The 56521-nt window shown below is 60.3% G+C and carries 54 protein-coding genes (2 of these 54 running past the window's edge); 35 read left to right on the forward strand and 19 right to left on the reverse strand.

The annotated features are described in order from the left end of the window. The 4 genes from ACA053_RS06910 to ACA053_RS06925 all read left to right on the forward strand — a co-directional run. Positions 1-61 carry the end of a class I SAM-dependent methyltransferase gene (locus ACA053_RS06910; protein WP_497394807.1) on the forward strand. Its footprint begins 650 nt before the window's first position, so 61 of the gene's 711 nt are visible here — the last part of the coding sequence; the start codon falls outside the window, past its left edge; the stop codon is at positions 59-61. Continuing rightward, complete coding sequence (locus tag ACA053_RS06915; RefSeq protein WP_497316258.1) at positions 58-444, forward strand: GtrA family protein; 387 nt, start codon at positions 58-60, stop codon at positions 442-444. The genes ACA053_RS06910 and ACA053_RS06915 overlap by 4 nt, the downstream gene beginning before the upstream one ends. After that, on the forward strand, positions 441-2555 hold the full coding sequence (locus tag ACA053_RS06920; protein WP_497394808.1) for a DUF6311 domain-containing protein: 2115 nt from the start codon (positions 441-443) through the stop codon (positions 2553-2555). The genes ACA053_RS06915 and ACA053_RS06920 overlap by 4 nt, the downstream gene beginning before the upstream one ends. A 72-nt stretch (positions 2556-2627) precedes the next feature. Further along, positions 2628-3548 (forward strand): LysR substrate-binding domain-containing protein, encoded by a 921-nt coding sequence (locus tag ACA053_RS06925; RefSeq protein WP_497394809.1) that lies wholly within the window; start codon positions 2628-2630, stop codon positions 3546-3548. 48 nt (positions 3549-3596) lie between these two features. On the opposite strand, the gene ACA053_RS06930 is transcribed toward ACA053_RS06925, so the two are convergent. Next, positions 3597-4301 (reverse strand): ribonuclease T2 family protein, encoded by a 705-nt coding sequence (locus ACA053_RS06930; protein ID WP_497394810.1) that lies wholly within the window; start codon positions 4299-4301, stop codon positions 3597-3599. A 219-nt stretch (positions 4302-4520) separates the two neighbouring features. Here ACA053_RS06930 and ACA053_RS06935 point away from each other — a divergent pair, with 219 nt between their 5' ends. Next, complete coding sequence (locus ACA053_RS06935) at positions 4521-4886, forward strand: 5-carboxymethyl-2-hydroxymuconate Delta-isomerase (RefSeq protein ID WP_497394811.1); 366 nt, start codon at positions 4521-4523, stop codon at positions 4884-4886. A gap of 3 nt (positions 4887-4889) precedes the next feature. Here ACA053_RS06935 and ACA053_RS06940 read toward each other — a convergent pair whose 3' ends face one another. Further along, on the reverse strand, positions 4890-5825 hold the full coding sequence (locus tag ACA053_RS06940; protein ID WP_109628439.1) for a LysR family transcriptional regulator: 936 nt from the start codon (positions 5823-5825) through the stop codon (positions 4890-4892). A gap of 205 nt (positions 5826-6030) precedes the next feature. Then, complete coding sequence (locus tag ACA053_RS06945; RefSeq protein ID WP_497394812.1) at positions 6031-7224, reverse strand: cyanate transporter; 1194 nt, start codon at positions 7222-7224, stop codon at positions 6031-6033. 478 nt (positions 7225-7702) lie between these two features. On the opposite strand from ACA053_RS06945, the gene ACA053_RS06950 reads away from it, so the two are divergent. The 6 genes from ACA053_RS06950 to ACA053_RS06975 all read left to right on the forward strand — a co-directional run bounded on the left by ACA053_RS06950 (position 7703) and on the right by ACA053_RS06975 (position 14250). Next, positions 7703-9085: a glutamine synthetase family protein gene (locus tag ACA053_RS06950; RefSeq protein ID WP_497394813.1), complete on the forward strand. Its 1383-nt coding sequence runs from the start codon at positions 7703-7705 to the stop codon at positions 9083-9085. A 179-nt stretch (positions 9086-9264) separates the two neighbouring features. Beyond that, the gene (locus ACA053_RS06955) at positions 9265-10914 is read left to right on the forward strand and encodes a phosphoethanolamine transferase (protein ID WP_497396136.1); all 1650 of its coding nucleotides are present in this window, start codon (positions 9265-9267) and stop codon (positions 10912-10914) included. A 73-nt stretch (positions 10915-10987) separates the two neighbouring features. Beyond that, positions 10988-11650: a class I SAM-dependent methyltransferase gene (locus ACA053_RS06960; protein ID WP_497394814.1), complete on the forward strand. Its 663-nt coding sequence runs from the start codon at positions 10988-10990 to the stop codon at positions 11648-11650. A gap of 123 nt (positions 11651-11773) precedes the next feature. Further along, complete coding sequence (gene rnd, locus ACA053_RS06965; RefSeq protein WP_497394815.1) at positions 11774-12907, forward strand: ribonuclease D; 1134 nt, start codon at positions 11774-11776, stop codon at positions 12905-12907. Continuing rightward, positions 12904-13197, forward strand: a complete 294-nt coding sequence (locus ACA053_RS06970) for a YcgL domain-containing protein (protein WP_007898694.1) — start codon at positions 12904-12906, stop codon at positions 13195-13197. Before rnd ends, ACA053_RS06970 begins: the two co-directional genes overlap by 4 nt. 120 nt (positions 13198-13317) lie before the next feature. Beyond that, positions 13318-14250 (forward strand): D-2-hydroxyacid dehydrogenase, encoded by a 933-nt coding sequence (locus tag ACA053_RS06975; protein ID WP_497334279.1) that lies wholly within the window; start codon positions 13318-13320, stop codon positions 14248-14250. Between the two features lie 125 nt (positions 14251-14375). Here the strand turns inward: ACA053_RS06975 and ACA053_RS06980 are convergent, their stop codons facing one another. Beyond that, positions 14376-14969 carry a nitroreductase family protein gene (locus ACA053_RS06980; protein ID WP_438658831.1) on the reverse strand — a complete coding sequence of 198 codons (594 nt, stop codon included), beginning with the start codon at positions 14967-14969 and terminating at the stop codon, positions 14376-14378. 277 nt (positions 14970-15246) lie between these two features. Here ACA053_RS06980 and ACA053_RS06985 point away from each other — a divergent pair, with 277 nt between their 5' ends. Both ACA053_RS06985 and ACA053_RS06990 read left to right on the forward strand, forming a co-directional pair. After that, positions 15247-15696 (forward strand): YcgN family cysteine cluster protein, encoded by a 450-nt coding sequence (locus ACA053_RS06985; RefSeq protein WP_109628447.1) that lies wholly within the window; start codon positions 15247-15249, stop codon positions 15694-15696. Between the two features lie 103 nt (positions 15697-15799). After that, the gene (locus tag ACA053_RS06990; protein WP_497394816.1) at positions 15800-17029 is read left to right on the forward strand and encodes a hypothetical protein; all 1230 of its coding nucleotides are present in this window, start codon (positions 15800-15802) and stop codon (positions 17027-17029) included. A gap of 110 nt (positions 17030-17139) precedes the next feature. On the opposite strand, the gene ACA053_RS06995 is transcribed toward ACA053_RS06990, so the two are convergent. From ACA053_RS06995 to ACA053_RS07010, 4 genes are all read right to left on the reverse strand, one after another. Further along, the gene (locus ACA053_RS06995; protein ID WP_109628449.1) at positions 17140-17517 is read right to left on the reverse strand and encodes a YgaP family membrane protein; all 378 of its coding nucleotides are present in this window, start codon (positions 17515-17517) and stop codon (positions 17140-17142) included. A 92-nt stretch (positions 17518-17609) separates the two neighbouring features. After that, complete coding sequence (locus ACA053_RS07000) at positions 17610-18080, reverse strand: RNA methyltransferase (protein ID WP_008153126.1); 471 nt, start codon at positions 18078-18080, stop codon at positions 17610-17612. Between the two features lie 212 nt (positions 18081-18292). Next, the gene (locus ACA053_RS07005) at positions 18293-18664 is read right to left on the reverse strand and encodes a YajD family HNH nuclease (RefSeq protein WP_010462132.1); all 372 of its coding nucleotides are present in this window, start codon (positions 18662-18664) and stop codon (positions 18293-18295) included. A gap of 48 nt (positions 18665-18712) precedes the next feature. Next, positions 18713-19399, reverse strand: coding sequence for a spermidine synthase (locus ACA053_RS07010; protein WP_027925870.1), 687 nt, complete (start codon positions 19397-19399; stop codon positions 18713-18715). Between the two features lie 80 nt (positions 19400-19479). Between ACA053_RS07010 and ACA053_RS07015 the strand changes: the two genes are divergently transcribed. Beyond that, positions 19480-19770: a hypothetical protein gene (locus ACA053_RS07015; protein WP_497394817.1), complete on the forward strand. Its 291-nt coding sequence runs from the start codon at positions 19480-19482 to the stop codon at positions 19768-19770. On the opposite strand, the gene ACA053_RS07020 is transcribed toward ACA053_RS07015, so the two are convergent. Then, complete coding sequence (locus ACA053_RS07020) at positions 19767-20240, reverse strand: cyclic nucleotide-binding domain-containing protein (protein ID WP_109628451.1); 474 nt, start codon at positions 20238-20240, stop codon at positions 19767-19769. The two genes, ACA053_RS07015 and ACA053_RS07020, sit on opposite strands and share 4 nt — an antisense overlap. Positions 20241-20456: 216 nt before the next feature. Then, positions 20457-22511 carry a S9 family peptidase gene (locus tag ACA053_RS07025; protein WP_497394818.1) on the reverse strand — a complete coding sequence of 685 codons (2055 nt, stop codon included), beginning with the start codon at positions 22509-22511 and terminating at the stop codon, positions 20457-20459. Between the two features lie 237 nt (positions 22512-22748). On the opposite strand from ACA053_RS07025, the gene ACA053_RS07030 reads away from it, so the two are divergent. From ACA053_RS07030 to ACA053_RS07040, 3 genes are read left to right on the forward strand one after another with little or no spacing between them, the layout of a single operon-like run. Further along, entirely contained in the window at positions 22749-23246 is a 498-nt protein-coding gene (locus ACA053_RS07030; protein WP_109628453.1) for an MFS transporter, read from the forward strand. 26 nt (positions 23247-23272) lie between these two features. Further along, positions 23273-24049, forward strand: coding sequence for a class II glutamine amidotransferase (locus ACA053_RS07035; RefSeq protein WP_109628454.1), 777 nt, complete (start codon positions 23273-23275; stop codon positions 24047-24049). A 13-nt stretch (positions 24050-24062) separates the two neighbouring features. Continuing rightward, a complete protein-coding gene (locus tag ACA053_RS07040) occupies positions 24063-24605 on the forward strand; it encodes a DUF2937 family protein (protein ID WP_109628455.1) in 543 nt (180 codons plus the stop codon). A gap of 185 nt (positions 24606-24790) precedes the next feature. On the opposite strand, the gene ACA053_RS07045 is transcribed toward ACA053_RS07040, so the two are convergent. Next, on the reverse strand, positions 24791-25714 hold the full coding sequence (locus tag ACA053_RS07045) for a LysR family transcriptional regulator (protein WP_497394819.1): 924 nt from the start codon (positions 25712-25714) through the stop codon (positions 24791-24793). Between the two features lie 158 nt (positions 25715-25872). Between ACA053_RS07045 and ACA053_RS07050 the strand changes: the two genes are divergently transcribed. The 4 genes from ACA053_RS07050 to ACA053_RS07065 all read left to right on the forward strand — a co-directional run bounded on the left by ACA053_RS07050 (position 25873) and on the right by ACA053_RS07065 (position 29612). Then, positions 25873-27159: an MFS transporter gene (locus ACA053_RS07050; protein WP_497394820.1), complete on the forward strand. Its 1287-nt coding sequence runs from the start codon at positions 25873-25875 to the stop codon at positions 27157-27159. A gap of 76 nt (positions 27160-27235) precedes the next feature. Beyond that, the gene (locus tag ACA053_RS07055) at positions 27236-27988 is read left to right on the forward strand and encodes a 5-oxoprolinase subunit PxpA (protein ID WP_109628458.1); all 753 of its coding nucleotides are present in this window, start codon (positions 27236-27238) and stop codon (positions 27986-27988) included. Continuing rightward, positions 27985-28689: a 5-oxoprolinase subunit PxpB gene (gene pxpB, locus ACA053_RS07060; protein ID WP_497394821.1), complete on the forward strand. Its 705-nt coding sequence runs from the start codon at positions 27985-27987 to the stop codon at positions 28687-28689. The genes ACA053_RS07055 and pxpB overlap by 4 nt, the downstream gene beginning before the upstream one ends. Then, positions 28686-29612: a 5-oxoprolinase subunit C family protein gene (locus ACA053_RS07065; protein WP_497316285.1), complete on the forward strand. Its 927-nt coding sequence runs from the start codon at positions 28686-28688 to the stop codon at positions 29610-29612. The genes pxpB and ACA053_RS07065 overlap by 4 nt, the downstream gene beginning before the upstream one ends. Positions 29613-29729: 117 nt before the next feature. On the opposite strand, the gene ACA053_RS07070 is transcribed toward ACA053_RS07065, so the two are convergent. Beyond that, entirely contained in the window at positions 29730-30908 is a 1179-nt protein-coding gene (locus ACA053_RS07070; RefSeq protein WP_077749161.1) for a vWA domain-containing protein, read from the reverse strand. 13 nt (positions 30909-30921) lie between these two features. Further along, entirely contained in the window at positions 30922-31767 is an 846-nt protein-coding gene (locus tag ACA053_RS07075) for an AAA family ATPase (RefSeq protein WP_010462104.1), read from the reverse strand. A 202-nt stretch (positions 31768-31969) separates the two neighbouring features. Here ACA053_RS07075 and ACA053_RS07080 point away from each other — a divergent pair, with 202 nt between their 5' ends. After that, the gene (locus tag ACA053_RS07080) at positions 31970-32200 is read left to right on the forward strand and encodes a DUF4160 domain-containing protein (RefSeq protein WP_497394822.1); all 231 of its coding nucleotides are present in this window, start codon (positions 31970-31972) and stop codon (positions 32198-32200) included. Beyond that, positions 32188-32691: a DUF2442 domain-containing protein gene (locus ACA053_RS07085; RefSeq protein WP_497394823.1), complete on the forward strand. Its 504-nt coding sequence runs from the start codon at positions 32188-32190 to the stop codon at positions 32689-32691. Before ACA053_RS07080 ends, ACA053_RS07085 begins: the two co-directional genes overlap by 13 nt. Here ACA053_RS07085 and ACA053_RS07090 read toward each other — a convergent pair. Then, positions 32688-33794 carry a DUF748 domain-containing protein gene (locus tag ACA053_RS07090; protein ID WP_497316289.1) on the reverse strand — a complete coding sequence of 369 codons (1107 nt, stop codon included), beginning with the start codon at positions 33792-33794 and terminating at the stop codon, positions 32688-32690. The two genes, ACA053_RS07085 and ACA053_RS07090, sit on opposite strands and share 4 nt — an antisense overlap. Positions 33795-33891: 97 nt before the next feature. Between ACA053_RS07090 and cysK the strand changes: the two genes are divergently transcribed. The 4 genes from cysK to ACA053_RS07110 all read left to right on the forward strand — a co-directional run bounded on the left by cysK (position 33892) and on the right by ACA053_RS07110 (position 37337). Further along, positions 33892-34866, forward strand: a complete 975-nt coding sequence (gene cysK / locus ACA053_RS07095; RefSeq protein ID WP_109628464.1) for a cysteine synthase A — start codon at positions 33892-33894, stop codon at positions 34864-34866. 212 nt (positions 34867-35078) lie between these two features. Further along, positions 35079-36017: an aspartyl/asparaginyl beta-hydroxylase domain-containing protein gene (locus ACA053_RS07100; protein ID WP_497394824.1), complete on the forward strand. Its 939-nt coding sequence runs from the start codon at positions 35079-35081 to the stop codon at positions 36015-36017. A gap of 180 nt (positions 36018-36197) precedes the next feature. Continuing rightward, complete coding sequence (locus ACA053_RS07105; protein ID WP_178082288.1) at positions 36198-36362, forward strand: hypothetical protein; 165 nt, start codon at positions 36198-36200, stop codon at positions 36360-36362. 111 nt (positions 36363-36473) lie between these two features. Next, positions 36474-37337: a DMT family transporter gene (locus tag ACA053_RS07110; protein WP_497394825.1), complete on the forward strand. Its 864-nt coding sequence runs from the start codon at positions 36474-36476 to the stop codon at positions 37335-37337. A 260-nt stretch (positions 37338-37597) separates the two neighbouring features. On the opposite strand, the gene ACA053_RS07115 is transcribed toward ACA053_RS07110, so the two are convergent. The 4 genes from ACA053_RS07115 to ACA053_RS07130 form a co-directional block, all read right to left on the reverse strand. Next, on the reverse strand, positions 37598-38539 hold the full coding sequence (locus ACA053_RS07115) for a LysR family transcriptional regulator (protein WP_109628467.1): 942 nt from the start codon (positions 38537-38539) through the stop codon (positions 37598-37600). Positions 38540-38609: 70 nt separating this feature from the next. Then, a complete protein-coding gene (locus ACA053_RS07120; RefSeq protein WP_109628468.1) occupies positions 38610-40139 on the reverse strand; it encodes a tripartite tricarboxylate transporter permease in 1530 nt (509 codons plus the stop codon). Next, on the reverse strand, positions 40136-40669 hold the full coding sequence (locus ACA053_RS07125) for a tripartite tricarboxylate transporter TctB family protein (protein ID WP_497394826.1): 534 nt from the start codon (positions 40667-40669) through the stop codon (positions 40136-40138). The genes ACA053_RS07120 and ACA053_RS07125 overlap by 4 nt, the downstream gene beginning before the upstream one ends. Positions 40670-40721: 52 nt before the next feature. After that, positions 40722-41738, reverse strand: coding sequence for a Bug family tripartite tricarboxylate transporter substrate binding protein (locus tag ACA053_RS07130; protein ID WP_109628470.1), 1017 nt, complete (start codon positions 41736-41738; stop codon positions 40722-40724). A 377-nt stretch (positions 41739-42115) separates the two neighbouring features. Between ACA053_RS07130 and ACA053_RS07135 the strand changes: the two genes are divergently transcribed. From ACA053_RS07135 to ACA053_RS07160, 6 genes are all read left to right on the forward strand, one after another. After that, the gene (locus tag ACA053_RS07135; RefSeq protein WP_497316295.1) at positions 42116-43450 is read left to right on the forward strand and encodes an MFS transporter; all 1335 of its coding nucleotides are present in this window, start codon (positions 42116-42118) and stop codon (positions 43448-43450) included. Continuing rightward, positions 43443-44414: an amidohydrolase family protein gene (locus ACA053_RS07140; RefSeq protein ID WP_497394827.1), complete on the forward strand. Its 972-nt coding sequence runs from the start codon at positions 43443-43445 to the stop codon at positions 44412-44414. Before ACA053_RS07135 ends, ACA053_RS07140 begins: the two co-directional genes overlap by 8 nt. Further along, positions 44411-45415, forward strand: a complete 1005-nt coding sequence (locus ACA053_RS07145; RefSeq protein WP_109628473.1) for a 4-hydroxythreonine-4-phosphate dehydrogenase PdxA — start codon at positions 44411-44413, stop codon at positions 45413-45415. The genes ACA053_RS07140 and ACA053_RS07145 overlap by 4 nt, the downstream gene beginning before the upstream one ends. Positions 45416-45743: 328 nt before the next feature. After that, entirely contained in the window at positions 45744-46919 is a 1176-nt protein-coding gene (locus ACA053_RS07150) for an L-rhamnonate dehydratase (RefSeq protein ID WP_064679200.1), read from the forward strand. Positions 46920-46948: 29 nt separating this feature from the next. Beyond that, on the forward strand, positions 46949-47944 hold the full coding sequence (gene araD1 / locus ACA053_RS07155; RefSeq protein WP_497394828.1) for an AraD1 family protein: 996 nt from the start codon (positions 46949-46951) through the stop codon (positions 47942-47944). Between the two features lie 42 nt (positions 47945-47986). Further along, positions 47987-49567: an aldehyde dehydrogenase (NADP(+)) gene (locus ACA053_RS07160; protein WP_497394829.1), complete on the forward strand. Its 1581-nt coding sequence runs from the start codon at positions 47987-47989 to the stop codon at positions 49565-49567. Between the two features lie 128 nt (positions 49568-49695). Here the strand turns inward: ACA053_RS07160 and ACA053_RS07165 are convergent, their stop codons facing one another. Next, positions 49696-50604 (reverse strand): DMT family transporter, encoded by a 909-nt coding sequence (locus tag ACA053_RS07165; protein WP_497394830.1) that lies wholly within the window; start codon positions 50602-50604, stop codon positions 49696-49698. 156 nt (positions 50605-50760) lie between these two features. Between ACA053_RS07165 and aceK the strand changes: the two genes are divergently transcribed. Next, positions 50761-52479: a bifunctional isocitrate dehydrogenase kinase/phosphatase gene (gene aceK, locus ACA053_RS07170; protein ID WP_109628478.1), complete on the forward strand. Its 1719-nt coding sequence runs from the start codon at positions 50761-50763 to the stop codon at positions 52477-52479. A 248-nt stretch (positions 52480-52727) separates the two neighbouring features. Then, positions 52728-56521: the 5' portion of an ATP-dependent RNA helicase HrpA gene (gene hrpA, locus ACA053_RS07175; protein WP_497394831.1), read on the forward strand. It continues 118 nt past the right edge of the window; the window shows 3794 of its 3912 coding nt (coding positions 1-3794); it begins with the start codon at positions 52728-52730; the stop codon falls past the right edge of the window.

Here is a 56521-nt window from a genome sequence, read left to right on the forward strand (position 1 = left end):
GTTCATGGGCGCGAATCGTCTGGCCGGGCTGACGGTGTTTGTCCTGGCGCAGAAGCCGTGACGGCAGCCGAAAAATCCGCCTTGATCCAGCGTGGCCTGCGCTTTGCCGTGACCGGGTTGTTCGTCACAGCCCTGCATGCGCTGGTGGCTGTGTTGTTCATCCACTATGTGCTGCCTTCGCCACCCTTGGCCAATGGCGCGGCGTTCGCCGTGGCGACCATCGTGTCTTACCTGATCAATACCACCTGGAGCTTTTCCGCCCGATTGCACGGCCGGACGCTGCTGCGCTTCATGATGGTGTCCGTTGCCGGTTTTCTGCTGGCGATGCTGGTGGCCTGGGCCGCGCAAATGGCCGGGCTGCATTATTTGTTTGGAATCTGTGCTGTGGCACTGACCCTTCCGGCCTTCACCTTTGTATTGCATAACTTCTGGACGTATCGATGACGGAATCAGCTAAACGCCTGGCGATCACCCTTTTGCCCCTGTTGATCGGTGTCATGGCCTTTTTCCTCATCATCGGGCCGCGAGCGCTCAACCCGCAGAACATCGCGTGGCTGGGTAACGGCGACCCGGCGACGCATTACCTGGGATGGGTGTTTTTCCGGCAGTCGCCGTGGACATTTCCGATAGGGCTCAATCCTTCCTATGGAATGGAATTGGGCAATGGCATCATTTTTTCTGATTCCAATCCGCTGCTGGCTTTCCTGTTCAAGCCCTTCGCTGCACTGTTGCCGACGCCATTTCAGTATTTCGGTATCTGGTTCCTGACCTGCTTCGTCCTGCAGGCGTGGTTCGCCTGGAAAGTGGTGGGGCTGATGTCCTCGCATGTGGGTGTACGTGCGGTGAGTACGGCGTTGTTTCTCTTTGTGCCGCCGATGCTCATGCGCATGCCCTTCCATTTGTCACTGGGTGGGCATTTCCTGGTGCTGGCCTCGTTTTACCTGGGCCTGCATCCGCACCTGCGCCATCGACGCCTGGCCTGGGGCGCGTTGCTGGCGGCGGCCGCGCTGGTCCATGCATACTTTCTGGCGATGGTTGCATTGATCTGGATCGCCGATCTGGCTGCGGGGTATTTCAAGAAGAAACTTACGCTACGGTCTGCGTTGATCGAGTTCATCGCGCTGTTTTCGTTGGTCAGCTTTTGCTGTTGGCAGGCCGGGTATTTTTCGGTGAGCGCCGAAGGTGCGATCTCCGGCGGTTTCGGCATCTACGGCATGAACCTGCTGTCACTGTTCGATTCGGGGAATTGGTCTTATCTACTGAAGGATCTGCCCGGTGTTCAAGGGTTCGGTGACGGGGAAGGGTTTGTCTTTCTGGGCCTCGGGCTGATCACGCTGGGCATTTGCGCCGTGGTCGGTTTGCTTCAAGGCACGACAGGTTTCGGGCACCACGTGCGGCGCCGACCTTTTTTGCTGTTGGCGCTGGTAGGGCTGACGGTGTTCGCGATTTCAAACCATGTGGCGCTGGGCTTGCTGGAGTTCACCTATCCGCTGCCACCGGTGGTGATTTCCATCGCCAATATCTTCCGCGCCTCGGGGCGCATGTTCTGGCCTGTGTACTACGCAATTATCATTGCCATCATTTTCCTGGTCATTCGCGCCAATACGCCGCGCACAGCCTTGAGCCTGTTATCGCTGGCGCTGCTGATACAGATTCTGGACACTCATGCCGGCTGGGTCGGGGTTCGCAAGCAATTGATGATGGAACCGGCGTCGAAATGGGCGTCGCCCATGGTCGATCCGTTCTGGGAAAGCGCGGCGGCCCATTACAAGAACATTCGCTGGATAGTCCCGCAGAATCTGTCCCCGCAGTGGATGTCCGTGGCGGCTTTCGCAGGTGCCCATGGTTTGCCGACGAATGCCGTTTACCTAGGGCGGATGGACACGGCCAATTGGATAAAGGCCGAGCAGGATACGGCTCGTGAAATGGCGTCGGGCAAGTACGACGCCGACTCGTTGTACCTGCTTGATGAGCGTGCGTTGATCCAGTCGGTGAGAAACATCAATACCCCAACAGATCTCTTCGCCCGGATTGACGGGTTCACGGTCCTGGCTCCAGGCTGGAAACAGTGCAGCACTTGCTTGCAGGCGACTTCTCAAATCAATCCGCTGGACCTGGTGCCGTCCCTCGAACCCGGACAAAAAACCTTGTTCACTTACGGCAACAAGGGCGGGGCGCTGCTGGCCAAGGGCTGGTCCGAGACTGAACCCTGGGGGGTCTGGTCCAAAGGGCCCGACGCTGAAGTCATGTTCCGGACCCCGGCGCCTGTGCATTCCTTGCGTCTGGAGACCACGGCGTTTCTGCCGCCTGGCCATGCGCGGCAGCGGGTTGTCATCAGCATCAACGGCCTGCCGGCAACGAATACCGAGCTTGAGCAGGCCGATGGCAACGTGATCGATGTTCCCCTCACCACCGAGATGCAGCAACGGGTGTCGAGTCAGGGTGTCGTGAGGTTGCAACTGCAGTTTGCCGACGCCGTCAGCCCGAAACAGTTTGGGCTCGGCCCGGACGTTCGCCAACTCGCGCTAGGGTTGAAGGCCTTGACGGTCAATTGAAGGCCGACGCCCGTAGACGCCCCCGTCGTGCCTTTCTAAACTGCCTGCAGTGTTGGGGAACGGGGGCAAGGAATGAATCGCAACGAACTGCGCAAGGCTGACATCAACCTGATGGTGGTGTTCGAGACGTTGATGCTTGAGCGCAACGTCACGCGTGTGGCGGAGAAGCTGTTTCTCGGCCAGCCGACCATCAGTGCCGCGCTCAACCGCCTGCGGACGATGTTCAACGATCCGCTGTTCATTCGCGTCGGTCATCGCATGGAGCCGACGGCGCGGGCCGAGGAAATCATCCTGCACCTGTCGCCAGCGTTGGATTCGTTGTCGGTGGCCTTGAGCCTGACCCACGATTTCGACCCGGCCAGCAGCACCATGACCTTTCGCATCGGGCTGTCGGATGACGTCGAGTTCGGCCTGCTGCCGCCGCTGCTGCGGGCCTTGCGTCAGGAAGCGCCGAAGGTGGTGTTCGTGGTGCAACATGTCGATTACTGGCGCATTCCCGACTTGCTGGCCTCCGGCGATATCACCGTCGGCATCAGCCAGACCCGCGGTCTGCCGGCCAATGCCAAACGCAAATTGCTGCGGCACATCCAGCCGAGCATTTTGCGCGCCGACGCTTCGGACACCCCGCTGACCCTCGACGAATATTGCGCCCGGCCCCACGTGCTGGTGTCGCACACCGCCAACGTCAGTGGCTACGCCGATGAATGGCTGGCGGAGATCGGACGTACACGCCAGGTCGTGCTGTCGGTGCCGCAATACAGTTCGCTGCCGGCCTTGCTCGCCGGCACCGACCTGATCGCCAGCCTGCCGGATTACGCGGCCGAGGCGATGGCCGCCTCAGGGCAACTGTTCAAGGAAGACTTTCCGTTCAAGACCCCGACGCTGGACTTGTCCATGGTCTGGCTCAGTCATGTCGATACCGATCCGGCCGAACGCTGGTTGCGCGCGCGGCTTGAGGCGTTCATGAGCGAGCGCCTTGAGTCGCCGATCTGAAATCTGCCAGGCAGGGGCGCTGACTCCTTCGGACTGAGCGCCAAGTGATCAAGCCTTCGGAATATGGATTTCCCGTGCCTGGCACTTTTCCCCGATTTGCAGCTTTTGATCCTCGGTGTAAGGCTGCCCCTGCCTATCAATCAGAAAGAACACTTCGAATAGATGCTGTTTGCCGCCCTGGCTGGCGCAACGAAATGAGGTGTTGCTCGGAAACAGCGCTTTTAATTGGTTCAGGTCCAGGGATTCTCCCTGAAACGTGTTGAAGTCCGAGTTGTATTTGACCGCGCTACGCAACTTCACAAAGTCCTCGAAATACCGGGTTTTGCTGGTGCCATAGCAAGTGCCATGTTTTTTCCATTCGTGTTTCATCAGGTATTCGGGCGATTCGGTGACAATTTCAGAAAAGCCGTCATTGGCCTGTGCCAGTTTCTGGTCTGTGTCGGACAGTTCGCAAGCTGCCTCCGTCTGACCACAACCCGCTGACTGGATACAGGAAGACGGGTGTCGATTGGCTGATTGGGCAGTGCTGTTGAAATAAGCCCAGATACCGTGGGTATAGAAGACGTTTTTCGGCTTGTCGCAACCCTCAGTGGTGGGTTTCAACATGCAAAACGTTGGCTGCCAGGTGACGGCGTAGACGAGGTAGTCGAAGTGTGCGCTAGGCGCTCCCTCCATGCTTTCTTCGCCGGGGTCCAGGGCGTGGGCGCAGAGAGAAAAAACAGACAGGGCCATTGAGGCGTAAAGACGGTTCATGGTGTTCGATCCTTGAATCAGTTTATTTTCGGGTTACCTCCTCACTGCTTGAGAGGACGCTTGCAGGTTCAGCGTCATGATCAATTAACGGCGCACTTCTAATTTCAGACCTGATCAGGAAACACTAGTACAGTACGGGTCATTGGGAAATCCAAGTAGATGTACGGCCAACGCCAATATCCTTGTTTGAGTACTGTCATTTTAATCAGGAGCCAAACCATGCCCCACCTGCACATGGAATACACCGCCAACCTGCCCGGGCTGAACGCCGACGTGGCGTTGATTCGGCTCAATAATGCCTTGGTGGCTTCTGGTCAGTTTGCTGCGGAGTTCGATATCAAGAGCCGTGCGGTGAAGGTCGAGACGTTCAAGGTCGGCACGGCGATGGCAGAACGGGCGTTTGTGCATGTGAAACTGGCGCTGCTGAGCGGCCGCTCGCCGCAGATCAAAAAACAGTTGTCCGAGAACCTGCTGGCCGTGGTGCAGGAGCTGTGTGAATGGCCGACGGGGGTTGAAGTCCAATTGTGTGTGGAGATCCTCGATATCGATCGAGAGTCCTACACCAAGACTGCCATCGGCCACTGAGTTTCAGGCCATTTCCTGCTCTGCGCAGGCCTTGATCACCTGCTCGCGCAGCCAAGTGTTGGCGCTGTCCTGATCGACGCTTTGACTCCACTGCATGTCCAGGGTGAAACCCGGCAAGCCGTTGGGCGCTTCGCAGTGATTGAAGATCGCCTCGTTGGCCAGCAATTGCTGGACGCGGCGAGGCAACGTCAGGATGAAGTCGGTGCCGGTGATCATTTTCAGCGCCGCGCTGTAGCTGTTGGAACGCGCGATAATCTGCCGTTTGTGCGCCTGTCGCGCGAGCCAGCCATCGACCATGTTGGTGGTGGATGTCCACGGCGTCGGAAACACATGCCTGCGTTCGACAAACGCCTTCAGGCTTAAACGTGGCTCTAGTGGCGTGGCGCGTTTGTCGAAGACGCAGACCAGATCATCTTCCAGCAACATCCGGGATTTGAAGTCGCTGTGGCTGCGATGAAGATGCGGGCCGAAACAAATCACCAGGTCGAGGCTGCCATCGCGCAGGTCTTCGGCGGGAATGTCGGTTTCGAACTTGTGCATGTTCACCATCACTGGCAGGTCGGCGAAATCGAAACTTTTCAACAGGCGCGGCAGGATCAACTGCTCGAAGTATTCCGGTGCACAGATATTGAACGTCACCGGTTGTCGAGTGGGGTCGAACGTCTGGGCGCCGGCGTGGCAGAGGTTGATGCTTTCGAGGATCTTCAGCACATGGGTGTACATGGTGCTGGCTTTGTACGTGGGGCGCATTCCCGTGCGGGTATTGATGAACAACTCATCTTCGAAACTGGTGCGCAGTTTCTTCAGGCAGTAACTCACGGTGGACTGGCTGACGCAGAGCGCCTCCGACACTCCGGTGACGCTGCTTTGCTCATACACGGCGGCAAACACCATGAGGTCCTGCATATCGAGCTTTCTAAGCAAGTTACTGTTCAGCATCCGTTCTGTCTCGCTGTGCTCCTTGCGCTGACTGTGCGCAAACGTGTGCGAACGATCCTAACGGAACGATGGTGCCAGGAGAATGCCCTGTAGGATGTTTCATGGTCGGTTGTGGGACAGAAAATGTTCCGAACACGACTTATGAATTTAATCCCACAAAACATGGCCAGAGGCCTTTACTCCTGAACGCTGATAAACAGGGTGCTCAGGCGGCTGTAGGAAATTGCCGGGCGTAATGCCGCGGATTGAGGCGCAGGGCCATCAGGATCATCAGCGCCATGACACCGGTCAGGCACCACCAGGCCCATTCGAAACTGCCCAGTTGATCGCGCACCATCCCGGCCATCAGCGGCGACAGGCCCGCGATCAGGTAGCCGATGCCCTGGACGAAGGCTGTCAGCCCGCCGGCGCGTTGCGGGTTGTCGAGGTGATCCAGCGACACAATCAGGCTCATCGGGAACAGGCCGCCGATGCCCAATCCCAACAGGCACGGCCACAACAGGCTGAGGTGTTGCGGGCTGAGGATCAACCCGCAGAAACCGGCCATGATCAGCGCCAGCAACACCACCAGCACCAGGCGCCGGTCACGGCTGCGGTTGGCGATGACGGGGGTCACCAGCCCGGACACCACTTCCATGGCAGTCAAGAAGCCCAGCAGCAAACCGGCATTTTGTTCGCTCCAGCCCTTTTCCACGTAGTACGGCGCCAGCCAGGCCAGCACACAGGTGTAGGACGCAGTGCCCAGACCGAAGAAGATGGCGAGTAACCAGGCGCGGGAATTTGTGAAGAACGATGTGTTGCGGGGTGCTGCTGCCGTTGGCGTCGATGTTCCCGCACGCCCGACGCTCCAGAACAGCAACGCCACCAGGGCCAACGCGGCCCAGATCGCCAACCCAACGCGCCAGCTACCGGTGCGGTTCATCACTAAAGGTGAAAACGATGCGGCAATCGCCGCACCGCCCATGATCGACGTCACATAGAGCCCCATGCACACCGCAACGTTGTCGCTGAAGCGGGATTTGATCAGCGCCGGCATCAATGCCTGTATCAGGGCAATACCGACGCCGGCCAGCATGGCGCTGAGGATCAGTTCGGCTGCCGAGTCCACAAACAGCCGCGACACCGTGGCCAGGCCAATGATCACGAGCGAGATCACCACGGTGCGCTGTTCACCCAGGCGCTGGCTGACGCTCAAGCCAAAGAACATCGCCAGCCCCATGGCCATGACCGGCAGCATGGTCAGCAGCGAAGCCAGGCTGAAACTCAACGGGACGTCACCACGAATGGCCGACAGCAAGGGCCCGACGGCCGCCATCGACGGGCGCAGGTTCAGGGCGACGAGGAGGATGCTGACCATCAGCCAGAGGGCAGGGCGGGAGGTTGCGCGGACGTTTTCCATCAATCGGACCTTCAATAATCAGGAGCCGATTAGGCGCGCGAGGACGGGAGGCCGCAAATCAGATAGTCCACAGGGGTATTTAAAAACTAAATACCTCTGTCGCAACACCATCCCTGTGGGAGCGGGCCTGTGGTGAGGGGATAAATCCCCTCACCACAGGCCCGCTCCCACAGGGATGGTGGTGTGCCAGGGATGATTGTTTAGTCTGCCCACACCCAAAGTTCTTCAAATCCCGATTTAACGACCTGACCACCCGTGTGACGCTGCTGCTCATCTGTTTTCTGCGGTTATTTCTATGGACGGTTGCCCCGTCGCACTTCCTTCCGAACTAGCCTTCTGGGCGCTCTGGCACTGCCGGCACGCACGCCCACCGGATTCCTGCCTTTCCCGTTGATTCTTCTGACAGGTCCCGCGCTGTGCGCCGGGATCAAACCGGCAGCGCCTGCGCGTGTGCCTGACGCGGAAAAAGAGAATGCCCATGAGTTGCGCCACGACCTCCTTCGCCACGAAGCAAGAAGCCCTGACCTTTCTTGAACAGAACCCGGATATCGAGATGTTCGAGTTGTTCATCCTCGACAACAACGGCGTGCCTCGCGGCAAGCTGCTGCATCGCGATGAACTGCTGGCGGTGTACGAAAGCGGGCGGCCATTGCCGAGCACCATTCTCGGCCTGACCATCAACGGCGATGACGTGGAAAACTCAGGCCTGGTCTGGGACGTCGGCGACATCGATTGCCGGGCGTACCCGATCAGCGGCAGTCTGACGCGCATGCCGTGGCGGTTGATTCCGACGGCGGCGGTGCAGGTCAGCATGCACCCGAAGGAAGGCATGCCGGCGACGATTGCTGATCCACGGCACCTGCTGGCGAAGGTGATTGAAGGCTTGCAGGCCGACGGCTTTTACCCGGTGATGGCGGCGGAGCTGGAGTTCTATTTGCTCGATCAGCAGCGCGACAGCAATGGCCGGCCGCAACCGGCGCGGGACGTCGATGGCGGGCGACCGCGCTCGACGCAAGTCTACGGCTTGCGTGAGCTTGAGCAGATCGAGCCGTTCCTGGCGGATCTCTACAGTGCCTGCAAGTTGCAAGGCATTCCGGCGCGCACGGCGATCTCCGAATACGCGCCGGGGCAAGTGGAAATCACCCTCGAACACCGCACCGACGCCCTGCAGGCGATGGACGAAGCGGTGCGCTACAAGCGGCTGGTCAAAGGCGTCGCGCATAAACACGGCATGGCGGCCTGCTTCATGGCCAAGCCGTTCGATGACCTGGCGGGCACCGGCATGCACATGCACGTCAGCCTGGCGGACAAGGACGGCAATAACCTGTTCGCCAGCGAATCCCCGGACGGCACGCCGCTGCTCAAACATGCGGTCGGCGGCATGCTCAGCACCTTGCTCGATTCGTTGCTGCTGTTCTGTCCGAACGCCAACTCTTACCGTCGATTCCAGACCAACAGCTACGCGCCGCTGGCAGCGACCTGGGGCGTCGACAACCGTACCGTGAGCCTGCGCGTGCCCGGCGGGCCGGCCTTCTCTCGGCACATCGAGCACCGCATCTGCGGTGCCGACGCCAACCCGTATCTGGCGGCCGCGGCGATTCTGGCCGGCATCCATCGCGGCATTCGCGAACAGCTCGACCCGGGCGCGCCCGTGGAAGGCAATGGTTATGCCCAGGCTACGGAATTGTTGCCAACCGACTGGCTGACCACATTGCGCGCGCTGGAAGGTTCGACCTGGGCACGTGAAGCGTTCGGCGGTGAATTCCTCGGCGTGTACCTGGCGGTGAAACGCGCCGAGTATCGGCAGTTCATGGGCGAAGTCGGTGAGCAAGACTGGCGTTGGTATTTGCACCAGGCCTGAACAAAAGCTGAACCATTCTCAAATAAGTTGTAAGTGTCGACCTGATAACAGAGGCCAACTAATCGTTGGCTTCTTTTTCACAAAAAATTGATGGTTGGCTGCCTAAAGTTAGTGCTGTCGCGGTAAATGAAATTTTCACATTTACCGAAGGCACTTCTTTTAAGGAACAGCCAACCATCATTTTGAAGTTCAAACCCGTGCGCCCGGAATGGGTGACACTGATTGCCAGCGCCTTTCTGTTATCGGGCTTTAACTTAGTGCTCTGGCAGCACCTGTTTGATATCACCGCCACGGACGGTAAAGGCATCGTCATGCGCGTCGCGTTCGGCGTGATGATCCTGGCGGCCTTCAATATTGTCTTGACCCTCCTGGCGTTCCGGAGAGTGATGAAACCGGTCTTGATACTGATTTTCATGATCAGTGCTGGAGTGGCGTACTTCATGAGTCAATACGGCGCTTTGATGGACACCGGCATGTTACGTAACTTGGCGCAAACCAACGCGACGGAAGTGCGTGACTTACTGTCGATCAAGTTGCTCGCCTATATTCTGTTGCTCGGTGTTTTACCTTCCTGGTTGTTGTGGAATATACCGGTTAGTTATCGCCGTTGGCACCGTGAGTTATTAAGTAAGGCGCTGGTGAGTGTTGCTTCGGTTGCGGTTATCGGAGGCGTCGCGCTGGTGAACTATCAGGGCCTGTCTTCGTTGTTTCGCAATCACCATGAACTGCGCCTGATGCTGGTGCCGAGTAACTACATCGGTGCAGGGTTCGGTTACTTGCGTGAGCAAGTTGTCTCCGCCCGGCAACCCTTCGTCAAAGTAGGCGAAGATGCCCAGCGAGATCCCGTCTGGCAAACCCACGGCCGTAAATCCCTGACGGTGTTGGTCGTCGGCGAAAGTGCCCGGGCCGAGAACTTCGGCATCCTCGGTTACAACCGCGACACCACACCCAATCTGGACAAGGAAACCGGCCTGATCGCCTTCACCGATGTGCATTCCTGCGGCACGGAAACCGCCGTCTCGGTGCCGTGCATGTTCTCAAACATGGGCCGCAAGAATTACAACGCCAGCACGGCGAAGAATGAAGAGGGCCTGCTGGACGTGCTCAAGCGCGCCGGTCTGGACGTGATCTGGCGGGACAATCAGTCGGGCTGTAAAGGCACGTGCGACCGGGTCACTCTTGATGATGTCAGCAACTTGAAGGACCCGGTGTTGTGCGCCAACAGTGAATGCCGTGACGAAATTCTCCTTCAAGGTTTGCAGCACTTCATCGATACGCTGGATAAAGACACCGTGCTGGTCCTGCACCAGATGGGCAGCCATGGCCCCGAATACTTCAAGCGCTACCCGAAAGAGTACGAACACTTCACGCCCGTCTGTGAAAGCAACGCACTGAATAATTGCAGCCGCGAAAGTATCGTCAACGGCTACGACAACACGCTGGTGTACACCGACCATGTGCTGTCGACCCTGATCGATCTGTTGCGCAGCAATCAGGACAAAGTCGATACCGCCATGTTGTATCTGTCGGATCACGGCGAATCCCTGGGCGAATACAACCTGTTCCTCCACGGCACCCCTTACATGCTCGCGCCGGATCAGCAGAAGCATGTGGCGATGCTGGCGTGGTTCTCCGACAGCTACCAAAAGTCGTTCTCGGTGGACACCCATTGCCTGCAACTGAGCCGCGACAAACCCCTGAGTCAGGACAACCTGTTCCATTCGATGCTTGGCCTGCTGGAGGTCAACAGCAAGGTCTACAACCAGGACCTGGACATGTTTGCCGGTTGTCGCGGTGCGGTCATCGACGGCGTCTTGGCCAAAGAGTGAGTGTTTCGACCTTTTTTTCACCTGCCGGTCGCTAACCTGCGTCCGGTACTTATTCCTACAAGAGTCATTGCACATGTCCGCGCAGCCCCCTTCCGCCATCGAGCTTGAGTTCGCCCGGCGCTACGATCAGGAACACGCCCGCGTCTGCCTTCAGCCGCGACCGCGTGGCCTGGCGGGGCGCTTGACCTTCTGGCGCGACGAGCAGCTGGTGCGCAACGCGCTCAAGGTCGCTGGCGAACCGGGTTTGATGCTTGATGTGGCGTGCGGCGCCGGACGTTATTGGCCGGTGTTGGCCGAGCACGCGAACCGGGTGATCCTCGCGTCCGATCCTTCCCAGGACATGCTCAATCACGCCCAGACTCACCATGCGCAGAGCCTGCTCGCGCGGATCAAGACGTTTCAGAGTTCGGCCTTCTCCCTTGGTTTGTCGGCGAACGCGGTCGACAGCATTTTTTGCATGCAACTGTTTCAGCACATCGACTGCCCGGAACATCGGTTGGCCCTGCTGGCGGAGTTCCACCGCGTGAGTCGCGATACGGTGATTGTGGCGGTACGGATCGATGCGCATTTCAAGCTGCGTCGACCCGGCACAGCGGGTGCTCACCCGCGACAGCTGGCCGGCAAGGCCGAGGTCGAAGCCGAATTCAGGCAAGCGGGTTTCTGCTTGCTCAGTCACCAGGACTTCCTGCCCGGGTGTGCGCGGATGCGGGTCTACGTGCTGCGTAAGGCGAGTTAACTTCCGCTTGTCAGACATTTCTTGCCGTCTGGCAGGTCTTTTCGCTAAAGCTCTTGTTCAGTGGATGCGCGGAAATCGCCGGGGGCGATATATACTGCGCGCCATTCTTCAAGGGAGAGCCGTGTGGCCATCGATATTCACTGGATTCGCGACAACGATAGCCTCGGTCAGTTTTGCGCCGAGTGGCAGCAGCTGCCATTCGTTGCCCTCGACACCGAATTCATGCGGGTCGACACCTTTTATCCGATTGCAGGCCTGTTGCAGATCGGCGATGGCGTACGCGCTTACCTGATTGACCCCCTGACCATCGACAACTGGCAACCTCTGGCCGCGTTGCTGGAAAACCCGGCCGTGGTCAAAGTCGTCCATGCCTGCAGCGAAGACCTCGAAGTCTTGCTGCGCCTGACCGGCAGCCTGCCGGCGCCGTTGTTCGATACGCAACTGGCCGCCGCTTACCTGAACCTCGGTTTCTCGATGGGTTATTCGCGGTTGGTGCAGGAAGTGCTCGGCATCGACCTGCCCAAGGGCGAGACCCGTTCCGACTGGCTGCAACGTCCGCTGTCCGACACCCAGATCAGCTACGCTGCTGAAGATGCCTTGCACCTGGCGGAGGTTTTCGTACAGCTGCGTCCGAAGCTGTCTGACGACAAGTACGCCTGGGTCCTGGAAGACGGCGCCGAACTGGTAGCCAACCTGCGCCGCGAGGTCGACCCGTACGAGGTCTATCGTGACGCCAAACTGGCCTGGAAACTCTCCCGCGCCCAACTCGCCGTGTTGCGTGAACTCTGCGCCTGGCGTGAGCGCGAAGCCCGTGCCCGTGATTTGCCGCGCAATCGCATCGTGCGTGAGCACTCGCTGTGGCCGTTGGCGCGCACGCAACCCGACAACCTCGGCGCACTGGCGAAAATCGAAGACATGCACCCGCGTACCGTGCGTCAGGACGGTGAATTTCTGCTTGATCTGATCAAGCGCTCTGGCAGTGTGTCGCCCGAGCAATGGCCGCCCGCCGTGCCGGAGCCATTGCCGGTGGACGCCGCCAACCTGGTTAAACAGCTGCGTGCGATCGGCCAGGCCGAAGCCGAGCGCTTGAACATCGCGCCGGAACTGATGCTGCGCAAGAAAACCCTGGAAGCGTTGCTTAAGAGCGGCTATCCCAACGGTCCTTACCAATTGCCTGATTCGCTGCGTGGCTGGCGCCGCGAGTTGATGGGCCAGGCGCTGCTCGACAGCCTGGCCACCGCCGGAGAACAGCCTTGAAACGTATTTGCTCCATCTACCGAAGCCTGAAGAAAAACGAGATGTACCTCTACGTGCTCAAAAGCGATGCACTGGAGCGTGTCCCGGAAAGTCTGATGGCCGCCTTCGGCAAACCTCATCACGCTTTCGACCTGGTGCTGACCCCCGAGCGCAAACTGTCGCGCGAGGACATCACCGTGGTCCTGGAAAACCTTGAGAAGCAGGGCTACCACCTGCAAATGCCGCCGGCCGAAGACGAATACATAGAACACTTGCCGGAAGAATTGCTGCGACGCAACGACCCGATGTGATCGGCAGACAGGCTCTGTTCAGAGTCTGTGTGAAACACTGGAATGATTTTGGCGATGGCCAGGGCGGCGGAGCGAAACTCCGTCGGCGGCCGTCTGCACTGTTTTTGAAAGGTTTGAACCATGCGCGTTCTGATTGCTGAACACGACCACCCTGTGTACGCCCAACTGTTGCGTCAGGCTGCGCCTGATCTGGAAGTGCTGACCAGCGGTGACTCCGCAGAACTGGCCCGCCAGGCGGCCGACTGTCCGATCTGGCTGGGCCAGCCGGATCTGTTGGCGAACCTGTTGCGCCAAGGCCACCAGCCACAATGGCTGCAATCGACCTGGGCCGGCATCACGCCGCTACTGGCCGACGGTTTGCGCCGCGATTATCGCCTGACCCGTGCGGTCGGGATTTTTGGTCAGGTCATGGCCGAATACGTTTTGACGTACATGCTCGGCCACGAGCGCGAAGTGCTGGCGCGGTTGGTCAGCCAGGTCGAGCGCAAGTGGGACAGTCGTCAGGGCCAAAGCCTGGCGGGGCGCAAGGTGTTGATCGTCGGCACCGGTGACATCGGTCAGACCGTGGCGAAGTTCCTCGTGCCGTTTGGCGTCGAGCTGTACGGCATCGCCAGCGAAGCCCGGGAGCAGGCGCCGTTTGTTGAAGTCGGCGCGCTGGCGGACTTGCCGCGTCTGGTCGGTGAAGTGGATTTCGTCATCAATCTGCTGCCCAACACACCCAACACCCACGACTTGTACGATGCGGCGCTGTTCAAGCAGTTCAAGCCGACCGGGTTGTTCATCAACGTCGGCCGTGGCGTGGCCGTGGTCGACGCGGACCTGGTGGAAGCCTTGAAAGAAGGGCATCTGGCGGGCGCGGTGATCGACGTCTGCCGCCAGGAGCCGCTGCCGCAGCGCCATCCGTTCTGGACCGCCTGGGGCTTGCTGCTGACCGGCCACAGCTCGGCACCGACCTCGCCATCGATGATGGTGAACCTGTTTGTCGAAAACCTGCGGGCGTATCAGGCGGGTGAGGCATTGCGCGGGGAAGTCGACTTCAACCGCGGTTATTAAATTCGCCCCAATCAAAATGTGGGAGCGGGCTTGCTCGCGAAAGCGGTGTGTCAGTCAACCATTATGCTGACTGACACATCGCTTTCGCGAGCAAGCCCGCTCCCACATTGGTTTTGCGGTGTGGCTTAGAGGGTGAAGTCGCCTTCGGCGGCCAGTTCGCTCAGCGGGCGGCGCGGGCTTGGTTCTTCGCGGGCTTGCAGGTAATCGGCCAGCGTTGCCTTGTCGCCCAGTTTGCCCACGGCCACCGCTGCGTGCAGTGCATAACCTTCAGGAATGTTCAGCTCCTTGCGGGTCAGGTCCTGATCGAAACCGGCCATGCCGTGGGTGTGCCAGCCGCTGATGCTCGCTTGCAACGCCAGGTGGCCCCAGGCCGAACCGGTGTCGAAGGTGTGCCACAGCGCCGGGGTTTCTTCGGTGGCGCCGGGGACGGCGAAGGTGGTTTTGGAAATCACGATCACCAGCGCCGAGGCGTGTTGTGCCCAGCCACGGTTGAATTCGTTCAGCAGGCCCAGAAATCGTTCCCAGTTCGGCGTGTCGCGACGCGCGTAGAGAAACCGCCAAGGCTGCGAGTTGTAGGCCGATGGCGCCCAGCGCGCGGCTTCGAAGAAGCTCAGCAAGGTTTCTTCGGGAATGGTTTCGCCGGTGAAGGCGCGGGGCGACCAGCGATCGGTGAACTGAGGGTGGATCGCATAATCGGCAACGCGTGGATTTGCACTCATCAAGAGTTTCCTTGCTTCGTCTGAAAGTGAGGGTCGTCTAAAGCCTGCGGGCGCAGTTGAGCTGAGCGCTAAGGCTTTCGAGAGCCTGGCAGTTCACCTGAATGCAACGCGGCTAAGCGTTAATGGCATTTGGGCATGGCTCCTTGCGACTGGCAAAGCTACGTGGCGGCGCAAAAACTGACAAGCCCCGTTATACCGGCAGTCGCCAATGCTTGGCCCGCAAGTGCCTTGGCACTAGACTGGCGGCCTTTTCACCACCTGATGTTGATGCTGAGCCATGGCCGCCAAAGTCGAACCCTTCTGGATACGCAAAACCCTCGATCAACTCGATCCGCAGGAGTGGGAATCGCTGTGCGACGGCTGTGGCCTGTGCTGCCTGCAAAAGCTCGAAGATGAAGAGGACAACTCGGTCTATTACACGCGCATCGCCTGCAAGCTGCTGGACCTGAAAACCTGCCAGTGCACCGACTACCCGAACCGCCGCGACTTCGTCCCCGATTGCATCCAGCTCACGCCGGGCAAGGCTGACGAGTTCAAATGGCTGCCGCCGACTTGCGGCTATCGTCTGGTCAGCGAAGGCAAGGACTTGCCCCTGTGGCATCACCTGGTGTGCGGTGATCGCGATGCGGTGCACCACGAACGTATTTCCCAGTCCGGGCGCATGCTCGCCGAAGGCAGCGTGGCCGAAGACGACTGGGAAGATCATCTGATTTTCCGGGCAGGCTGAATGCCCACTGCATGTGTGGCAGCCAACAGGCAGTAACGACAAAAAAAAGGGGCCGCCAAGCAGCCCGGCGCGAGCACGTTCGCTCGCCACAACAGGAGTGTGTATGGCTGTGGGATTGCGGCGGGCGTTGGCCATTGGGCTCTTGGCCCTGAATTCGTCCGCGTGGGCGGCGAAGAAGGTCGATCTGGATTACCACGTGCGCCTGTTGCCGCAAAGCGATCAGGCCGAAGTGCGGCTGACGCTGGCCCAAGGCTCGGCGGTGCGCAGTCTGGATTTCGATCTGGGCGACGGCAGCCACTACAGCGACTTCAAGGCCGACGGCCAATGGCAGCTCACACCGGGCAAAGAGGCGCGCGGTGTCTGGCGTCCGGCCACTGACAAGGCCAGCCTGACTTACCGCGTGCGCATCAGCCATGGGCGCAAGAGCGGCAGCTTCGATACGCGCATGACCCCGACTTGGGCGCTGATGCGCGGCGACGACCTGGTGCCGCCGGCCAAACTCGATCAGCAGGACGGCATCGAGCTGGTGTCACGCCTTGAATTCGAATTGCCCACAGGCTGGAAAAGCGTCGAAACCGCTTGGCCGCGCATCGGCAAGAACAAATTCCGCATCGACAACGTTTCCCGTCTGTTCGACCGGCCCACCGGCTGGATGCTCGCCGGCCACCTCGGCAGCCGTCGCACCAGGCTTGGGGAAACCGAAGTCACCGTCGCCTCGCCTCAGGGCCAGGGCATGCGCCGCATGGACGTGCTGACGCTGCTGACCTTTGTCTGGCCGCAGGTTCAAGCGGTGTTCCCGCGTCATCCCGCCAAACTGTTGATCGTCGGCGCCAACGACCCGATGTGGCGCGGCAGCTTGGCTGCGCGTGAGTCGATCTATCTGAACACGCGCCTGCCGCTGGTCAGCGAAAGCGGCTCCAGCGCGGTGGTGCGTGAACTGGTGCAGGTCTCCGGGCGGATCAACGACAAACAGCGCAGCGACTGGATCAGCGAAGGGTTTGCCGAGTATTACTCGATCGAACTGATACGCCGCGCCGGTGGCATGAGTGATGAGCGCTATGAAAGTTTGCATGGCAGGTTGGTCAAGGACAGCCAGAAAGTCACCACGTTGCGTGGCGAACAGGTGAACCCGGCGCAGGTTTCAAAAGCGGTGTTGTTACTGCAGGAACTGGATCGCGAGATTCGCTTGAAGACGCGCAACAAGCGGTCGCTGGATGATGTGTTGCGTGGGGCGATGCATTTGGAAAGTGTGGATACCAAGGAGTTTGTTCAGCTCGCCGAAAGTGTGATTGGCGAGTCTTCCAAGGTGCTTGATACCGAGTTGCTTCAGTAACGCCGCCTTCGCGGGCAAGCCTCGCTCCTACAGGACACGTGTGATCACGCCAATTCTGTGGGAGCGGGCTTGCCCGCGAAGAGGCCGTCAGCCTCAGCGAAAATCCCGGATCAGACCCCGGTTTTAGGCGACTTCAACGAATCATTACCCGTCACCGTAGCGGTATTGGTCGCCGCCTCGGCATTCGCCTTCAACTTGCTCAATTCTTCCCCGGCCCGCTCGATCTTCGCCCGAACGGTGTTCATGTCCTGACGGCTTTTCTCCAGCAGGCTTTTGGCCGAGCTGTGCCCGGTAATCCCGCGAGCCAGTGCTACACCGCCGATCGCCACCTGGATCAACCCGAAAATACCGCCGCGGCGCAGGCCCTTGCCCACCATCAGCACGCCACCGGCAAGCGAGCCAACGCGCTCCCAGCCGTGAACGTTTTGCTCGGAATGGGTCTGGAACGGGGTGGATTCGATGCGTTCTACGCGTTTGAGTTCGCTCATGATCTGTCTCCAGGCAGGAAAGGCTGCTTCAACAATAGATAGTTAAGCTGACTGCCGTGGCGGTCCGCTTGTTCCATCGAATGTGCGGTGATTCAGCGGAATTTTGCCCCGGAACGGGTATTGAGCCCCTTGGACATGCGGTCGTAGAGCACGACGTTGACTGTGGCGGCCAGGTTCATGCAGCCAGTGGTCGGGATGTAGACCACGTCTTCGCACCAGTCGCGAATCTCTTTATCCAGCGAACCGTCTTCCGGGCCGAAGATGTACAGCGCGCGGTCCGGGTGGGTGTATTCCGGCAGCGAACGAGCGCCTTCGACCAGCTCCACCGCGACGGGCACGCAGCCTAATGGCAGGATTTTCTTCAAGTCGTCGATGCCAATCAGCGGGATGTCATAGTGGACGCGCTTGGTGTCGGTGACGAAGTCGGCAGCGCGTTCATAACGCTTGCCGGTGTAGAACACGGACGCCACGCCATAGCAGCCGGCGGCGCGCATGACCGAGCCGACGTTTTCCGGTGATTTGGGGTTATACAAACCAATGCAGCTGTACCGTTTGTCTGCCACGAGCGGGGTGCCTTCGGGGAAAAAACGGCGATTATACGGGGATTGGGGGAGGGGTGTCGGGTTTGGAGATTGGTGGTGTCTGAACAATTGCTATCGCTAGCAGGCTAGCTCCCACATTCGATCTTGGGCGTTCACACATACTCATGTGCACAGAAGATCCCCTGTGGGAGCTAGCCTGCTAGCGATGAGGAAAGTTGGGGCACTGAAGACCTTCAGTCGTCTTTCTTCATCAGACCAGCCAACGCCGCAAACGGGTTATGCGTCGCCTTGGCGATTTTCGGCGTGCTCAGCGAACCTTCGTGAAAATACTGCTGGTCGGTGTACCGCGAGTGTTCGTTGTCGTGGCAATACAGGCACAACAATTCCCAGTTCGAGCCGTCCTGCGGGTTGTTGTCGTGGTTGTGGTCGCGGTGGTGCACGGTCAGTTCGCTCAGGCGCTTGCCGGAGAACTCGCGGGCGCAGCGGCCACACACGTGCGGGTACATCTTCAGGGCTTTGTCGCGGTAACCCATTTCCTTGTCGCGCTGGTTGTCGGCGAGGATGCGATCCAGCTTCGAGGTATTGGTCGGCGTTGACGAACTCATGGGTTCACCTTTGTAAATGACTAATGACGGTTATGACGTGAGTTTAGCTCAGCCCTTGAGCTTCTCGGCAATCCAGATGGTGTGGCGCGTGCCTTTGTTGCCGTGGGCGAAGACCTGGACTTCCTCGGCCTTGAAACCGGCTTTCTTCAGTTTGTCGGAAAACTGCTTGTCGGCGCTGGCCGACCACACCGCCAGCACGCCTTTGGGCCGCAGGGCCTTGGCGCAGGCGCTCAGGCCACCGGCGGAGTAAAGCCAGCTGTTGGCCCGTTGGGTCAGGCCTTCGGGACCGTTGTCGACGTCGAGCATGATCGCGTCGAAACCTTGTGGTTCGGCTTGCAGGACTTTGGCCACGTCTTCCATGCGGATCACAGTGCGCGGGTCGAGCAGCGGATTTCCGGCTTTCTCTCCCAACGGCCCGCGATTCCACTCCACCACGCCAGGCACCAGCTCGGCGACCACCACTTCAGCGGTCTTGCCCAAATGCTTGAGGGCCGAGGCGAGGGTGAAACCCATGCCGAGACCGCCGATCAGCACCCGCGAGTTCGGCCGGCCCGCCACTTTGCGGCACGGAATCTCGGCGAGGGCATCTTCGGAACCGTGCATGCGCGTGTTCATCAACTGCCCGCCGTCACCGCCCTGGATCTTGATGACGAAATCCTCGCCATACTCGAACAGGCACAAGGCGCCGCCGTTTTCAGGGATAGGGGCGGTGTCGAGCAGAACGAAACGTTTCATGGAAATCTCAAATTGGGGGAAGGCAAACAGAGGCAGTTGGGAGTAGCCTGCCAATGACAACAAGGCCAACGGAGCCATTGATGAAGCGCACCATTCTAACGGTCATTGCCTTGGCCGCGCTCTCGATAACTGCAGTGCAGGCCCAGCAGTTGCAACCCGTACCGATCACCCCGGCGCCGATACCTGGTTCGCCCGGCACCGCGACCCCGACGCCGTATCCGCAAATAACCCCCTCCACCGCACCCCGGACCGGGCCTGGCAGTGGCGGCCCGCCGTTGGTGCCGATCGAGATGCCCAGCCCTCCGACCAAGGATCAACCGGTACCGGGGATTGAACCGAACAACACGAAAACCAAATCACCCGGCGGTTAAACCTGTTGCGAGAGCAGTTGGCCGTCGGCCATGCGCAGGCGTTTGGAGAGTGCGACGGCGAGGGCGCGGATGATTTTGGCGGCGATTTTCGGCGCATCATTGATCATCTTTTCCAGGGAGTCCTTGCCCAGGTTCAGCAACTGACAGTTACTGGCGGCCACGCAACTGGCCGAGCGGCGTTCGCCATCGAGCACCGCCATTTCGCCGAACGAGCGACCGCTGCGCAAGGTGGCCATGTTCACCAATTGCCCGTCGCCGCTGGTCTTCTGCACCGACACCTGGCCTGTGTGGATGATGCACATGAAGCTGCCGGCATCACCCTCATGGAAAATCTCTTCGCCTTCGGGGATGGTGCTGATGCTGAAGTAGCCGGAGGCGGCGGCGAAGTCCGCCGGCAGCAGTTGATCGAACAGGCCGCAGTCCATCAGCCAGTCGCGGATTTCGTTGTTCAGTAAGGTCGGTTCTGACATGTCGGCACGGTCTTTTTTTTGTGTCTGTTCTATTCCGGGATTTGGATTCACTGCATATCCCTGTGGGAGCGGGCTTGCCCGCGATGACGATGTAACAGCCAACATAAATGTTGAATGTAGGGGCCTCATCGCGGGCAAGCCCGCTCCCACAGGGGGAGGTGTGCAGCCTCGGGCTCCGGTGTCTGGTCTTAAGACCAGCGCACCGGGCCAAGTTCCTCAGGCAATCCCCAAAACCTTGAAAACAAATGCGTATTCGAGTGCTACGTCACGCAATCCCTGATAACGACCGCTCATCCCGCCGTGCCCGGCGCCCAGTTCGGTCTTGAGCAGCAGGGTATTAGTGTCGGTTTTGGTCGCGCGCAATTTGGCCACCCACTTCGCCGCTTCCCAGTACTGCACGCGGCTGTCGTTGTAGCCGGCAATCACCAGGGTCGCCGGATAGGCTTGCGCGGTGACGTTTTCGTACGGGGCGTAGGCCTTGATCCGATCATAAACATCCGGCTCTTCAGGATTGCCCCACTCGTCGTATTCCGTGACGGTCAGCGGCAGGTCCGGGTCGAGCATGGTGTTGAGCACGTCGACGAACGGCACTTCAGCGATCGCCGCGCCAAACAGCTCCGGCCGCTGATTGAGCACCGCGCCGATCAGCAAACCACCGGCACTGCCGCCACTGATCGCCAATTGCGCTGACGTGGTGAAGCCGTTGTCGATCAAGTGCTCGGCACAGGCAATAAAGTCGCTGAAGGTGTTGTTCTTGTGTTCCTGCTTGCCGGCGCGATACCAGGCTTCGCCCAGTTCGCCGCCACCACGCACATGGGCGATGGCAAACGCCACGCCGCGATCCAGCAAACTCAGACGGGCGTGGGAGAACCATGGGTCGAGGCTTTCGCCATAGGCGCCGTAGCCGTATAGATACAGCGGCGTCGGCTGTCCAAGTGCTTCGCGTTTGACGACATAGCTGATCGGCACTTGTGTGCCATCGGGTGCCGTCGCCCACAGGCGCTGGCTGACGTAGGCGTCGGCGTCGAACGGGCCGAGCACCGGGGTTTCCTTGAGGACTATCTGCTCACCACTGTCCAGCTCAAGCTGGCGGATCTGCGCCGGACGGTTCAAAGCCTCGTATCGCAGGCGGATCCTGTCGCTGACAAATTCCAGGCTGTTCTGCACATGCAGGCTGTACGCCGCATCCGGCAGTTGCACGCGGTAGCTCGGCAGGTCCTGCGGATGGACTTCAATCACCGGCAAGCCGCCGACCCTCAGACTCAGGGTCATGGCGCCGACGTTCAGGCTCATGCCCTCGATCATCGTGCTATCGCTGTGTGGGATCAGGTTCTGCCAGTCGGCCTCGGTCGGCGCAACGCCTGTATCGACGGCGGTGTACAGGGCGAAGTTGATGCCGTCGCGGTTGGTGCGAATGAACCAGGCCCATTCACCGTTCAGCGTGCCGTGATCGACGTCGTATTCATGGTCTTCAACCCGTGGCGCCAGGCAGGTAAAGGCCTGCTGCGGCTGCGAGGCGTCGAGGGCCCAGACTTCGCTGGTGGTCTTGCTGCCCAGCGACAGCAGCAATTGCTGCTCGGAACTGGAGCGGTAGCAATGCAGGAAGAAGCGACCGTCCGGCTCGTTGAACACTTCTTCGGCCGCCGTGCCGTCGAGTCGATAGCGCAACAGTTTGTGCGGACGGTGGGTGTCGTCCAGTTCGCCGAAAAACAGCGTCAGGCTGTCGTTGGCCCAGGTCATGCTGCCGTCGCAGTCCTGGAACTCCAGTTCGCTGACACGACCGTTGGACAATTCCTTCACGAACAGCGTGTAAATCTCATCGCCCGTGGAGTCGATGCTGTAGGCCAGGCGCTGGTGGTCCGGGCTGATGCTGAACGCGCCCAGGGAGAAGAAGCCGCCATTGGCCAGTTCGTTCGGGTCCAGCAGCAGTTGTTCCTTGCTTTCATCGAGCTGCAGGCTGTCATCGGCCGGACGCGGGCAGCGGTAGTGGCGGGCGTATTCGTCTCCGGCGGTGGTGCGCGTGTAATACAGGAACGGGCCCCAAGGGGAGGGCAGCGACAGGTCGGTTTCGAGAATCCGGCCCTTGATCTCCTCGAACAGGGTTTCGCGCAGCCCGGCCTGATCGGCGGTTTGTGCTTCTTGATAGCGATTTTCAGCCTTGAGGTAGTCGAGCACCGCGTCGGTGTCGCGCTCCTGCAGCCAGGCATACGGGTCAGGGCCGTCGGCCTTGTGGGCAATCGGGGCGCTGGTGACGTTGGCGGATAAGGGCATGAAGGACTCTCGGACGTTGTACGGAATAGGGCGCGCGCGTGTCTTGATGCCGCTGCAAATCCCTGTGGGAGCGGGCTTGCTCGCGAAGGGGCCTGCACATTCAACATCTGTGTTGGCTGACACACCGCATTCGTGAGCAAGCCCGCTCCCACAGGAGTCAGGCGTAGCGGCCAGGCATTGGAGCAAGCCTGACGGGCGAAAAGTCGTTACTATAAGCGCCTCTTTGCCTGCCTTGCCATGGACACCATGACCGAGAACGACTATCTGATCGCTTGGGGCCTCTACGCCTTTGCCGCTTTAGGCTGCCTGTTGGTGTGGATGCGCATCACCCGCTGGATGTGGCGTTGGCTGCGTGAACCGCTGCGGCTGCTGGTTGCCGTGCTGCTGTTCAGCCCGACCATCATCGATCCGGTGAAGGAAAAAGTGGCCCCGGCCATCGCCATCACCGCGCTTGATCTGCTGTTCAAGGTGGGCAATAACGCCTGGCGAGCGGTTTCCGATCTGTTCATGTACGGCATGATCGCCTTCGGCATCTACCTGGTTTTCGTGCTGATCCGTTTCCCGCTCGAACGCGCCTCCAACGCTCGCAAGGAACAGGCAGCCGCCGCCAAGGCCGCGGCCCGGGCCGACGATCCTGACGACGATCATCCGTTCGGCGGTGCCGGCGATGATCGTTACGGTCGGCCGCCAGTGCCGAGCAACCCTCAGCGTTTGCGGGTCGAACCGCGTTTGTAACCCGGCCTTGAAGCGAGAATCCGAGCATGTGTGAGTTATTGGGCATGAGCGCCAATGTGCCGACCGATATCGTGTTCAGCTTCACCGGGCTGATGCAACGCGGTGGTCGCACCGGCCCGCACCGTGACGGTTGGGGCATCGCCTTCTACGAGGGGCGCGGCCTGCGGCTGTTTCAGGACCCGGCCGCGAGCTGCGAGTCCGAAGTGGCAAACCTGGTGCAACGCTATCCGATCAAAAGCGAAGTGGTGATCGGGCACATACGTCAGGCCAACGTCGGCAAGGTCTGCCTGTCCAACACGCACCCTTTTGTGCGTGAACTGTGGGGCCGCAACTGGTGTTTCGCCCACAATGGCCAGCTCGCGGACTTTCAACCGATCAAAAGCTTTTACCGCCCCGTTGGTGACACTGACAGCGAAGCGGCGTTTTGCGATCTGCTCAACCGGGTACGTGCAGCGTTTCCGGAACCGGTAGAAATCGAAGCGCTGCTGCCGGACCTGGTGGCTGCTTGCGCCGAATACCGCAGCAAAGGCGTGTTCAATTGCCTGCTGAGCGACGGCGACTGGCTGTTCTGCTATTGCTCGACCAAGTTGGCCCAGATCACCCGTCGTGCGCCATTCGGCCCGGCGCGGTTGAAGGATGTCGATGTGATCGTCGACTTCCAGGCCGAAACCACGCCCAACGATGTGGTCACGGTGATCGCCACCGAACCCCTGACCGAAAACGAAACCTGGACCCGCTACGAACCGGGCCAATGGAGCCTCTGGCGACGCGGCGAATGCGTCAGCCAGGGCAAGACCGAATAAGGACTCACCCCTCATGTTGCTCAGTTATTTACGGCTGGTGTTGTTTGCGGCGGGCTTGTTGATCGGTGTCCAGGTGCCGGGGTTCATCAGCGATTACGCGAAACGGGTCGAGGCGCATCTGATCGAGGCGCAGACCGGCTTGAGTGGTTTCCAGGGCACGGCCAATCAATTCTTCAAAGGCGATATGCAGGCGCTGGTCGCTCATTACCGTGCCAGCGAAGACCCGATTTTCCGCAGCGACGCAGAGAGCCTGAGCACCTTGCTCACCCGTCAGTTGGCGCTCGATAAACAGTTCCAGGCCATGCAGGGCCCGTGGTACATCCGCGTCCTGCAGGTTGCGCTGGCGGCTGATCCGGATATTCGTAAGGAAACCTGGAATGGCTACAGCTACCAGATCCTGCTGACACCGGAAGCGATGATCTGGGGCATGAGCGGCGCGTTGCTGCTGTCCTTCGGCATCGAATGCCTGTTCCGTCTTATTGACTGGGTGGTGCTGGGCGGCAAACGACTGCGCCAGAGCCGTCCGATTGAAGATCGGGATGTGCGCGGCCTGTAAGGGGTCCAATGCGATCCCTGTGGCGAGGGAGCTTTTGTGGCGAGGGAGCTTGCTCCCGCTCGGCTGCGCAGCAGTCGTAAATCCGGAAAATGCGGTTTGCCTGGCGCACTGAGGGTGTCTGTTTCGGGGCTGCTGCGCAGCCCAGCGGGAGCAAGTTCCCTCGCCACAGGGTTTGTGTATCAGGTTTAGACGGTTGGCTTGCTGAGGGAGATGTAGTCCTCGCCCACCTTGCGCGCATACCCCTCCAGCACCTGCTGACACAACGCGACAATCTCCTCGACCCACTCCACGCCCACTCGCCACGACACCACGACCTGCAAATTAGGCAGCTGTTGATCGATAGTCAGCAAGGTCAATTCCCCCCGCGCCAGCTCCTCGGCCACCAGGACCGGCGGCAACGCGCCAATCCCGAATCCGTCGCGCAGCAACCGGGTAATCGCCGACACCGAATTCACGCAGTTCAGCCGGGGTGTCATGACCCCGTTCGCCTGCATCAGACCCAGAATGTCCTGATGCGGATGGGAGTTTTTCGAGTAAGTAATGATTCGCTCCCGAGCCAGGTCGGCAATGCCTGTGTACTCGCGGTTGTAGATCGAGCTACTGGCCACGATCCACCCCATCGGATGGCTTGCCAGCTCCAGGCTGCGCACGCTTTCCTGGCGCACCAGGTCGGTTTGCAGGATCAGATCGAGAAAGCCTTTTTGCAGCTGATCGCAGAGGTTGAGCGCCGTATCGGCCACCAGCTCGATCTCCACCAGCGGATAGTGATCCATCATCTGTGCCACCAACGGGCTCAGCCAGGTGTGAATCACCGTGTCCATCACACCGATCCGCACGCGTCCGACCTTGCTCGAGCGCGTCTCGATCGACTGCTTGAGGGCCTGCATGGTGTCCATCATCTGCTCGGCGTATTCGAGCACTTTCAAGCCTTCCGGCGTCAGGCTCACTCCGCGCGAGTCGCGCAAAAACAACTTCACCCCGAGCTCGCCTTCGAGCACCGCGATGCGGCTGGAAATCGACGCCTGGGTGGTGAAGAGCTTGTCTGCCGTCAGGCGAAAACTCTTGAGTCGGGCGACCCAGACAAAGGTCTCGAGAAACTTCAGGTTCATGGGATTTGCTCGGGGATAAAGAATTCTTATGTCTAGGGCGGGGTTTTATTAGTTGGACGCAACAGGGCCGGGCGCCCAAAAATCAGGCCATCCGGTTCCCACGATAGGCGTCGTCGGGGCTCAGAACAATACCAATAAAATTTGCACGGAGATTTGCCATGAGTGCGCCCGACACGCTCGACATCCCCAAAGCCACGCCTCGCCCGGGACCTTTCGACTGGTACCGCAACATCAATCAGCAGGAACGCCGCACCTTCTGGAGCTGCAAGATCGGCTATGGCCTGGACGGCATGGACACCCAAATGCTCAGCTTCGTGGTACCGACCCTGATTGCAATGTGGGGCATCACCACCGGCGAGGCCGGGCTGATTCATACCAGCACGCTCATTGCCTCGGCCATCGGCGGTTGGGTGGCGGGAATTCTGTCGGACCGCATCGGCCGTGTGCGCACCCTGCAACTGACGGTGCTGTGGTTCGCTTTTTTCACCTTCCTCTGCGGCTTCGCGCAAAACTACGAGCAACTGCTGATCAGCCGCACTTTGATGGGCTTCGGTTTTGGCGGTGAGTGGACTGCCGGCGCGGTGCTGATGGGCGAGGTGATTCGCGCCAAGGACCGCGGTAAAGCGGTGGGCATGGTGCAATCGGGCTGGGCGCTGGGTTGGGGGCTGACGGCGATTCTCTATGCGCTGCTGTTCTCGGTATTGCCGCCGGAAGATGCCTGGCGCGCTCTGTTCATCCTCGGCATCGTGCCGGCCATCTTCGTGATTTTCGTCCGCCGCCTGGTGAAGGACCCGGAAATCTACCGGGAAGCCAAGGCCAAGCAGGAGCCCGGCAACGCCGCGAAGTTCTACGAGATTTTTGCCCCCGGCATCCTCTTCACCACGATTCGCGCGTCGGTGCTGACCACCGGTGCACTGGGCGGTTACTACGCGATCACGTCCTGGCTACCGACTTTTCTGAAGAACGAACGCGGTTTGAGCGTACTCGGCACGGGCGGTTATCTGGCGATGGTGATCGTCGGTTCCTACGTCGGCTACGTGATCAGCGCGTATTTGACTGACATCCTCGGCCGCAAAAAGAACTTCATCCTGTTTGCCGTCGGCTCGTTCACCATCGTGCTGCTTTACACCCAATTGCCCGTCAGTAATGGCGTGATGCTGTGGCTGGGCTTCCCGCTGGGCTTCTTCGCCTCGGGGATTTTCAGTGGCATGGGCGCGTTTCTGACTGAACTGTTTCCGACGCGGATTCGCGGTTCAGGGCAGGGCTTTTGCTACAACATCGGTCGTGCCTTGGCGGCATTGTTCCCGCTGCTGATCGGTTTGTTGAGTCAGACGGTGCCGTTGAGCGTAGGCATCGGGGCGTTTGCGGCGGTGTCCTACGGCGTGGTGATTCTTGCGGCGTTGAGCCTGCCGGAAACCCGTGGCAAACAACTCGACGCCCAATAACAAAACGCCAGCAACTGATAATCTGCAGGCAACTGCCCCGCAGTAAAAAAAGAATATGCCTACAGGAGTGTTCACCGTGAGCCGCCTGCTATTGAACTGCGACATCGGCGAGAGTTTCGGCAACTGGACCATGGGTCTGGACGCCGAGGTCATGCCCTTCATCGATTGCGCCAACATCGCCTGCGGCTTCCATGCCGGCGACCCGAGCATCATGCGCAAGACCGTCAGCCTGGCCCTGAGCAACGGCGTACAGATCGGCGCGCACCCGGCCTATCAGGATCTGGTCGGTTTCGGCCGACGCTCCATGGCCTACGCCGCCCAGGAACTTCAGGACATCCTGCATTACCAGATCGGTGCCCTCGACGGCGTTTGCCGGGCCCAGGGCGGGCGCGTCAGTTACGTCAAACCTCATGGCGCGATGTACAACGACATGATGGCCAATCCGGCGCAATTGCGTGCCGTGCTTCAGGCCGTGGCGGCCTATGACCGGACCTTGCCGCTTATGTTGATGGCCACGCGCGACAACAGCGCCGCCCAGCGACTGGGCGATGAGTACGGCGTGACCCTGTGGTTCGAAGCCTTCGCCGATCGCGCCTACGACAGTGCCGGCATGCTGGTTTCGCGGCAGCTGCCGGGGGCGGTGCACCACGATCCCGAAAGAATTATCGAGCAGGCGCTGACCATCGCCCGTGGCGACACCCTCACCGCCAGCGACGGCAGCGCCTTGCACTTGCAGGCCAATACCCTTTGCGTCCACGGCGACAACGCCAGTTCGGTGGCAGCCGTGCGCCGGATTCGCGAAGCCCTTGATCAGCAGAGCGCACCATGAAACCGCGGGTTGAGGTGGTAGCGCTGGATTGCCTGATGGTGCGTCTCTTTGATGAAATCAGCGAAGCCAATATGCCGTGGATGCTCGCGGCCAGCGAAAACCTGCGCACTGCGTTCGCCGGGCATCTGATCGATCTGGTGCCGTCGTACACGACGTTGATGGTGCATTACGATCTGACGGCGTTGAGTCCGGCTCAGGCCCGGGAACTGATCGCCGAAGCGCTGATCGACCTGTCGCCCAACGCGAGCACCGGCGGTCAATGCCATGTGCTGCCGGTCTGGTATGACTTGAGCGTCGGACCGGAGTTGAGCCTGTTGTCGCAACGCAGCGGGTTGTCGGTGGAGGACGTGATCCGCCGTCACAGCGAGCGCGAGTATCAGGTATTCGCCTTGGGGTTCGCGCCGGGGTTTGCCTTCATGGGGCTGGTGGAGGAAGTGCTCGCCGCGCCGCGCCTGAATACGCCGCGCAAAAAAGTGGCTGCCGGCAGTGTCGGCATCGCCGAGCGGCAAACCGCCGCTTACCCGGTGGTTTCCCCCGGTGGCTGGAACCTGATCGGTCGCACGCCGGCCAAGCTGTTCGACCGCGACCGTGACGGCTACAGCCTGATGCAACCGGGCGATACCGTGCGCTTTGAAGCGGTCAGCCATGCCGAATTCATCAACCTGGGCGGCGACGACACGCCACTGGAGGCCCAGGCATGAGCCGTCTACTGATTGAAGCGAGTACGCCGTTGTGCCTGTTGCAGGACGCCGGCCGTTTCGGCGTGCGGCATCTGGGCGTGACCCAGGGTGGCGGGCTGGATTGGCGCTCGATGTCGTGGGCCAACTGGTTGCTGGGCAATCGGCTGGATGCGCCGGTGATTGAAATCACCCTCGGCGGCTTCAGCGTGGTGGCCGAGGAAGATTGCGTGTTGGCGCTGGCCGGGGCGGACCTGGGCGCGCAAGTGAATGGCGAGGCACTGGCGCCGTGGCGCAGTTTTCGGCTGAACAAAGGCCAGCGATTGCAGTTCACTCAGCCGCTGCTCGGGGCACGGGCTTATCTGGCGGCACCCGGCGGGTTCGACGCGCCGAAGGTGTTGGGCAGCAGCGCGACAGTGGTCCGTGAAGAACTCGGCGGTCTGGATGGTATGGGCCGGCCTTTGGCCAAAGACGCTTCGTTGAGCTATGGCGGGAGTGCGCTGATATTGCTGCGGGAGTTGCCGGCAGAACATCGGCCGGACTTCAACGTCGATTCGCCACTGGATGTGGTCCTCGGCGCGCAGATTGGTGAGTTCAGCGGACAAAGTCTGTTCGATGCGTTCAACAGCGTCTGGACCCTCGACAGCCGCGCCGATCGCATGGGCATTCGCTTGCTGGGAACGGCGTTGCAGTACCAGGGCAATCCGATGATTTCCGAAGGTATCCCGCTGGGGGCGATCCAGGTGCCGCCGGACGGACAGCCGATTGTGTTGCTCAATGACCGGCAGACCATTGGTGGTTATCCGCGACTGGGGGCGTTGACGCCGTTGGCGTTGGCGCGGCTGGCGCAATGTTTGCCGGGGGCGAAAGTGCGGTTGCGGCCGGTGGTGCAGGATGTCGCGCATCGGCAACAGGTCGAATATTTGCGGCGGTTTTCAGGTCGCTAAAAGCATCGCGGGCAAGCCCGCTCCCACAGGGGGAAATGGTGTTCACAAAATGTGTGAACACCTCCAATCCTGTGGGAGCGGGCTTGCCCGCGATGGCGTCAGTACAGGCAACCGAGATTACTTGGACAGAAACCGCATCCCTTCCTCCAGCCCGCGCAACGTCAGCGGATACATCTGGTCGTCAATCAAGTCCCGCACAATATTGGTCGACGACGTATAGCCCCACGTATCTTTCGGATACGGGTTGATCCAGATGACCTTCTTGTACTTCTCCATGAACCGCTGCATCCACACATAACCGGCTTCTTCGTTCCAGTGCTCGACGCTGCCGCCGGCCTGGGTGATTTCATAAGGCGCCATCGCAGCATCGCCAATGAAGATCACTTTGTAGTCGGCACCGTACTTGTGCAGCAGGTCCTGGGTCGAAGTTCGCTCGGAAGTGCGGCGCATGTTGTTCTTCCACACCGATTCATAAATGAAGTTGTGGAAGTAGAAGTACTCCAGGTGCTTGAACTCGGTCTTGCAGGCCGAGAACAACTCCTCGCAAATCTTCACGTGCGCGTCCATCGAGCCGCCGATGTCGAACAGCAGCAGCAACTTGACGGTGTTACGCCGCTCCGGCCGCATCTGGATATTCAGCAGGCCGGCATCGCGTGCGGTGTGGTCGATGGTGCCATCGATGTCGAGCTCTTCCGCCGCACCCTGACGGGCGAACTTGCGCAAGCGGCGCAGGGCAACCTTGATGTTGCGCGTGCCCAGTTCCACCGAATCGTCGAGGTTCTTGTACTCGCGCTGATCCCACACCTTGACCGCTTTGCCCTGGCGCTTGCCGGCATCGCCGACCCGAATGCCTTCCGGGTTGAAACCGCCGGAGCCAAAGGGGCTGGTGCCGCCGGTGCCGATCCATTTGTTGCCGCCGGCGTGGCGTTCTTTCTGTTCTTCGAGGCGTTTCTTGAACTCTTCGATCAGCTTGTCCAGGCCGCCGAGGGACTGGATCGCGGCCCGTTCTTCTTCGGTCAGGGAACGCTCGAATTCCTTGCGCAGCCAGTCTTCGGGAATCAACGCCTGAAGGTGATCGTCGAGTTTTTCCAGGCCATTGAAGTAGGCGCCGAACGCACGGTCGAACTTGTCGAAATGCCGTTCGTCCTTCACCAGAATCGCCCGGGACAAGTAATAGAACTCGTCCATGTCGGCGAAGGTCACGCGCTGTTTCAGCGCGTTGATCAGGTCCAGCAGCTCGCGCACCGATACCGGCACCTTGGCTGCGCGCATTTCATTGAACAGGTTGAGCAGCATGGCGATCAGCCTCTTAGCGGGTGCCGCGACGGCTCATGAACGCCAGGCGCTCAAGCAATTGAACATCCTGTTCGTTCTTCACCAGGGCGCCTGCCAATGGTGGAATCGCTTTGGTCGGATCGCGTTCGCGCAATACCGCTTCGCCGATGTTGTCGGCCATCAACAGCTTCAGCCAGTCCACCAGTTCCGAGGTCGATGGCTTTTTCTTCAGGCCCGGGACCTTGCGCACATCGAAGAACACGTCCAGCGCTTCGCTGACCAGGTCTTTCTTGATGTTCGGGTAGTGCACGTCGACGATCTTTTGCAGGGTCACGCGATCCGGGAAGGCGATGTAGTGGAAGAAGCAGCGGCGCAGGAAAGCGTCCGGCAGCTCTTTCTCGTTGTTGGAAGTAATGATGATGATCGGGCGTTTCTTGGCCTTGATGGTCTCGTCGATCTCGTAGACGTAGAACTCCATCTTGTCGAGTTCTTGCAGCAGGTCGTTCGGGAACTCGATGTCAGCCTTGTCGATTTCGTCGATCAGCAGGATCACCCGCTCTTCAGACTCGAACGCTTCCCAGAGCTTGCCCTTTTTCAGGTAGTTGCGAACGTCGTGGACCTTTTCCGTGCCCAGCTGCGAGTCACGCAGGCGGCTGACCGCGTCGTACTCGTACAGGCCCTGATGCGCCTTGGTCGTGGACTTGATGTGCCAGGTGATCAGCTTGGCGCCGAAGGACTCGGCCAGTTGCTCGGCGAGCATGGTTTTGCCGGTACCCGGTTCGCCCTTGACCAGCAGTGGACGCTCCAGGGTAATGGCGGCGTTGACCGCCAGCTTCAGGTCATCGGTGGCGACGTAGGCCTGGGTGCCTTCGAACTTCATCTGCTAATCCTCGAACGGTAACGCCGACCTGAACGAGGCAGGGCGGGGCGCAATAATTGTAGTACCCGACTATAACGCGCAGGCCGGTCGACTGTGAACGCAGACGACTTATTCAGTCTCTGAATGGAGCGTCACATCTTGACTCAGTCTCGGCCGCTGGCCAGTATTGAGCTATCGCCATTCTGGCGATAGCTTGCCCGGCATGTCTACTAAATACCCATTTCGCGATACGTACCGCATTCAGTTGCGCGAGAAGGATCATCCGCCGCCCCATGTTCACCTGACAGGAGGAGGGCTCGATGTGATGCTGAGCCTGGAAACCATCGAAGTGATGGTCGGTAAGGCGCCGCCACTGATTATCAAGGAAGCGCTGGAGTGGGTCAGGGCCCATCAGGCGCAATTGCTGGAGGACTGGAAACGATGTTACCCATGAAACGACCACGGCTGTCGGCTGTGCAGGCGTTGCCGGATTACCGCTTGGCGCTGACCTTTATCGACGGTCAGCAGCTGACCCTTGATTTGAGTCGCGACCTGCACGCCTATCCAGGGTTGCAGCCGTTGCTGGAGGCTGGGGCATTCGAACGTGCACTATCGGGTGATGATGGCTGGAGCGTCGAGTGGCCCGAGCAGGACATCCAGATCGGCGCCGACACCCTGTATCTGGATGCCCTCGCGCAAAATGCCTTGGACGAAAACACCCGGATCTTCATCGACTGGCGCGCTCGTAACGGGCTACCGCTCAATCAGGCGGCTGAGGCGCTGGGTGTCAGTGCACGAAGCATCACCCGATACAGCAGCGGCCGCGAAGCAGTGCCTCGATCATTGGCGCTGGCCTGTCTGGGCTGGGACTTCCTGCAGCAGCAATCGAACCCGGCACGGGCAGCCGAAGAGACCGGTCGCTACACCGTGACGCGCAAACCTTAACCCGCTTCCGGCTTCGGCCTCTCATACCGGGCATTGAAGGCCTGGACAAAACCATTGCGCAAAATCTGCAAAAACGCCTGGAACGCGCTGATATCTTGTCGATGCACGTTGCCGCTCAGTTCGACGCGTGTCGCGAACTGGTTCTTGCCCTGATTCTTGAGCACGGTTTCGGAGCCGCCGACAATGGCCTCCCAGATGGAGCGGAAAAGCCCTTTGTCCTTGTTTTCCACGTCTTGCTGCCAGTTGAAGACGTCGACGTCCTTCAGCAGCGGTTTGATGTAGCCGGTCAGTTTGGCCTTCTTGGCCTGCGCTTCGATCACTACATCGCCGTGACCGGCATTGAAGTCGAACTTGCCGTAGGCCGAGGCAAAGTCGTTCATGCGTTTGAGCTCAATGTCCCTGGCCCTCAGGCGGAATTCGAAGTCCTCAAAGTTGCTTAACGGATCGAAGGTTGCCGTTGTTTCCAGTGGTGCGTGTCCCAGCAACAGCGCCTTGCCTTCAAAACGGGCGTCGCGCTTGCCTTCGGTGTCGACCACGTTGGTCAGGTTGTAGAGGCTGGCGTTGACCTGGGTGGCGTTCATGTTGACGGGGGGCTTGGAATTGAAGTTTCGAAAGCTGATCTTGCCGTCGTAGATGCGTATTTCGTTAAAGGTGAACGGCGCCAGTTTGCTTAATTGTTCGCGCCAGTCGGTGCCTTGACCGGTCTGGGAGTTTTGTTTGTTGGCGCCGCCGTCGACGAAGTTCACCTCGGGGTTGAAGAACTGCACCTCGGCCACTACAGCGCGGTCGGACCAGAGTGAGTGCCAACTGACAGAAAGGTCGATCAGCGGCGCATTGACGAACGGCACCGGGACCTTGCCGTCGACCTTGACGATTTTCAGTCCGTTGATCTTGTAGGCACCGCGCCACAGGGCCAGGTCCACATCGGTCACCTGGCCCCGGTAATCGCCCATGTCGGCCAACTTGTCGTTCAGGTAGTCGCGCACCAGGTAGGGCAGGGCGATGTGCAGGGCAATCAACAGCACAACGAGGCCGGCGAGGGTCCACAGGGGCCAACTGTATCGACGTTTCATGACGGCAAATCTCTGGCGATGTAAAGCCATTGACTGCGGTGGTCAGCGGACGTTCGACCTGACTGGACGACCACCGGCAACAGGCATACCTTTGGGAGCTTATTCAACGCTGTACAAGGACCCAGCCATGAGCCGTATTTACGCTGACAACGCCCATTCCATCGGCAATACGCCGTTGGTGCAGATCAACCGCATTGCCCCGCGCGGTGTGACCATCCTGGCCAAGATCGAAGGGCGCAACCCGGGTTATTCGGTCAAGTGCCGGATCGGCGCGAGCATGATCTGGGACGCCGAAAGCTCCGGCAAACTCAAGCCTGGCATGACCATCATCGAACCGACGTCGGGCAATACCGGTATTGGCCTGGCGTTTGTTGCCGCGGCCCGTGGTTACAAATTGATGCTGACCATGCCGGCGTCGATGAGCATCGAACGACGCAAGGTCCTCAAGGCACTGGGCGCCGAACTGGTCCTGACTGAACCGGCCAAGGGCATGAAGGGCGCGATCGAGAAGGCGGCCGAAATCCTCGCCAGCGACCCGGCCAAATATTTCATGCCGGCGCAGTTCGACAACCCGGCCAACCCGGCCATTCACGAGAAAACCACCGGCCCGGAAATCTGGAACGATACCGACGGTGCGGTCGATGTGCTGGTGGCAGGCGTTGGAACAGGCGGAACCATTACCGGTGTTTCGCGGTATATCAAGAATACCCAGGGCAAACCGATTATCTCGGTGGCGGTGGAGCCGGTGGTGTCACCTGTGATTACCCAGGCGATTGCCGGTGAAGAGATCAAGCCGAGCCCGCACAAGATCCAGGGGATCGGTGCCGGTTTTGTTCCGAAGAATCTGGATTTGTCGATCGTCGATCGGGTTGAGTTGGTCAGTGACGAAGAATCCAAGGCCATGGCCCTGCGCCTGATGCAGGAAGAAGGGATCTTGTGCGGTATTTCCTGTGGCGCCGCGATGGCAGTGGCAGTGCGTCTGGCCGAAACACCGGAAATGCAGGGCAAGACCATCGTGGTGATTCTGCCGGATTCCGGCGAGCGCTACCTGTCGAGCATGCTGTTCAGCGATCTGTTCACCGAGCAGGAGAATCAGCAGTAAGCACTGAAAACGATTTTTCCTTTTGCTGAGAGGGCTGATTCAGGTCAGCCCCCGTTCAGGAACCTTATGTTAATAAGTGCTTTATTGCACAAACCTTAATACTGAATGTCGAGTTTTGCGGGTTTTTCCCGAGGCCGGTAATGTTTATCATGGCCGGCTGCCACGTCGGGTAAATGGCGTTGTGCAAAGAGCCTAATCTCAAGGAGCCGTAGATGACCTTTTCCTTTGCCGCGAAAGCGTCAGTGTTGCTGCTATTCCTGGGCAGCACCCTCTATGTGCATATGCGCGGCAAGGCGCGATTACCGGTTCTGCGCCAGTTCGTTAACCACTCGGCCCTGTTTGCGCCATACAACGCCTTGATGTACCTGTTCTCCAGCGTGCCATCCAAACCCTATCTGGACCGCAGCAAATTCCCGGAACTTGATGTGCTCAAGGACAACTGGGAAGTTATCCGCGACGAAGCCATGCACCTGTTCGACGAGGGTTACATCTGCGCCGCCGAAAAGAACAACGATGCCGGTTTCGGCTCGTTTTTCAAGAAAGGCTGGAAACGTTTCTACCTCAAGTGGTACGACAAACCCCTGCCATCGGCTGAAACCCTGTGCCCGAAAACAGTGGCGCTGCTCAGCAGTATTCCCAACGTAAAAGGTGCGATGTTTGCGTTGCTGCCGGGCGGCAGCCACCTCAACCCGCACCGCGACCCGTTTGCCGGTTCCCTGCGTTATCACCTGGGGCTGTCGACGCCGAACTCCGATGACTGCCGCATCTTCGTCGACGGTCAGGTATACGCCTGGCGTGATGGCGAGGACGTAATGTTCGATGAGACCTACGTGCATTGGGTCAAGAACGAAACCGAGAAAACCCGGGTCATTCTGTTCTGTGACATCGAACGACCGCTGAGCAACCGCATCATGACCCGTATCAACCGCGGGATCAGCGGCCTGCTCGGTCGCGCCACCGCGCCTCAGAATCTTGATGATGAGCGAGTCGGCGGGATCAACCAGGCGTATGCCTGGAGCAAGAACTCCAGCGACAAAGTCAGCGGCGTGGTCAAACGCTGGAAGCGTCGCAACCCCAAGGCATACCGCGTGCTGCGGCCGGTGCTGGCGGTGGTGGTGTTGACGTTGTTGGGGTATTGGTTGTTTGGGTGACTGGATGTAATAGAAAACCGCTCCTAATGAGCGGTTTTTTTATGAGGAAAATTAAACGATGCGCCGCGACGAGGTGTCTTTATTGGCCCTTTGTCCAAGTCATTGCAATCCATGTCCGACGCTGGTTATAGTCGGCGCTCGCCTGCTCTCCCAAGCACGGCCCCAAAAAAAGATCAGCCCATGCCAGCTTCCCTCATCAACGCGGTAGTCGATTCAGCGGTCAACGCTGGCGTCGTGCCGTGCGGGATTCAGCAGCCTGCGCAGATCAGTCATTACCCCCCACCTGTCAGTAGCACGCCGGTGTGCGCAGTCGTATCACCGCCGGGCGTTGGCTTTTCGGGCTGATCAGCTTCTTTTTGCTGTTCCCATGCCCGTCTAAAAAGTTTTCGCCTGAAAAACTACTGAATTTCAGCTTCGGCTGACTTGGCTTTTTTTGCCTGACTACAGGTGGTATTCATGTTTGTCCTTTCGAAAAAAACCGCGCTCGCGGCGGCGTCCACGAGCCTGTTCGTTCTGCTGTGGAGCAGCGGGGCGATCTTCTCCAAATGGGGCCTGGCCCACGCATCACCCTTTGCCTTTCTGCTGATTCGCTTTGTCATCGCCTTTTGCGGATTGATGCTGTTGGTGCCTTTGCTCAAGCTGAAAATGCCCAAGGGCGGCAAGCCGATGGTGTATGCGATGGCCACGGGCGTGGTGTTGCTGGGGGCGTATCAGATTTTTTATCTGCTGGCCCTGGACCTGAAAGTCACCCCGGGCGTGATGGCGACAATCATGGGGGTGCAGCCGATTCTCACGGTGGTGATCATGGAACGGCAGCGCTCAGCCAGCCGAATGTTCGGTCTGGCGCTGGGTCTGGCCGGGTTGATCATGGTGGTTTACCAGGGCATCGGTCTGGCCGGTATGTCACTGGCCGGGATGCTGTTCGGTTTGCTGGCGCTGGCGAGCATGACGTTCGGCTCAATCATGCAGAAGCGCATCACCGATAACCCACTCGGCACGCTGCCGGTGCAGTACCTGGCGGGGCTGTTGCTCTGCGGGATCTTTGTGCCGTTCCAGCCGTTTCATTTCGAACACAGCAGCGGGTTTTTCGTGCCGGTGTTGTGGATGGGGTTGGTGGTGTCGGTGCTGGCAACCTTGTTGCTGTACCGCTTGATCGCTCGCGGCAATCTGGTGAATGTCACCAGTCTGTTTTACTTGGTGCCAGCGGTGACGGCAGTGATGGACTACCTGATTTTTGGCAATCGGCTGGCGGCATTGAGCATGCTTGGGATGGTGTTGATTATTGTTGGTTTGGTGTTTGTATTCCGTAAGACAGGGTAGGAACGGGGCGGGGGCATATCCGTTTCTTTGGTTATGGCGGCTGTTGGTTCCGCCCTTACGGCGGGTCACTTTGGAAAAGCCCCAAAGTAACCAAAGGGCTCTTGCCCCTGACGTTCGGTGCCGAGCCACAGCGAGGCACCGTACGTCAGGGGCGAAAGCGTTTGGTTACTTTGCGCTTTTCAAAGTCACCCGCCGTAAGGGCGGAACCAATAGCCGCCGTTACCCAAAAAACGGATATGTACCCCAACCAAAAAAACCTGTTATTTGCTCAGCGCATGCTCGGCCCGCACCGAATTCATGAACGCCTGCATCGCCGACGATTGAATCCGGTGACGCCGGGTGATCAGCCCATACGGCGGCAGTCGTGCCTCGAACTTGATCGGCAACACCGCCAGCAAATCACGCCCCGGATAATCCTCCACCACCGACACCGGCGTGACGCCGAGCATGTCGGTCTGCTGGATCAATGACAGTAAGGTCATGATCGAGGTGGTTTCGACGATGCTGCTCGGAATATCGACCCGCGCATTGTGGAATACCTGATTGATGATCGCGCGCATCGGGCTCGGTTGCTGTTGCAGCACCCAGGTCATGTTCTGCAACTCTGCCCAGCTCAGGTTTTTCTCCTTCGCCAACGGGTTCTGTGCACCGGATATGACGCACAAGGCTTCTTCGCCGAGGCTGTCGAACAGCAACTCCTCGGCGCGCGCGCCTACCGGAATCCGGCCCAAAACGATGTCCAGTTGATCCTGCAACAGTGCTTGCACCAGCACGTCACTGGTGTCGACCTGAATGCTCATGGACAAGCGCGGATGGCTCTGTTTCAAGGTCGCGATGGTGCGGGTCAACAGCCCCGAGGCCAACGCCGGAATCGCACCGACCGCGACCCGGCCAAGGTTGCCGGATTCGAGCGCGACCAGTTCTTCACGCATGCCGCTGAGTTCAGCAAACACCATGCGCGCGTAGTAGATGACGGTTTCCCCGAACGGGGTGGAGCGCATGCCTCGAGGCAGGCGTTCGAAAAGCTCGACGCCGAGCAAATCCTCGGCTTCGTGCAGCATCTTGGTGGCTGCCGGCTGGGTCATGCCGATGTGGTCGGCGGCGCGGCGCAACGAGCCGAATTCCTGTAATGCCAGCATCAGCCGCAGTTGGCGCAGACGCAGTCGGCTGTGGATCACATTGGCAGCAGGAATTCGGGTCATGTGGCCGTGCTCGCAATAAGGACTGCGGCAAGCCTGACAACAAATGTCAGGCGTTGCCAGTATTGCCGTGTCACAGCACCGATTTAGGCTTGGCGACCTGAGGTTTGCGCAGGCCCGTCAGGGTTCCCAGCGCCTTGGAAATCAACGGCCAGAACAGCATCAGCAGCGCCGCCGTAGTCAGGCTGCCCACCAACGGATTGGACCAGAAGATCCCCAAGTGCCCATCGGAGAACAGCATCGACTGACGGAACGCATCTTCCGCCTTGTCGCCCAGTACCGCCGCCAACACCAGCGGCGCGATCGGGTAACCGAGTTTCTTGAACAGGTAACCCAGCGCGCCGAAGCCGAGCATCAACACCACGTCGACGAACGAGTTGTGCACCGAATAGGCACCGATGGCGCAGACCATGATGATGATCGGCGCAATGATCGAGAACGGAATGCGCAGGATCGAAGCGAACAGCGGCACGGTGGCCAGCACCACGATCAGGCTCACCACGTTGCCGAGGTACATGCTGGCGATCAGGCCCCAGACGAAATCGTGCTGCTCGACGAACAACGTCGGGCCAGGATGCAGGCCCCAGATCATCAAGCCACCGAGCATCACCGCTGCCGTCGCCGAACCCGGAATCCCGAGGGTCAGCATCGGCAGCAGAGCGCTGGTACCGGCGGCGTGGTCAGCGGTTTCCGGGGCGATCACACCTTCGAGTTCGCCCTTGCCGAAGTTCTCGCGGTTCTTCGAGAAGCGTCGCGCCAGGCTGTAGCTCATGAACGAGGCAGCGGTGGGGCCGCCAGGCGTGATGCCCATCCAGCAACCGACCAACGTGCTGCGCACAATCGTCCACCAGTAGCGGGGCAACTTGGCCCAGGTGCGCAGGATGATCATCGGCGTAATGCGCGCATGCTCGCCGCGAAACACCAGGCCTTCCTCGACGGTGCAGAGGATTTCGCCGATGCCAAACAAGCCGATCACTGCCACCTCGAAGCTGATGCCCGTCATCAACGCCGGCTGGTCGAACGTCAGGCGCAAGTTGCCAGACACGGTGTCCATGCCCACGGCAGCCATGGCGAAGCCGATCATCATCGCAACCACGGTTTTCAGCGGCGGGTTCTTGCTCATGCCAATGAAGGTGCAGAACGCCAACAGGTACACCGCGAAGAACTCCGGTGAACTGAACGACATGGCAAACGCGGCGATCTTGGTCGACAGGAACGTCAGCAACAACACCCCGGCCAGGGCGCCGATCAGTGCCGAGCTGAACGCTGCGGTCAGGGCTTCGGCGGCGCGACCTTCGCGGGCCATCGGGTAGCCGTCGAACGTGGTCGCCACCGATGAGGGCTCACCGGGGATGTTGAACAGAATCGAGGTGATCGAGCCGCCGAACAGGGCGCCCCAATACATGCACGACAGCAAAATGATTGCCGACACCGGCGACATGGTGAAGGTCAGTGGCAGCAGCAACGCCACGCCATTGGGAGCGCCGAGGCCGGGCAATACGCCGACCAGAATGCCCAGCAGCACGCCGATCACCATCAGGCCGATGTGGCCCGGGGTCAGGATCAGATTCATGCCTTGCAGCAGGGAATCGAATTCGCTCATTTGAAACTTCTCCCGGCCAGGCTAATCCAGTCGCCCATCGGGCCGGCATCCAGCGGGACCTTGAACCACAGCGCGAAAATCAGGTAGCTGGCGAGCACTGCGCCGAGGGACACGGTGCCGATCATCAACTTGCCATAGGGTTTGACGCGCACCTTGTCACGCCACATGAACCAGGCGATGAAACAGGCCGAGGCCACGTAAATGCCGGTGAACGGCATGGCGCCGACGAACAGCGCAATCGGGATGAACACCGACAGCACTTGCTTGAATGCACTGCGGCTCACGAATGTAATGCTCAGGGCCTGCCAGCGCACCACGGTCAACACGCCGTTGCCCACGCTCGCGGCGCTCAACAGCAAGCCGATGTAGAAGGGGAAGTAACCCGGCTCAGGGCCGGAATCGCCCCAGCCGATACCTTGTTCGAGACTGCCGTACATCACCACCGCGCCGATCAGCGTAGTGAAGAATGTCAGGCCGAGCTCGACCCAGCGGGTACCGACCAGCGCCGATGAATCCGAAGAATGGGACATGAAAGCACCTCCAGAGGTGACGGCCGTGCGCTTGCGGACGGCCGCGAACAACTCAGTTTTTCAACCAGCCGGCTTCTTTGAACACCGGCGTGACGCGGGCGGTGTCTTTCTCAATGTAGGCGGTCAGCGGCTCGCCTTCGAGGAAGGTCGGCACCAGTGCATTCTGCTTGACGTACGCCTTGAACTCCGGGGTCTCGGTGACTTTGCGCATCAGCTCGACATAAAACGCGCGCTGTTCGGCGGTGACTTCGCCGGGCATGAACACGGTGCGCGGGAAGCGGTACTGATCGATGCCCAGGCCTTGTTCGTGGCAAGTCGGGACATCGGCCCAGGATTTATCGCCCGCAACCTTATCGGTGTAGCCCATGCGCTCTTTACTGAACACGCAGAGCGGCTCGACCTGGTCCCCGCGCCACTGGCTGATGCTTTCGCTGGGGTTGTTGACGTTGGCGGCGATGTGTTTGCCGGCCAGTTGGGTCGCGGCTTCGCTGCCGCTCTTGAACGGGATGTACACCAGTTTGCTGTTGTTGGTCTGGTTCAGCAGCAGCGTCAGGGTCTGGTCGACATCCTTGGACTGGCTGCCGCCCATGCGCAGTTTCGACGGATCAGCCTTGGCGGCTTCGTAGAAGCCTTTGGCGTCCTTCCAGGGCGCATCCTTGTAGCTCCAGAGAATGAAGTCGTCCTCGGCGACGGCGGCAACCGGGGTCAGTTCCTGCCATTGATAGCCGAGCTTGGAAACCAGCGGCAACAGGTAGATGTTGTTGGTGCCGATCACCAGTTTTTCCGGATCGCCCTTGTTCATCTTCAAGTCGAGAAAGGCTTCGGCGCCGTTGCCGCCGCCCTTGTTGAGGACGATGGTATTGACGTCGAGGAACTTGTGCGTGGTGATGATCGACTGGATCAGCCGACCGAGTTGGTCAGTGCCGCCACCGGGGCCGCCGGCGACGACGATTTCGACGTTCTTGTCCGGCTGCCAGGCAGCGTTGGCAAGCGCGGGGAGGGCGCCGGCGGTGATCAGCGTGCAGCCAAGAATCAGACGGGATGTGCGACGGACGAATGCATTTCGCATGGAAGGCCTCGTTTTTTGTAATTGTTATGAATGACTTGTCGGTGCTCAAAAGCTGCAAGCCTGGGCTGAGTGTGGGAAGGGTCCGCCCCGGCGTCTAGTCAAAACAAAACATACACCGATAGCCTGCGGTTATAGGTCGAGACGGACAAATCAGTGATTGTCGCTGAAGGCTTTGCGCCAGAGCCTTTTGAGAGGAAAGTCGGTACAGGCGGCCTACCGTGAAAGCCCCCTGAAAACAGGGTATGCCATAACCCGAGGCTATCGCCGTATCTCAATCATTGATTAGACGGTTATCACTGAGCCTTCGATAGTGCTCATCAGCGCGGCAAACAGGCAGCGCACGGCATTCACAAAAATAATAAATCGAGGTACGCACCATGGCTCGTCCCAGTGCTTCCCTGCATCTACCCGGCGCGAGTGTCCAGCCAGCGTCCACACCGTTGACCAGCGCCACCAAAGCCAGCGGCGTGCGCTGGCGAATCTTTGCCATCGTTTTCGCGCTGACCATGGTCAACCTGATCGACCGGGTGTCACTGTCGATCGCGATGCCGACCATCGCCCACGAGTTTTCCCTGTCGCCAAGCATGCAAGGGCTGATCCTCAGCAGTTTTTTCTGGGCCTATGCGTTGTTGCAGATTCCCGGCGGCTGGCTGATCGATCGCTTCGGCCCGCATCGGGTCATCAGTTGGTCCACCGGGTTGTGGGGCACCTTTCAGGTACTGGCGGCGTTTGCGACGGGCGGCTTGTCATTGCTGTTCGCCCGGGTTGCACTCGGTGCTGCCGAGGCGCCGTTGTTCCCCTCTGGCGGCAAGCTGATTTCCCTGTGGCTGGCGCCGAGCGAGCGCAGTCGCGGCGCGGTGCTGATGGACAGTGGCAGCCCGTTGGGCGTGGCGCTGGGCGGGTTGATCATTGCCTACCTGATTGCTTCCCTGGATTCGTGGCGCCTGGCCTTCGTGATTGCCGGCATCGCGACCTTGGTGCTGGCCTGGCTGGCGCGGCGTTATCTGCGCGATGACCCGGCCACTCACCCGCAAGTGAATGCCGAAGAATTGGAGAAGATCAACGCCGGGCGCGCGACACCGGCTGCCGAAGCTGCGCGGGTGCCGGTCAAAGGCCTGGGCATCGCGGCCCGCTCGCTGAGCGGTTTGCTGATCGGTCGCGCCAGTTGGGCGATGGTGTATTTCGGTTTGCTGACCTGGGGCCCGAGTTATCTGGCGCAGGCTCGCGGCTTTGATATCAAGGGCATCGGCGCGGCGACTTTCGTGATCTTCGTGTGCGGCGCGTTGGGTTCGCTGACCGGTGGTTTCCTCTGCGATGGGTTGATCCGCAAGGGCGTGAGCCGTGGTGTGGCAGTCAAGAGCCTGCTGGCGTTTTCCGGTCTGGTCGCCCTCGGCGCCTTCCTGTTGTTGCCGACCCTGAGCAATCCTTTTGCGGCCGTGGCGTTGTTGGCCATGACCGCGTTTTTCCTGATGTGGGGCAGCCTCTACTGGAGCTTCCCGGCGTTGCTGGCGGCACCGGCGCGGGTCGGGTTGATCGGCGGCGTGATGAACATGGCCGGCAGCACTGGCGGTATCGCGGTGCCGATCCTGGTGGGGATCATTCTGCAGATGACCGGTGGTTTTGCGCCGGTGCTGGGGTTCTTTGCGGTGTGCTCGGCAGTCTTTGTGCTGGCGACGTTGTTCATCAGTCTCGACGAGGTGCGTAATGGGTGAACACCTATCTAACCGAGCGTGGAACGGACCAATCATCGACGCCCATCATCACTTCTGGGACCCGACGATCAATGACCATCCGTGGCTGGCGCCCGAGGCCAACATTGCGTTTCGCTACGGTGATTACAGCGCGATCAAGCGGCGCTATTTCCCCGAGGATTATTTCGCAGACGCCGGCCCGCATCGCGTGGTGCAAACGGTTTACGTCGAGACCGAATGGGACCCGCAAGACCCGATTGGCGAAACCGTGTTCATCGAAAGTCTGACGGCCCGTTACGGCGTCCCCAACGCAATCGTGGCGCAGGCCTGGCTCGATCACCCGGACGCCATCGCGGTACTGAGTGAACAAGCGAGCTTCAAGTGCGTGCGCAGCGTTCGCCACAAGCCGGGCGGACCGACTTCCCCCGCGCAGGTTGGCCATGTGCGCAGCCTCATGAGCGACGAGCATTGGCGGCGCAGTTTTGCTGCACTGGAAGGCCTGGGTTTGCATTTCGACTTGCAGACGTCCTGGTGGAATCTGCACGAGGCGGAACGGCTGGCCCGGGACTTTCCCGGCACCACGCTGATTCTCAACCACGCCGGGTTGCCCAATGACCGCAGCGCCGAAGGCCTGGCCGGTTGGCGTCTGGCGATGGCGCGGCTGGCCCAATGGCCGAACGTGCAGGTGAAGATTTCCGGCCTTGGCCAGAAGGGCCAGGCATGGCGCGCCAAGGACAACGCCTGGATCGTGCGTGAAGTGATCGCCATGTTCGGCACAGACCGGGCGATGTTCGCCAGCAACTTTCCGGTGGACAGCCTATGCGGCTCGTTCGACGACATCTACAGCGGTTTCAAATCCATCGTTGCTGATCTGCCAAGCGCCGATCAGGAGCGACTGTTCTACAGCAACGCGCAGCGGGTCTATCGCTGCGAGCCTTGCGCCATTGACCGCCAATGGCCTGAATTCTTGAGGAGTGAAGCATGAACAAGACAACCATCGCGATGGTGCTGGGTGACCCGGCGGGCATCGGCCCGGAACTGATCGCACGCCTGCTGGCGGAGCCTCAAGTGCGCAGCCAGGCCAATGTGATTTTGATCGCCGACGAGGCGGAAATGCGCCGTGGCATGCGCATCGCCGGGACGGAGTTTCCTTACCGTCGCGTCGAGTCGCTGGATCAGCTGTCGTTTGTCGACGACACGCCGCTGTTCTACGACTTTCGCGGCGACACCGTCGGTGAATTTCCACGCAGTGAAGCCAGCGTCATCGGCGGTCGCTACAGCCTCGACACCCTGGAACAAGCCCTGCGCCTGACCGAGGCCGGGACCACCGACGCGGTGCTGTTCGGGCCACTGAACAAGACCTCGCTGCACATGGCCGGCATGGCCCACAGCGATGAACTGCACTGGTTCGCCGAGCTGCTGGATTTCCACGGGCCGTTCTGCGAATTCAACGTGCTTGATAACCTCTGGACCTCCCGCGTGACGTCTCATGTGGCATTGGCCGAAGTGCCGGGCATGCTGACCCAGACGCGGGTAGTGGAAGCGATCCAGCTGATCGACACCGCGCTCAAGCGCAATGGCCTGGAAAAACCGCGCATCGGTGTGTGCGGCTTGAACCCGCACAACGGCGACAACGGCTCGTTCGGGCGCGAAGAACTGGACATCATCGGCCCGGCCGTGCGCTCGGCCCAGGCGTTGGGGATTGCGGCCGAAGGACCGTATCCGGCCGACACGATTTTCCTCAAGGTTCAGGGCGATGCCAGTGCCTTTGACGCGGTGGTGACGATGTATCACGACCAGGGGCAGATCGCGATCAAGTTGATGGGCTTCTCCCGTGGCGTCACCGTACAGGGCGGCTTGCCGATCCCCATCACCACACCGGCCCACGGCACCGCCTTCGATATCGCAGGGCAGGGCAAGGCCAATGTCGGTGCGATCCGCCAAGCCTTCGAAATCGCCTGCCGAATGGGCGTCAACAGCTACTGATCCAATTCCTAAAACTGCATAAATCCCCTGTGGGAGCGAGCCTGCTCGCGATAGCGGTCTGACAGTCACTTTAGACGTGCCTGGCCTGACGTCATCGCGAGCAGGCTCGCTCCCACATTTGTTTTGTGTGTGGCCGATAACCCTATCCACTCACTATTGCGTTTTTCCTATCACCCCAGGTTATCGCCGGATACGCATAAGTGATTATCCGCACCCCCCGGGCGCTGGCTAAAGTCGCTCCATCGAATGCCGGAACCCGCCACCCCGAGCGGCTCTGCGCAGCGACTCAACAACTACAAAAAGCCGGCAGCGCAAGGAATCCGTATCCATGAAAATCAAAGCCATCCGTACCCGCGTTTTCGAGTGGAAAGGCAAAGTCGTTCCCCCTCAGGCGCACTTCTGCACCAACGCCAGCGACATCCTGTTCGAGCGCGGCGACGCCATGGGCTCGTTCCGTTTCCACGGCTGGCTGGTGGTGGAAGTCGAGACCGACACCGGTCTCGTCGGCATCGGTAACTGCGCCCTGGCGCCACGTGTGGCCAAGGAAATCATCGACACCTACCTGGCGCCGATTGCGATTGGCGAAGACCCGTTCGACAACGAATACATCTGGCAGAAAATGTACCGCCAGAGCCACGCCTGGGGCCGTAAAGGCATCGGCATGGCGGCGATCTCGGCGATCGACATCGCCATCTGGGACATCATGGGCAAAGCCGTGAACAAGCCGGTGTTCAAACTGCTTGGCGGGCGCACCAAAGAGAAGATCTGGACCTACGCCTCCAAGCTCTACGCCAATGACAACCTCGACCTGTTCCTCGAAGAAGCCCAGGGCTATCTGAACCAGGGTTTCACCGCGCTGAAAATGCGCTTCGGCTATGGCCCGAAAGACGGCCCTGCCGGCATGCGCAAGAACATCGAGCAAGTGCGCGCCCTGCGTGAGCTGGCCGGCCCCGACATCGACATCATGCTCGAATGCTACATGGGCTGGACCCTGGAGTATGCCCGCCGCATGCTGCCCAAACTCGCCGAGTTCGAACCGCGCTGGCTCGAAGAGCCGGTGATTGCCGATGACATCGAGGGCTACATCGAGCTGAAGAAAATGGGGATCATGCCGATCTCCGGCGGCGAGCATGAGTTCACCTCCTATGGCTTCAAAGACCTGCTGGAACGCCGCGCCATCGACGTGATCCAGTACGACACCAACCGCGTCGGCGGCATCACCGCTGCGCGCAAGATCAACGCGATGGCCGAAGCCTGGTCGGTGCCGGTGATCCCGCACGCCGGGCAGATGCACAACTACCACCTGACCATGTCCACCACCGCCTCGCCGATGGCCGAGTTCTTCCCGGTGTTCGACGTCGAGGTCGGCAACGAACTCTTCTACTACGTGTTCAAGGGCGAGCCGCAACCGGTCAACGGTTACATCCAGCTCGATGACGACAAGCCGGGCCTGGGCCTGGAAATCTCCGATGAGTACTTGAGCGACTTCAACATCATCGAGTGACCCAAATCCCCGACTTTCTGGAGGCTGTCATGCGCCTGATTCAATTTGAAAACACTGCCGGTGAACGCCAGGTGGGCCTGGTCGAAGGCTCGCAGGTCCAGGTGCTCAAAGGCACCCGCAGCACCCGTGAACTGGCCCTCGCGGCGATCCGCGCCCAACGCAGCCTGCAAGAAGAAGTCGCTTTGCGCGGCACCGAACCGGGACCGGATTACGCGCAACTGTTGCAGCAGGGCCATGTACTGCCGCCACTGGACCACGAAGACCCGGCTCACTGCCTGATCAGCGGCACCGGCCTGACCCATTTGGGCAGCGCCTCGGCGCGGGACAAAATGCACCAGCAGGAAGGCGCGGTGGAAGCCGGCATGACCGACACCATGCGCATTTTCAAATGGGGCCTGGAGGGCGGCAAACCGGCGGCCGGGCAGGTCGGCGCGCAACCGGAATGGTTCTACAAAGGTGACGGCAGCATCGTCGTGCGCCCCGGCGCAGACTTCCCCGTGCCGCCGTTTGCCGAAGACGCTGGCGAAGAGCCGGAGCTGACTGGCCTCTACGTCATCGGCGACGACGGCCAGCCGTACCGCGTCGGTTACGCCTTGGGCAACGAGTTCTCCGACCATGTGATGGAGCGGCGCAACTACCTTTATCTCGCCCATTCGAAATTGCGTTTCTGCGCTTACGGTCCGGAACTGCGCGTTGGCGAATTGCCCAGGCACCTGGCCGGCACCAGCCGCATCACGCGCAATGGCGAAACGCTCTGGGAAAAAGAGTTTCTCAGCGGCGAAGACAACATGTGCCACAGCCTCGCCAACCTCGAATTCCACCACTTCAAGTACGCGCAGTTTCTGCGTCCGGGTGATGTCCACGTGCATTACTTCGGCACCGCCACGCTGTCGTTTGCCGACGGGGTAAAAACCCAGCCGGGCGATCGCTTCCAGATCAGCCTCGATGAGTTCGGCGCGCCACTGGAAAACGGCATCGGCGAAAGCGCGCAGCCGGTGGCCATCGGCCAGGTACGTGCGCTTTAAGTCTTCAATCACCGGCGTTGTTGGCCGGTCAAGGAATCACCCATGACCACGCTACTCGGACACAACTACATCGGCGGTCGCCGCAGTGCCAACGGTACGCAGCAGCTGCAAAGCCTCGATGTCACGACAGGCGAAGCGCTGCCGGGCAGTTTTTTCCAGGCCACTGAAGCGGAAGTGGACGCGGCAGCCAATGCGGCGGCCGCTGCCTACCCGGTCTACCGCAACCTCAGCGCGGAGAAACGCGCGCAGTTCCTCGACGCCATTGCTGATGAAATCGATGCCCTGGGCGATGACTTCGTCGCCACCGTGTGCCGCGAAACCGCGCTGCCGGCCGGGCGTATCCAGGGTGAGCGCGGACGCACCAGCGGCCAGATGCGTTTGTTCGCCAAGGTCCTGCGGCGCGGCGATTTTTACGGTGCGCGCATTGATCGAGCGCTACCGGATCGGCAGCCGTTGCCGCGTCCGGACCTGCGTCAGTACCGCATCGCCTTGGGGCCTGTCGCCGTGTTCGGTGCCAGTAACTTTCCGCTCGCCTTTTCCACGGCCGGTGGCGACACCGCTTCGGCGCTGGCTGCCGGTTGCCCGGTGGTGTTCAAGGCCCACAGCGGGCACATGACGACGGCCGAGTGGGTCGCCGACGCGATCATTCGCGCCGCCGAGCGCACCGAAATGCCGCCCGGCGTGTTCAACATGATTTATGGCGGGGGTGTCGGCGAATGGCTGGTCAAGCACCCGGCGATTCAGGCGGTGGGCTTCACCGGTTCGCTCAAGGGCGGCAATGCCCTGAGCCACATGGCTGCGAACCGGCCGCAACCGATCCCGGTGTTTGCCGAGATGTCGAGCATCAACCCGGTGTTCCTGCTGCCCGAAGCGCTCGCGGTGCGCGGCGAGCAAATTGCTGCGCAGTTGGCCGGGTCGGTCACGTTGGGTTGCGGGCAGTTCTGCACCAATCCGGGCCTTGTCATCGGTTTGCGCTCGCCGCAGTTCAGCCTGTTTCTGGAATCGTTCTGCGCGAGCATGAACCAGCAACCGGCGCAGACGATGCTCAATGCCGGCGCGCTGGTCAGTTACAACCTGGGCCTTGGGGCGTTGCACGAGCATCCGGGGCTGACGCACCTGGCGGGCAAGCCGCAACAGGGCAATCAGGCGCAACCGCAGGTGTTCAAGGCGGACGTCAGCCTGTTGCTCAAGGGCGATGAGCTGCTTCAGGAAGAAGTGTTCGGGCCGACCACCATCGTCATCGAGGTCGAAGACCAGGCGCAGCTGGCGGCAGCGTTGCACGGCCTGCGCGGGCAATTGACCGCGACGTTGATTGGCGAGGCGGAGGAATTGCTCGAATACCGTTGGCTGGCGCAGTTGCTGCAGGAAAAGGTCGGGCGGATTCTGTTGAACGGCTATCCGACCGGAGTCGAGGTGTGTGAGGCGATGGTGCATGGCGGGCCGTATCCGGCGACGTCGGATTCGCGCGGGACGTCGGTCGGGACGTTGGCGATTGATCGATTCCTGCGGCCGCTGTGTTTCCAGAATTATCCGGATGCGTTGCTGCCCGAGGCGCTGCAGAACGCCAATCCGCTGGGGATTCGGCGGTTGGTGGATGGCGAGGTGAGTCAGTCAGCTTTGTAGTGTTTGGGCTGCCGCCATCGCGGGCAAGCCCGCTCCCACAGTGATTGGTGTCGTATACAGATTCTGTGATCAATACCAAACCCTGTGGGAGCGGGCTTGCCCGCGATGACGGCATCAGCCACACCCAATTACTTGGCAGCCACCGCCGCAGCCTTCACCACCGAAGGCTTCAACACCAGCCACAACGCCGCCGCAATCAACACCCCGCCATAAATGTGCGCCATCGACAACGGCTCATCCAGCAACAGCGCCCCCCACAACACCCCGAACGGCGGGATCAGGAAGGTCGTGGTCATCGACCTCACCGGCCCGATCGAGCTGAGCAGGCGGAAGTAGATAATGTACGCCAGCGCGGTACACACCAGCCCCAACCCCAGCAACGACAACCAGACATTCCAGCCGCCCCAGCTTGCCGATGGCTGGCTGATCACGCTGTAGCCGAACAACGGCAACAGGAACAGCGTCGCCCCGAGCATGCTGCCCAGCGCCGAAAGACGACTGTCGAGACCGCCCGCGTGATCGAGCCAGCGGCGGGCCAGGAACCCGGCAAAGCCATAACAGGTGGTGGCGAGCAGGCAGGCGACGGCGCCCATCAGCAATTCCATGTCGAACGCCACCGGACCGGCACGGGTCAGGACGCCCACGCCAGGCAGTCCGAGGAAGACCCCGCCAAGCTTGGCGGCGGTGAGTTTTTCATGGAAGAACAGGCCGCCGATCAACACGCCCATCAGCGGCGTGGTGGCATTGAAAATTGCCGAGTAACCGGCCGGCAGCACTTGGGCGGCCACCGAATAGAGGGTCGCCGGAATCCCGGAGTTGATCACCCCGAGCAGCATCACCGTCTTGAGTTTGCCTTTGAAGTCCCAACTGATGCGCATCAGCCCGAGGATCACCAGCAAGCCGGTGGCGGCAATCGACACGCGGAAAAAGGCAGTGGGGATTGTGCCAATCACTGGGGCGATGATGCGCATGAACAGAAAGCTCGCGCCCCAGATCGCTGCCAGCGACAGCAAACGGAAAATATCGACAGGGCTCACGGTGCACTCCTTCCTTGATGGGGACGAGAGTGTTGCCGAGCGCCTGATCCATGGCAACCGAAAAACGAGCATTTAACCCGAGCCGAAAATTACGCTTCTCTGCATCCGGTTCACTGGCTAAGCTCAGGGCTCACGAATTCCCGCAGAGGTCTCACCATGCCGCAGCAATGGCCAGCCGCCGACATCGCCCGAATGATCCTCGATGGCTTTGACGATTACCGCGAGCATTTCCGCCAGATCACTGACGGCGCCCGGGCCCGCTTCGAACAGGCCAAGTGGCAGGAGGCGCAGGTAGCCTCGGCCGCGCGGATCAATCTGTACGAAGAGAAAGTCAGCGAAACGGTGGAACGGCTGCGCATCGCGTTCGACGCCGACACGCTGGACGTCAGTTGCTGGCCGCTGGTCAAAAGCGCTTACATCACCCTGATCGACCTGCGTTTCGACGATGAACTGTCCGAAACCTGGTACAACTCGATTTTCTGCGGGCTGTTCAGCCATGACCTGATCAGCGACGGCTGCATGTTCATCCACACCACCCGGCCCAGCCTGCGCCGGGCCCGCGCCGCGCAAACCCGGACCTACAAGCCTCAGGGCCAGTTGTCCGGCATGCTCGCGAGTATTTTTGCCGATTACAGCTTCAGCGAGGATTACGCCGACCTGGCTGGCGACCTGCACCGCCTCGAAGCGCAACTGCGCGAGAACCTGCCGGACTGGGTGTGCAAGGACCCGGAATTGAGCGTCGAGCTGTTTTCCTCTGTGCTCTACCGCAACAAGGGCGCGTACCTGGTGGGGCGCATCTACACCCGGGACGAACAATGGCCGCTGGTGATTCCGCTGTTGCACCGCGAAGGCCGCGGGATTCAGATCGATGCGCTGATCACCGATGAAGCCGATGTCTCGATCATCTTCTCGTTCACCCGCTCGTATTTCATGGTGGATGTGCCGGTGCCGGCCGAGTTCATTGGCTTCCTCAAGCGCATCCTGCCGGGCAAGCACATCGCCGAGCTGTACACCTCGATCGGTTTCTACAAGCACGGCAAGTCCGAGTTCTACCGGGCACTGATCAATCACCTGGCCAACACCGACGACCAATTCATCATGGCCCCCGGTGTGCGCGGCATGGTGATGAGCGTGTTCACGCTGCCGGGTTTCAATACCGTGTTCAAAATCATCAAGGACCGTTTCTCGCCGTCGAAAAACGTCGACCGCGCCACGGTGATCGAAAAATACCGTTTGGTAAAAAGCGTCGACCGGGTCGGGCGCATGGCCGATACCCAGGAATTCGCCGACTTTCGCTTCCCGTTGAGCAAGTTCGAGCCGGCGTGTCTGGAGGAACTGCTTGAGGTCGCCGCGTCCACGGTGTCGGTGGAAGGCGACACCGTGCTGATTCGCCACTGCTGGACCGAGCGGCGAATGACGCCGCTCAACCTGTACCTGGAAAACGCCAACGACGCGCAAGTCCGCGAGGCGCTGGAGGATTATGGGCTGGCGATCAAGCAACTGGCGGCGGCGAACATCTTTCCCGGCGACATGCTGTTGAAGAACTTCGGCGTCACTCGGCACGGTCGCGTGGTGTTTTATGACTATGACGAGATCTGCTTCCTGACCGAAGCCAACTTCCGCCACATCCCGCAACCGCGTACGCCCGAAGATGAAATGGCGTCCGAGCCGTGGTATTCGATCGGGCCGCTGGATGTGTTTCCCGAGGAGTTTCCGCCGTTTCTGTTTGCCGATTCCGGGCAAAGGAAGCTGTTTGATCAGTTACACGGCGAGTTGTACAACGCCGATTACTGGAAAAGCCTTCAGGAAGCCATCCGCGCCGGCAAGGTCATCGACGTGTTCCCGTATCGGCGCAAAGGCCTCGACAACGAATAGCCCGCTCTGAGATGACACCCTGTGGTGATGGGGCTTTTGTGGCGAGGGGATTTATCCCCGTTGGGTTGCGAAGCGACCCTAAAACCATCCACCGCGGTATTGCAGATAAACCGCGCGTACCGGTTTACGATTGCTTCGCAACCGAACGGGGATAAATCCCCTCACCACAAAAGCGGTTGCATTCGCCTCCATGCACGCAAATCTGCGACAATCGCCCCCTGCGCCACTAGACGACTTTTGCGTACCTGATGACTGACGAATCGCCTTCCATCGACAAACTGCTGAAAAACCTCGATCACGCCATGCTCGCCGACCGTCACCGGCTGCGGCGGCAGTTGCTTGAGCTGCGCAAGAAACCCGACGAGGCCAAGCTGGCCCTGTGGGTGACGCGCATGCAGGCGTCCTGTGACCAGGTGTTGGCGCGGCGCGCCAGCCTGCCGGTGATTCGTTACGACGACAGTTTGCCGATCGCCGCCAAGCGCGATGAAATCAAGGAAGCGCTGCTCAAGCATCAGGTGCTGATCATCGCCGGCGAAACCGGCTCGGGCAAAACCACCCAGTTGCCGAAGATCTGCCTGGAAATCGGCCGAGGCCAGCACGGCCTGATCGGCCACACCCAGCCGCGTCGAATCGCTGCACGCAGCGTGGCCAGCCGGGTTGCTGAAGAATTGGCGACGCCATTGGGCGCGCTGGTTGGCTATCAGGTGCGGTTCGAGGATCAGAGCGATTCCAACACCTTGATCAAGCTGATGACCGACGGCATCCTGTTGGCGGAAACCCAGAACGATCGCTACCTCGAACGCTACGACACGATCATCGTCGACGAAGCCCACGAACGCAGCCTCAACATCGACTTCCTGCTCGGTTACCTGAAAACCCTGCTGCCGCGCCGTCCGGACCTGAAAGTCATCATCACCTCGGCGACCATCGACCTGGAGCGCTTCTCCAAGCACTTCGATGACGCGCCGATTGTCGAAGTCTCCGGCCGCACCTTCCCGGTGGAAACCTGGTACCGCCCGCTGACCCTGGAGCAGGACGAAGAGGGCAACCGCGTCGAGGACGACCTGACTGTGGATCAGGCGATCCTCGCCACCCTCGACGAAATCGCCGCGTTCGAACGCAGCGAGCGCAAGAGCCCCGGCGATGTGCTGGTGTTCCTGCCCGGCGAACGCGAGATTCGCGATGCCGCCGACATGCTGCGCAAGGCCCAGCTCAAGCACACCGAGATTCTGCCGCTGTACGCGCGGTTGTCGCCGGCCGAACAGCAGCGGATTTTCCAGTCGCACCCGGGCCGTCGCGTGGTGCTGGCGACCAACGTCGCGGAAACCTCGCTGACCGTGCCGGGCATCCGTTACGTGATCGACAGCGGCACCGCGCGCATCAGCCGTTACAGCTACCGCGCCAAGGTCCAGCGCCTGCCCATCGAAGCCATTTCCCAGGCCAGCGCCAATCAGCGTAAAGGCCGTTGCGGACGGGTCGAGCCGGGGATCTGCATCCGTCTCTATGGCGAAGAAGACTTCATCGGTCGCCCGGAATTTACCGACCCGGAAATTCTGCGGACCAACCTCGCGGCGGTGATTTTGCAGATGCTGCATCTGCGCCTCGGCGAGATCACCGACTTCCCGTTTATCGAGCCGCCGGATGGCAAGGCCATCAGCGACGGCTTCAACCTGCTGCAAGAACTCTCGGCAGTGGACCGCAACAGCCAGCTGACCCCGCTCGGTCGCCAGTTGGCGCGCCTGCCGGTGGACCCGCGCATGGGACGCATGCTGCTGGAAGCGGCGAAACTCGGCAGCCTGCAGGAAGTGCTGATCGTCGCCAGCGCCATGTCGATCCAGGATCCGCGCGAGCGTCCGCCGGAGCGTCAGCAAGCAGCGGATCAGGCGCACGCTCAATGGAAAGACGTGGACTCGGATTTCGCCGGGCTGGTCAATCTGTGGCGTGGTTTTGAAGAGCAGCGCCAGGCGCTGACGGCGAGTCCGCTGCGTAATTGGTGCCGCAAGAACTTCCTCAATTACCTGCGCCTGCGCGAATGGCGCGACTCGCATCGTCAGTTGAGCCTGATCTGCCGCGACATGCAGTTGAGCCTGAACAAAGAGCCGGCGGATTACCCGAAACTGCACAAAGCCGTGCTCTCGGGCCTGCTCAGCCAGATCGGCCAGAAAACCGATGAAGGCGATTACCTCGGCGCCCGTCAGCGGCGTTTCTGGATTCACCCGTCATCGGGGCTTGGCAAGAAGCGTCCGCAATGGCTGATGACCGCCGAATTGGTGGAAACCACCAAGCTCTATGCGCGCATGGTCGCCAAGATCGATTCGGACTGGATCGAGCCGCTGGCCGGGCACCTGATCAAGAAAAATCACTTCGAACCGCACTGGGAGAAGAAGCGCGGTCAGGTCGTGGCGTTCGAGCAGATCACGCTGTTCGGGTTGATCGTGGTCGGTCGCCGGCCGGTGCATTACGGGCCGATTGACCCGGTGGTGTCCCGTGAGTTTTTCATTCGTGAAGGCCTGGTGCGGGGCGAGATTCAGTCCAAAGCCAAATGTTTGTCGGCCAATGCGCAATTGCTGGAACAGCTCGACGAACTGGAAGCCAAGGCCCGTCGTCGCGACATTCTGGCCGACGAAGAAACCCTGTTCGCTTTCTACGATGCGCGCCTGCCAGCAGAGATTCACCAGACCGCGACTTTCGACAGTTGGTACAAGGTCAACAGCCAGAAAGACCCGCAGCTGCTGATCATGCGCGAAGAAGACGTGCTGGCCCGCGAGGCCAGTGAAGTCACCGCCCTGCATTACCCGGACACCTTGCACATCGGCGATCTGGAACTGGCCCTCAGTTACCACTTCGAGCCGAATCACCCGCGCGACGGCGTGACCCTTCGCGTGCCGGCGCCGCTGTTACCGATGTTGCCGCCGGAACGCCTGGAATGGCTGGTGCCGGGCGTGATCGAGGCCAAGTGCATCGCGCTGGTGCGCAACCTGCCCAAGGCCCTGCGCAAGAATTTTGTGCCGGTGCCGGACTTCGTCAAAGCCGCGTTGCAACGCATGACCTTTGCCGAGGGCTCGTTGCCGCAGGCGTTGGGCCGCGAGCTGCTGCGCATGACGGGCGCGCGGGTCAGCGATGAAGCCTGGGCGGAAGCATCGCAACAGGTCGACAGTCATCTGCGGATGAACCTGGAAATCGTCGACGGCCAGGGCAAGTTCCTCGGCGAAGGGCGAGACCTGGCCGAATTGACCGCACGTTTTGCCGAAGCCAGCCAGGCCGCGTTGGCCGTGCCGCAAACCGCGAAAAGCCAGCAGCCGGTGGAGGCGAAGGTCTTCGCAGCAGTGGCGGAAAAGACTCAACAGAAGATCGCCGGGCTGTCGATGACGGTGTATCCGGCGCTGGTGGAAGAGAGCGGCACGGTCAAGGAAGGGCGTTTCTCGACCCCGGCCGAAGCCGAGTTCCAGCATCGCCGCGCCTTGCAGCGGTTGCTGATGCAACAACTGGCTGACACGGCCAAGTTCTTGCGCGGAAAATTGCCGGGGCTGACCGAACTGGGCCTGATGTACCGCGACATGGGGCGCATCGACAGTCTGGTGGAAGACATTCTGCTGGCCAGTCTCGACAGCTGCATTCTCGACGGCGAAGACCCGTTGCCCCGCGATGGCGCCGGGTTGGCGGCACTGGCCGAACGCAAGCGCGGTGGTTGGACCGAGCACGCCGAGCGTCTGGCCAAGTTGACGCTGGAGATCCTCAAGCTCTGGCACGGTCTGCAAAAGCGCTTCAAGGGCAAGATCGATCTGGCCCAAGCCGTGGCCCTGAACGACATCAAGCAGCAGCTCAGCCAGCTGGTGTATCCGGGGTTTGTCCGGGAAACGCCGATGCAGTGGCTCAAGGAATTGCCGCGTTACTTGAAAGCCGTCGAGCAGCGCTTTGAGAAAATCGGTGCTCAGGTGCAGCGGGATCGGGTCTGGAGTGGCGAATTGTCTGGCCTGTGGGCGCAATATCAGACTCGCGCCAGCAAGCACGCCCAGGAAGGCAAGCGCGATCCGCAACTGGA

This window comes from Pseudomonas sp. LBUM1672, from assembly GCF_059695655.1.

Coding starts and splice junctions, on each gene's coding strand:
- ACA053_RS07105 (WP_178082288.1), top strand. CDS start 36,198: ATGCCAGCTTCCCTCATCAACGCGGTAGTCGATTCAGCGGTCAACGCT.
- ACA053_RS07140 (WP_497394827.1), top strand. CDS start 43,443: ATGGGTGAACACCTATCTAACCGAGCGTGGAACGGACCAATCATCGAC.
- ACA053_RS07040 (WP_109628455.1), top strand. CDS start 24,063: ATGTTGCTCAGTTATTTACGGCTGGTGTTGTTTGCGGCGGGCTTGTTG.
- ACA053_RS07070 (WP_077749161.1), bottom strand. CDS start 30,908: ATGCTGCTCAACCTGTTCAATGAAATGCGCGCAGCCAAGGTGCCGGTA.
- ACA053_RS07100 (WP_497394824.1), top strand. CDS start 35,079: ATGACCTTTTCCTTTGCCGCGAAAGCGTCAGTGTTGCTGCTATTCCTG.
- ACA053_RS06930 (WP_497394810.1), bottom strand. CDS start 4,301: ATGAACCGTCTTTACGCCTCAATGGCCCTGTCTGTTTTTTCTCTCTGC.
- ACA053_RS06940 (WP_109628439.1), bottom strand. CDS start 5,825: ATGCTGAACAGTAACTTGCTTAGAAAGCTCGATATGCAGGACCTCATG.
- ACA053_RS07045 (WP_497394819.1), bottom strand. CDS start 25,714: ATGAACCTGAAGTTTCTCGAGACCTTTGTCTGGGTCGCCCGACTCAAG.
- ACA053_RS06995 (WP_109628449.1), bottom strand. CDS start 17,517: ATGAGCGAACTCAAACGCGTAGAACGCATCGAATCCACCCCGTTCCAG.
- ACA053_RS07130 (WP_109628470.1), bottom strand. CDS start 41,738: ATGCGAAATGCATTCGTCCGTCGCACATCCCGTCTGATTCTTGGCTGC.
- pxpB (WP_497394821.1), top strand. CDS start 27,985: ATGAAACCGCGGGTTGAGGTGGTAGCGCTGGATTGCCTGATGGTGCGT.
- ACA053_RS07035 (WP_109628454.1), top strand. CDS start 23,273: ATGTGTGAGTTATTGGGCATGAGCGCCAATGTGCCGACCGATATCGTG.
- ACA053_RS06945 (WP_497394812.1), bottom strand. CDS start 7,224: ATGGAAAACGTCCGCGCAACCTCCCGCCCTGCCCTCTGGCTGATGGTC.
- ACA053_RS07015 (WP_497394817.1), top strand. CDS start 19,480: ATGAAGCGCACCATTCTAACGGTCATTGCCTTGGCCGCGCTCTCGATA.
- ACA053_RS07065 (WP_497316285.1), top strand. CDS start 28,686: ATGAGCCGTCTACTGATTGAAGCGAGTACGCCGTTGTGCCTGTTGCAG.
- ACA053_RS06985 (WP_109628447.1), top strand. CDS start 15,247: ATGGCCGCCAAAGTCGAACCCTTCTGGATACGCAAAACCCTCGATCAA.
- ACA053_RS07080 (WP_497394822.1), top strand. CDS start 31,970: ATGTCTACTAAATACCCATTTCGCGATACGTACCGCATTCAGTTGCGC.
- ACA053_RS07005 (WP_010462132.1), bottom strand. CDS start 18,664: ATGAGTTCGTCAACGCCGACCAATACCTCGAAGCTGGATCGCATCCTC.
- ACA053_RS06925 (WP_497394809.1), top strand. CDS start 2,628: ATGAATCGCAACGAACTGCGCAAGGCTGACATCAACCTGATGGTGGTG.
- ACA053_RS07030 (WP_109628453.1), top strand. CDS start 22,749: ATGGACACCATGACCGAGAACGACTATCTGATCGCTTGGGGCCTCTAC.
- ACA053_RS07145 (WP_109628473.1), top strand. CDS start 44,411: ATGAACAAGACAACCATCGCGATGGTGCTGGGTGACCCGGCGGGCATC.
- araD1 (WP_497394828.1), top strand. CDS start 46,949: ATGCGCCTGATTCAATTTGAAAACACTGCCGGTGAACGCCAGGTGGGC.
- ACA053_RS07050 (WP_497394820.1), top strand. CDS start 25,873: ATGAGTGCGCCCGACACGCTCGACATCCCCAAAGCCACGCCTCGCCCG.
- ACA053_RS07135 (WP_497316295.1), top strand. CDS start 42,116: ATGGCTCGTCCCAGTGCTTCCCTGCATCTACCCGGCGCGAGTGTCCAG.
- ACA053_RS06990 (WP_497394816.1), top strand. CDS start 15,800: ATGGCTGTGGGATTGCGGCGGGCGTTGGCCATTGGGCTCTTGGCCCTG.
- ACA053_RS07115 (WP_109628467.1), bottom strand. CDS start 38,539: ATGACCCGAATTCCTGCTGCCAATGTGATCCACAGCCGACTGCGTCTG.
- ACA053_RS06920 (WP_497394808.1), top strand. CDS start 441: ATGACGGAATCAGCTAAACGCCTGGCGATCACCCTTTTGCCCCTGTTG.
- ACA053_RS07010 (WP_027925870.1), bottom strand. CDS start 19,399: ATGAAACGTTTCGTTCTGCTCGACACCGCCCCTATCCCTGAAAACGGC.
- ACA053_RS07150 (WP_064679200.1), top strand. CDS start 45,744: ATGAAAATCAAAGCCATCCGTACCCGCGTTTTCGAGTGGAAAGGCAAA.
- ACA053_RS07125 (WP_497394826.1), bottom strand. CDS start 40,669: ATGTCCCATTCTTCGGATTCATCGGCGCTGGTCGGTACCCGCTGGGTC.
- ACA053_RS06975 (WP_497334279.1), top strand. CDS start 13,318: ATGCGCGTTCTGATTGCTGAACACGACCACCCTGTGTACGCCCAACTG.
- ACA053_RS07090 (WP_497316289.1), bottom strand. CDS start 33,794: ATGGCTTTACATCGCCAGAGATTTGCCGTCATGAAACGTCGATACAGT.
- aceK (WP_109628478.1), top strand. CDS start 50,761: ATGCCGCAGCAATGGCCAGCCGCCGACATCGCCCGAATGATCCTCGAT.
- ACA053_RS07120 (WP_109628468.1), bottom strand. CDS start 40,139: ATGAGCGAATTCGATTCCCTGCTGCAAGGCATGAATCTGATCCTGACC.
- cysK (WP_109628464.1), top strand. CDS start 33,892: ATGAGCCGTATTTACGCTGACAACGCCCATTCCATCGGCAATACGCCG.
- ACA053_RS07075 (WP_010462104.1), bottom strand. CDS start 31,767: ATGAAGTTCGAAGGCACCCAGGCCTACGTCGCCACCGATGACCTGAAG.
- ACA053_RS06935 (WP_497394811.1), top strand. CDS start 4,521: ATGCCCCACCTGCACATGGAATACACCGCCAACCTGCCCGGGCTGAAC.
- ACA053_RS07085 (WP_497394823.1), top strand. CDS start 32,188: ATGTTACCCATGAAACGACCACGGCTGTCGGCTGTGCAGGCGTTGCCG.
- ACA053_RS06980 (WP_438658831.1), bottom strand. CDS start 14,969: ATGAGTGCAAATCCACGCGTTGCCGATTATGCGATCCACCCTCAGTTC.
- ACA053_RS06960 (WP_497394814.1), top strand. CDS start 10,988: ATGTCCGCGCAGCCCCCTTCCGCCATCGAGCTTGAGTTCGCCCGGCGC.
- ACA053_RS07020 (WP_109628451.1), bottom strand. CDS start 20,240: ATGTCAGAACCGACCTTACTGAACAACGAAATCCGCGACTGGCTGATG.
- ACA053_RS06950 (WP_497394813.1), top strand. CDS start 7,703: ATGAGTTGCGCCACGACCTCCTTCGCCACGAAGCAAGAAGCCCTGACC.
- ACA053_RS07025 (WP_497394818.1), bottom strand. CDS start 22,511: ATGCCCTTATCCGCCAACGTCACCAGCGCCCCGATTGCCCACAAGGCC.
- ACA053_RS07110 (WP_497394825.1), top strand. CDS start 36,474: ATGTTTGTCCTTTCGAAAAAAACCGCGCTCGCGGCGGCGTCCACGAGC.
- ACA053_RS07160 (WP_497394829.1), top strand. CDS start 47,987: ATGACCACGCTACTCGGACACAACTACATCGGCGGTCGCCGCAGTGCC.